The following is a 55,520-nucleotide window of genomic DNA, read 5'->3' as shown; positions in this document are numbered from 1 at the left end:
GGGAACCGCCAGCGCGACGAGCTCCGGGCCGCCGCTCAGCAGATGGTCGGCCAGCTCGAAGGCCTGTTCCACCGTGGTGATTTCGGTGCCCGCGATGATCGACGCTTCGGTGGCATCGGCCCGCAGCACGTCCAGCGTCGCCAGCAGATCGGCCCGAACCTGCGGGGCGGGCACGCCGTCGGCCACCACCCGCAGTCCCCGCTGCCGCGCGCGTTGGGCGGCTTCCAAAGCGGTGGCGGCCGGCTGCTGCAGCTGAATGGAGACGGTGTCGGCGGTGTCGAACAGCGAGCTCGACCGGTCCAGGTCGGCGACCCGAACCAGCGAACTGTCGGGCACGTCCTCGAGCAGCATGCGTTCCGGCGGCGCGGCGACCACGTCGACCAGCAGCGCGGTGGTGCCGCGCCGCGCCACTTTGCTGACGTCGATGCCGTCGCGCTGCGCCTGCTGCAGGATCGACGTGCCGGCTTGGTCGTCGCCCACCACCCCGATCAGCGCCACCGGCACACCCAGTTGCGCCAGCCCGACGGCCTGGTTGGCGCCCTTGCCGCCGAGCAGCTCCTCGCGCCGCAGCACGGTGGCGGACTCGCCGGCCGTCGGCGGCCGGTCGGTGCGCAGCACCAGGTCGCGCCCGATCTGACCGATCACCACCACACCCATGACTACACAGTGCCCGCTTTCGGCGCGCCGAACACCTGCGGTCCCTTGACGGGACCGCCGCGGTGATGGTCCAGTGAGCCATGCATCGGATCGGTGACACGGCGTGCCCAGGCTAGCGATTCTCGACGACTACGCCGGGGTGGCGCTGCAGGTCGCCGACTGGTCGCGGCTGCAAAAGCGGTGCGACATCACCGTTTTCGACGAGCACCTGTCCGAGCAGCAGGCGGTGGACGCGCTGCGGCCGTTCGACGTGGTGTGCACCATGCGCGAGCGGATGGCCTTCCCGCGCAGCCTGATCGAGCGGCTGCCCCACCTGCGGCTGCTCACCATCGTCGGCCGGCAGCTGCCCAACCTGGACATGGCCGCGGCCACCGAGCACGGGATCGCGGTGGCCCGGTCCGAGTTCGCCCACCCCCGGTTCGCCGCCCTGCGCGACGCGACGCCGGAACTGGCCTGGGGGCTGATGATCGCGACGGTGCGTCACCTGGCCGACGAGCACCGGCAGATGCGGGCCGGGGGCTGGCAGCGCACGGCGGGAATGACGTTGTCCGGCAAGACGCTCGGGCTGCTTGGCCTGGGCCGAGTGGGCAGCCGGATGGCCGGATTCGCCGCCGCGTTCGGCATGGAAGTCATTGCGTGGAGCCAGAATCTGACCGACGACGCCGCCGCCGCGGTGGGGGCCCGGCGGGTGTCGAAGGCCGCCCTGTTCGAGTCCGCCGACGTGGTCTCCGTCCACCTGGTGCTCTCCGAGCGCACCCGGGGCCTGGTCGGCGAACCCGAGCTGGCGCTGATGAAACCGTCGGCGTATCTGATCAACACCGCCCGGGGCCCGATCGTCGACGAGCCCGCCCTGATCGCCGCGCTGACCGCCGGGCGCATCGCCGGTGCCGGGCTGGACGTGTACGACGTCGAGCCGCTGCCCGGTGATCACCCGTTGCGGTCCCTGCCGAACGTGACCCTGTCACCCCACCTGGGATACGTCACCCGCGAGATGCTCGGCGCGTTCTACGCCGACACCGTCGAATCCGTGCTGGCCTGGCTGGACGGCACCCCGATCCGGATCGCCAATCCCCAAGTGCTGCAACGAGATTGAGCGCGCTCATTTTCGCCTCCAGTGCGGACTTTTGACGGCCTTGAGCGCTTCGGCGACGTAGCGGTCCAGCGGCCACCGCCGCCCGGACTGGAGCACCCACTGCTGAAAGCCGAAATCCGCGGCGGCGAAGGCCAGTTGGACCAGCAGGCCAGGGCGGATGTCGGTGTGGGGGTCGACCCGCATCCGGTCGGCGATGAGCTTGGTGGCGCGTTCCTTGTCGGCGGGCCGGTGCACGGTCACCTTGTCCAGCAGGCCGGGGGCCACCAGCAGCGCCTGACGCCACTCCTCGGTGTCGGCCGGCTCGAACGAGCGGGTGCGGGTGATGATGGCGTTGATCAGCGCGACGTCGGGTGACTCGCCGGCCGGGCGGCCCTCGAGGAGATGGACGATCGCGGCGCCGCCGTAGCGCACCGGCGCGAGCAGAAGTTCCTCCTTCGCCGGCACGTGCCGGAAGAAGGTGCGTGGGGAAACGCCTGCGGCCGTGGCGATTTCCTCGGTTGTCACCGCGTCGTACCCGCGCTCGACGAACAACCGGAACGCCGCGCGCCGGATGTCGGCCCGGATCTGTGCGCGCTGTCGGTCGCGCAGCGATTCCGGTGTCATCGGAAGCAGCCGATCCCGCCGTCGACGTGGATGGTCTGCCCGGTGATGAAGGTGGCGTCGGTGCTGAGCAGGAAGGCCACCAGCGCACCCACGTCGGTGCGCACGTCGCCGATCCGCTTCATCGGCACCCGTCCGACCGCCTTCGCATAGTCGTTGGGCGCGAACTGCTTCCACAGCTTCACGCCGTCGGACTCGGCGAACGGGCAGACGACGTTGACGCGGATGTTGTCTCGTCCCCACTCCAGCGCCGCCACCTTGGACAGGCCCCGGATGCCTTCCTTGGCGGCGGCATACCCGCCCCATCTGGGCTCGCCGCCGGTGCCCGTCCCCGAGCCGAGGTTGACGATCGCCCCGCCGCCCTCCTTCACCAGCAGCGGGTGCACCGCCTGCATGAGTAGGAAGGTGGCGCGGGGGCCGACCTCATAGCCCAGCGCGAGGTCGTCGGTGGTGATGTCGACGAATGCCTTGGGCTCGTTGGTGGCGATGGCGTTGTTGACCAACCCGTGCACCGAGCCGAACGCGTCGACGGCGGCCGCCGCGATGCGCGGGGCGCTGTCGGGGTCGCGCAGATCGGTGACGAGCCGTTCCACCCGCCCCAATGCGCGGAGTTCGGCGGCCGTCGCCTCCAGGGTTTCTTGTTGGATGTCGACCAACAGCACCGCCGCGCCGCGTTCCAGCAGCGCGGCGGCGATGCCCTTGCCGACGCCCTGCGCGGCGCCGGTGACGATCGCGACCTGCCCGCGCATCGAATCCGGGTGGCTGTAGCTCATGCGACCGGCCCCAGCCGCAGTCGCACGCCGCGATGCATCTCGTAGGTGCTGCGCGCCCCGCCCGGTAGTTCGATGAACTCGACCGGTGTTCCGTCCGGATCCTTGACGAAAAACATGCGCACACCGCCGATCTCGAACGGCTCCTGGTCGGGTTGGTAGCCGGCCGAGACGATGCGCCGATGGGCGTCGTCGAGGACGGGGCTCATGACGTGGCGAGGCCGGGGGCCGGCCGGCCCGCGAACAGCGGCAGATCCAGATAGGTCTTGATGCCCGGCGCGGCGGCGCAGACGTCGGGAATGGCGTTGACGCAGTGGTTGGCGGTGACCACCACGCCGGGGTTCTTCACCAGGCCCTCCGCGATCGTCTCCGGTTGCAGGCCCTTGAACGTCAGGCTCACGTCGGGGTCGCCGGTGATCTCCACCTCGAAGCGCTCGCCGCGCCCACCGAAATCCCAGGCGGGGTCCAGGTTTTGCTCACCCATCAACCAGTTGACCGCCGCGGTGATCACCGGCTCGCCGTCCACCAGCGCCTGCCAGCGGAACCGGCGCGCCGCCACCGTGCCGGCGGTGATCGGGAAGGGGTCGTAGTCGATGTCGGCGGTCGCCACGGCGACGTCCTGGATGGTCCTGATGTTGGGGTCGATGCGAAACCCCATGTGGTCAGCGATCATTCGCACCGACTGTTTGAATCCGCCGTCGAGCAGCCCTGCCATCGGCCCCCCGGTGGCCTCCTCGGGGGTGCCGCCGAAGCCCATGATGTGGCGCACCACGTCGGGTGCGTTGTAGGTGCGGATGTCGTAGAACTCCTCGGCACGAACGTGCGTGACCGCCGATGACAGCGATGACACCATGAGCGGGAATCGCTCCGTGATACCGCCGGGGTGGATCCCCGAACCATGCAGTGTCACACCGCTTTCCAGCGCGGCGTCGGCGACGGCCCGGTGCCGCGGGTTGCCCGGATCGGGATAGACCCAGCCGACCGGTGTGACGACATTCTTGCCGGACCGCAGGATCGCGATGACCTCGTCGTCGTTGGGTATCAGCGGGCTGTACACGACGCAATCGGCGTCCAGCGCCAGCACCTCGTCGACGCTGGTGCTAGCGGTGACACCGAGGTCCTGGGTGCCGATGATCCGCCCGACGTCGACACCGTTCTTCTCCGCGCTGTGCACCCAGCATCCCGCCAGTTCCAGCCGCGGATGATTCAGTACGCACTGGATCGCCGCCTTACCCACACCGCCGGTGGCCCACTGGATGACGCGAAGCTTGGACGGGCTACTCATCGTTGACCTCCCGGACGGTTTTTCACATCGACCTTTACACACCGATAAACAAAATGGCAGGCTATGACTCGCTGACAGTGACTGTCAATCATCGCCGGTTACGGGAAGGGTGCTGCGATGGGCGTCCTCGAGGGCAAGGTCGCGATCGTCACCGGGACCAGCCGGGGCGTGGGGGTGGGCATCGCTCACGAACTGCTGCGGGCCGGCGCCACCGTCGTCGGCTGCGCGCGCTCGCCGCTGGACACCATCCCCGGCATCGAACCGGACTGGGCCGAGCGGGCCTTTCAACGGGTCTGCGATCAGGGCGACTACCGCGGCATCGACGCGTTCGTCACCGACGTCGTGGCCACCCACGGCCGCGTCGACATCCTGGTGAACAACGCCGGCGGCACCGTTCCCGCGCCGCACGCCGAAACCATTCCCGAACTGGTGCAACGCATTCAGGGTTCGCCCGCCGCTGACGACGACTATGCGCGCACCGCCCTGTTCCACGCGTTCGCGGTGCAGATGAACCTGATCGGCCCGCTGTGGTTCGCGATCCGCGCCTACCGGCAGATGCAAACCCAGGACGGGATGGGCTGCATCATCAACATCTCTAGCGGCGCGGGACACCCGGCCGGAGCGCCGACGCTGGTGTCCTACGGCGCGGCCAAAAGCGGCCTGAATCACCTGACCCGATCGCTGGCGCAGGAGTGGGGGCCGAAGGTGAGGGTCAACTGCGTGGCGTTGGGGCCGACGATGACCGAGAACTTCCGGTCGTTCGTGCTGCCCAAGGACGATCCCACCGGGGAGAAGTATTTCGCCGCCGTGCCGTTGCGCCGCGCCGGCGAACCCGCCGAGGTGGGCCGCATCTGCGTGTTCCTGGCCGGCGGGCAGGCCGACTTCGTCAACGGCACCACCATCGAGTGCGACGGCGGCATGCTGCCCGGCGTGCTCTACGACGCCGGCCTGAAGACCATCACCGACCTGTTGTAAACAGCGACTTCCCCGCCCGCATGGCGTCTAATGGGTGGATGGAACTGATCATGCCCACCGACGCGGTCTTCCTGCTGGGAGAGTCTCGCGAACATCCGATGCACGTCGGGGGGTTGCAGTTGTACCAGCCGCCGGAGGGCGCCGGTCGAAACTTCGTCCGGGACTTCTACAAACAACTGGTGGCACAACCGGATTTCCAGCCCACGTTCCGCAAACACCCGGCGAAGTTCGTCGGCGGGATCGCCAACCTGGGCTGGTCCTACGACGCGGACGTCGACGTCGACTACCACGTCCGGCGCTCGGCGCTGCCGTCGCCGCGCCGGGTGCGCGAATTGCTCGAGCTGACCTCGCGGTGGCACAGCAGCCTGCTGGACCGGCATCGCCCGCTGTGGGAGACGCACATCGTCGAAGGCCTCAAGGACGGCCGGTTCGCCATCTACACCAAGGTGCACCACGCCCTGATCGACGGCGTGTCCGCGCAGAAGCTGATGCAGCGCGCCCTGTCGAGCGACCCCGACGACCCCGAGATCCGCGCGCCCTGGACGCTGCCCAAGCGCAGCCGCAAGGCCGGCCCCAGCTCCCGGTTGAGTTCCCTGGTGCACGCCGCGGGATCCGTTGCCGCCCTTGCCCCTTCGACGGTGTCGCTGGCCCGCGCGGCGCTGGTCGAGCAGCAGCTGACATTACCGTTCGGGGCGCCGCGCACCATGCTGAACGTCAAGATCGGGGGCGCCCGGCGCTGCGCCGCGCAGTCGTGGCCGCTGGAGCGGATCAAAAACGTCAAGAACGCCGCGGGCGTCACCGTCAACGACGTGGTGCTGGCGATGTGTTCGGGCGCGCTGCGTTACTACCTGCTCGAGCAGAACGCGCTGCCCGACACGCCGCTGATCGCGATGGTCCCCGTCAGCCTGCGCACCGAGGAGGAAGCCGACGCGGGCGGCAACCTGGTGGGAGCGATTCTGTGCAACCTCGCGACCGACAGCGACGACCCGGCGCAGCGTCTGCTCACCATCAGCGAGTCGATGCGCAGCAACAAGAAGGTGTTCTCGCAGCTGCCCCGCTTCCAGGCGCTGGCGCTGTCCGCGGCCAACCTGTCGTCGCTGGCGCTGGCCGCGGTGCCGGGCTGGGTGTCGGCGACCTCGCCGCCGTTCAACATCGTCATCTCGAACGTGCCCGGGCCCACCGCGCCGCTGTATTACGGCGGCGCCCGGCTGGACGGGAACTACCCGCTGTCCATCGTGCTGGACGGACAGGCGCTCAACATCACGCTGGCCAGCAACGCAGGCAACCTGGACTTCGGCCTGGTCGGTTGCCGCCGCAGCGTCCCGCACCTGCAGCGCCTGCTCATGCACCTGGAGTCCTCGCTCAAGGACCTGGAACGCGCTGTCGGAGAATAGGATTCGATGCCCAAGCTCAGCGCCGGTGTGCTTCTCTACCGAACCGGTGACGGCGTCGTCGAGGTGCTGATCGCGCATCCGGGCGGCCCGTTCTGGGCGCGCAAGGACGACGGCGCGTGGTCCATCCCGAAGGGGGAGTACGACGAGGGGGAAGAGCCGTGGCCGGCCGCGCGGCGCGAGTTCGCCGAGGAGCTGGGACTGGCCGTGCCGCCGGGAGAGCGGATCGATCTCGGCACGCTGAAGCAGTCCGGCGGCAAGCTGGTGACCGTCTTCGCCGTGCACGGCGACCTCGACGTCACCGAGGCACGCAGCAACACATTCGCGCTGGAATGGCCCAAGGGCTCGGGCACGCTGCGCGAGTTCCCCGAGGTCGACCGGGTCGGCTGGTTCCCGGTGGCCGCCGCACGCACCAAACTCTTGAAGAGCCAGCACGGATTTCTCGACCGGTTGATGGCGCAGCCGGCCGTGGCCGGATTATCCGAAGGGACCTGACATGCACACGCTGCGAACACCCGACGACAGGTTCCACACCGTCCCCGATTTCCCTTATCCGCCAAGGTATTGCGAGGTTTCCGACGACGACGGCGGCGCGCTGCGGGTGGCCTGGGTCGAAGACGGCCCGGCGGGCGCCGACCCGGTCCTGATGCTGCACGGCGAGCCGTCGTGGTCCTACCTGTACCGCAAGATGATTCCGGTGCTGGCCGGCGCCGGTCATCGCGTCGTCTGCCCCGACCTGGTCGGGTTCGGCCGTTCGGACAAGCCGACCCGCCGCGAAGACCACAGCTATGCGCGGCACGTCGAATGGATGCGCGCGGTGGCCTTCGACGTGCTGGACCTGCACAACGTGACCCTGGTGGGTCAGGACTGGGGCGGGCTGATCGGATTGCGGCTCGCCGCAGAGCATCCCGAGCGGTTCGCCCGGATGGTCGTCGCCAACACCGGGCTGCCGAACGGCGACCAACCGATGGCCGACGTCTGGTGGCGGTTCCGGGAGGCCATCACCTCGGCGCCGCAGCTGAACATCGGCGCGTTCGTGCAGGGCGGTTGCCGCCGGCGGCTCAGCGACGCCGAACGCGCCGGCTACGACGCCCCGTTTCCCTCCGACGAGTACTGCGCCGGCCCGCGCGCCATGCCCACCCTGGTGCCCACCTCCCCGGAGGATCCCGCCGCGGCGGCCAACAAGGCGGCGTGGGCCAAGCTCGCGGTGAGCCCGACGCCCATGCTGGTCGCGTTCAGCGATAGTGACCCCATCACCGGGCCGATGGCGGCCATCTTCCAGCGTGAGATGCGCGGCGCGCAGGGCATCGATCATCCCTTGATCCGCGGCGCCGGACATTTCCTGCAGGAGGACGCCGGCGCCGAGCTGGCCGGCCACATCGTGGAGTTCCTGCGCCGCTGATCCGGCCGCGCCCCGCAGCGGCGGGCACAATGTCAGGATGACGACCGCGCCGACCGAGTCCGCCGAATCGCAAGGGCTGCTGCTGCAGCTGTTGGACCCCGCCAACCGGGCGGACCCGTACCGGCTTTACGCCCAATTCCGTGAGCGCGGAGCGTTGCAGCTGCCCGAGGCCAACCTGGCCGTCTTCCTGAGTTACCGGGACTGCGACGAGGTGCTGCGGCACCCGTCGTCGAGCAGCGACAACGTCAACTCGACCGTCGCCAAGCGGCAGGCCGCGGCGGGCACGGCGCCGGTCAGGCAGGGCCCGCCGGGTTTCTTGTTTCTCGATCCGCCCGATCACACCCGGCTGCGCAGGCTGGTCAGCAAGGCGTTCGCGCCCCGGGTGGTCGCCGCGCTGGAACCCGATATCCGTTCGCTGGTCGACGGATTGCTCGATCGTGCCGCCGACAGAGGCGAGTTGGAAATCGTCGAGGACTTCGCCTATCCGCTGCCGGTGGCGGTGATCTGCCGGCTGCTCGGCGTGCCGCTCGACGACGAGCCGCAGTTCAGCCGGGCGTCGGCGCTGCTGGCCCAGGCGCTGGATCCGTTCTCGACGATCACCGGGGTGCCGGCCGAGGTCGCCAGCGAGCGGCAACAGGCCGGCACCTGGCTGCGCGACTACTTCCACCAGCTGATCGAGGCGCGCCGGTCACGGCCCGGCGACGACCTGCTGTCGGGGCTGATCGCCGTCGAGGAGTCCGGGGATCAGCTGACCGAGGAGGAGATCGTCTCCACCTGCAACCTGCTGCTGATCGCCGGGCACGAGACGACGGTGAACCTGATCGGCAACGCCGTCCTGGCGATGTTGCGAGACTCCGGTCAGTGGGCCGCGCTGGGCGCCGACCCGGGCCGGGCCCCGGCGATCGTGGAGGAGACGCTGCGCTACGACCCGCCCGTGCAGCTGGCCGGGCGAATCGCTTTGGACGACATGGTGATTGGCGGTGTGGAGGTGCCGGCGGGCGATGTCATGATGCTGCTTCTCGCCGCGGCCAACCGTGACCCCGCCGAGTTCGATCGACCCGACACCTTCGATCCCGACCGTAAGGGCTTGCGGCACTTGGGGTTCGGTCGCGGCGTGCACTACTGCCTGGGCGCGCCGCTGGCGCGGCTGGAAGCCGGTGTGGCGCTGTCGGCGGTGACGGCGCGCTTCCCGCGGGCACGGTTGGACGGCGAACCGCAGTACAAGACCAACGTGACGCTGCGCGGGCTGTCACGGCTGGTGGTCGCGGTCTAGTTTCGTCGCCGCCTCGCCTCGCTGCCTCGCGGTCTCGCGGTCTCGCGGTCTCGCGTCGAGCGTGGGGGATATGCACGATTCGGGCCACGGTTTCATCCATATCCCCCACGTTCGGCGAACGGAATCGCCCTCTGCCGGCGATGCCTCGGGGCGCTAGCTTCGTTCCCAGGGCGGGCTCTCGCCCATCTTCTGGTAGTACTTGGCCAGGTGGCTCTTGATCCGATCGATGTCGGACTTGGGCACGTCGATGCCGCCGCGCGCGCCGTCCATGATCGCGCCGGCCGCCATCACCCCGCGGGGCACGGCCTTGAGCTCGCCGCCGATCACGTCGGCGATCAACAGCTTGTACGCCGTGAAATTGTCCTTCTTGTCGGCGTCGTACCAGACGTGGGCGTCGCGGTACTTCTCGTTCGGCTCGTCTTGCGCGCCCGCCCATTTGCGGACGCGCTTCTCGGCGGCGTCGCCGTCCCACTCGCGGTCGCGATCTGCCAACGGCAAGTCCTGGAAGGCTGTCACAGACATGCGGTTCGCGTGCCCGCTGCGGCGAGGGGCTAAACACCCGTTTCGAGTTGGGATCGGTAGCCGCGGCGTAGCGTTGTGCTGGCGTCATGAACACCACCCACCACCGGAAGCCGGTCGTTGCCGGGGCGCTGCTCGCCGGCGGCATCGCGGCGGCAGGCCTGGGGATCGCCTCGGCCGCCGCGCAACCCAGCGCGCCGCATCTCATCGGCCCGTTGCCGACCGACAATTTCACGGTCCCGCACGACTGGTGCCCGGGACAGCCGTTGCCGATGCCCGATGTCCGCTGGGACATGAACGTCTGCCACCACTGGTACTGGGTTCCCGTCGGCGGCATGGGCAACGTCGGCCAATTCGTCTGGGAGGGGGACGCTCCCCGGCAGCCGCTCGGCGGGCCGCCGTGCTATGGAGCCCCAATCTGCTTGCCGGGCTTGTGATCTGCGCGGCTCGCGCCGAGGCCCGGCACGATGTCGTCCAGGCGAAACGTCACCGGCTGCTCGAGCTGTTCGTAGGTGCAGGAGCGTGGGTCGCGGTCCGGCCGCCATCGATTGAACTGCGCGGTATGACGGAATCGCCGGCCCTCCATGTGGTCATAGCGGACCTCGACCACCCGCTCGGGCCGCAGCGGGACGAACGAGAGGTCCTTGCCGGCGTTCCAGCGCGAGAACTCGTTCTTGCGGGGCGTGCGCTCGCCGGCCTGGTGCGCGGCCCAGTTCCACGGGTGGTCCTCGAAATCGGTGACCAGCGGCTGTAATTCGGTGAACAGCCGCCGCCGCTCGGCCATCGGGAAGGCGCCGATCACGCCGACCGACGCGAGCTGGCCGTCATCCTGATACAGCCCCAGCAACAACGAGCCGATCGCGTCCGCCCCGGACTTGTGCACCCGATAACCGGCCACCACACAGTCGGCCGTCCGCTCGTCTTTGATCTTGAACATCACCCGCTTGTCCGGCTGATAGGTGATATCCAACGGCTTGGCGACCACACCGTCGAGCCCGGCGCCCTCGAATTCGTCGAACCACCGCCGCGCGGTGTCCAGATCGGTGGTCGCCGGCGTGACATGGATCGAGGGCCCCGGACCGCCCACCGCCTCCAGCAGCGCCGCGCGCCGCTCGCGGAACGGCCGGCCGGTGTAGTCCTCGTCGCCCAGCGCCAGCAGGTCGAAGGCGATGAACGACGCCGGCGTGGCCTCGGCCAGCATCCGCACCCGCGACTCGGCCGGATGGATGCGTTGTTGCAGCGCCTCGAAGTCCAGGCCGTGGTCGGTGGCGATGACGATCTCCCCGTCGATCACGCAGCGCTGCGGCAGCTCCGCCCGCACCGCCGCCACCAATTCGGGGAAGTAGCGCGTCATCGGCCGCTCGTTGCGGCTGCCCAACTCGACCTCGTCGCCGTCGCGGAAACAGATCGACCGGAAGCCGTCCCACTTGGGCTCATACGACGCGGCCGGGGGAATCGCGCCGACCGACTTCGCCAGCATCGGCGACACCGGCGGCATGACAGGAAGGTCCATAGCCCGATTGTGCTGGAATCGGAGGTATGGCTGCTGCAGAAGAGGTCGACGTCGACGGCATCGCGGTCCGTCTGACCAATCCGGACAAGGTGTATTTCCCCAAGCTGGGGTCGAAAGGCACCAAGCGGCACCTGATCGACTACTACCGCGCCGTCGCGGGCGGCCCGATGCTCGACGCGCTGCGCGACCGGCCCACCCACCTGCAGCGTTTCCCGGACGGCATCGACGGCGAAGAGATCTACCAGAAGCGGATTCCGCAGCACCATCCCGACTACCTGCAGACCTGCCGGGTGACGTTTCCGTCGGGACGGACCGCCGACGCGCTCAAGGTCACCCACCCGGCGGCCATCGTGTGGGCGGCACAGATGGGCACCGTCACCCTGCACCCGTGGCAGGTGCGCTGCCCGGACACCGACCATCCCGACGAGCTGCGCATCGATCTGGACCCGCAGCCCGGTGTCGCCTTCGCCCAGGCGCGCAGCGTCGCGGTCGACGTGCTGCGGCCGCTGCTCGACGAGCTGGGGCTGGTGGGATACCCGAAGACGTCCGGCGGCCGGGGCATCCACGTCTTCCTGCGCATCGCCACGGACTGGGATTTCGTCGAGGTGCGCCGGGCGGGCATCGCGCTGGCCCGGGAGGTGGAGCGGCGCGCGCCCGACGCCGTCACCACCTCCTGGTGGAAGGAAGAACGCGGCGCGCGGATCTTCATCGACTTCAACCAGAACGCCCGCGACCGCACCATGGCATCGGCCTATTCGGTGCGGCGCACCCCGATCGCGACGGTGTCGATGCCACTGACCTGGGACCAGCTGGCCGGCGCCGACCCCGATGACTACACCATGGCCACGGTGCCCGATCTGGTCAGCGCCCGCGAAAACCCTTGGGCCGCAATCGATGACGTGGCCCAGTCGATCGGTCCGCTGCTGCGGATGGCCGAGGCCGACGAGGAGCGCGGGCTCGGCGACATGCCCTACCCGCCGAACTACCCGAAAATGCCCGGCGAACCCAAACGCGTTCAGCCCAGCCGGGATACGGAGCACAAGAAGAAGAATTGACTCCGCGCCGCGACGCTCAACCGATGCAGGTGAAGGGCGTGCAATCGATGGTGACCGGCGTGGTGCAGGCCGAGGTTGTGATGGCGGTGGCGGCAAGAACAATGCCGAGAACGAGTTTGTACTTCAAACGAGACATCACCACTCCATTCGTCGAGAAGGAATGCTTCGCCCGAGAACGCTTATCATACGTGAGTTGAATACGGAATACCTAGGGATTCGCGGAAATAGCAACGCATTACGTCACCTGATTGATCTCCTAATGCCTTCCGGAACGACACAATGGGCGATAGCATGGAGCGCACGCGAATGGACCTACATTTTTGACAATGCAGGGCGATACACAGTGTGTTCGGGGGAACCGAAATACGGCTTGGCCGTTGGCCACTCGGTTGTTTCCCGCGATGTTCGCGTTACTGATGCTGGTGATCGCCGGGACCGGCTCCGCCGCCGCGCAGCCGTCGCCTTCGACGGCACGGCCATTCGGCGACCGGCTGGTGGGCTGGGATACCTACCGCCGGCTGGACCTGTTGCCGTATTTGAGTGCGGATACGCAGAGCCTGCAGCTGTCGAGCTTTGACCGCAGTGGCGGTGATTTCGACATCTCCACCGGCAACAAGAACGGCACCGGCGGCTGCCTGGCGCCCAGCGGTGCCGGCTGCGTCATCGCCGAGGATCACGGTGCGGGAGAGGTTGATTCGATCTGGCTGACCCGTGACGGCGGCAATCTCCGGGCGATCGGGAACATCCGCGTCGAGCTGGATGGGCAGACCGTGCTGGACACGCCGGTGCAATCGTTGGTCGACGGACAGCTGGGCGCCCCGTTCGTGTGGCCGTTGGTGGCCAACGCCGGTGAGTCGCCGGGAGGCGACTACATCAAGGTGCCGATGCCTTACCGGCGGTCGATGCGAATCAGTGTCGAATCCCATTTGGAGTACTACCATGTCGATTATCGACAGTTTCCGACCGCCGAGGGAGTGAGCACGTTCTCACCCGCCGACCCCGCGGTCGATGTGCTGGACAGGTTTCGCGCCGCCGGCACCGTAGACCCCAAACCGGCCGCACCCGGCGAGGTGCACAGCAACCGGGTGATCGAGTTGCCCGGCGGCGCCGAGCAGACGATCGCCGAATCGACTGGCCCGGCCAGCATCTCGGCACTGCGGCTGTACCTGCCTGCCCCGGCCGATCAACCGCTGACCGGGTTGCGGCTGCGGATCGAGTTCGACGGCCGCACCACGGTCGACTCCCCGCTGGGCGAGTTCTTCGGCGCGGGGCTCGGCCCCACCCCGGTGCGATCGCTGATGTTCGCCGCCTTCCCGCAACCCGACGGATCGATGGCGCTGTGGTGTTGGTGGCCAATGCCTTTCGCGCGCTCGGCGCGGGTGAGCCTGGCCAACACCGGCGCCGGCCCGGTCTCCGCGATAGCCGCGGAGGTGACGACGACTCCCGACGCCCGGTGGGCGGGCGCGCTGGCGAGCGGCCGGGCCGGCTACTTCACCGCGCGCTCCCACGCCGGCCCGACGATCCTCGGGCAGGACTGGCTGTTCGCCGACGAACAGGGCCGCGGCAAGTTCGTCGGCGTCAGCCAGACCATCCGTGGCCAACGGACCCGAACGGCGTTCAGCGACAACGCCCCCTACTTCCTGGAAGGGGCCGAGCGGGTCTACACCGACGGCGCCGCCTCCCCGCAGTGGTACGGCACCGGAACCGAGGACCTCTACGAGGGCGGCTGGTACTTCAAGGACGGCACGCATTTCAGCGATCCGCTCAACGGCCAACCCGACCAACGCACGGCCACCGCCGGGTGCGCCGACTACTGCGTCGCCGTGTACCGGATCATGCCGGCCGAGGCGATCGGCTATCACTCGGCGCTCCGATTCGGCATCGAGCACGGCAAACGCAACATGGTCGAACCGGATTACAGCTCAACCGCATTCCTCTACACCCAGCCGGACGCCGAGCTGACCGGCACCGACGACGTCAACCCGACCGATCCGCTCAGCCGGGCCCTGCACGGCTACACCGACACCGACGCGATCGACCAGCTGCTGGTCAGCGAGTACGAGGGCACCGAAGACACCCGCCCGGTCGCCGGCACCGTGCGCAGCGCCCAGGGGGCGATCACCTTTCATGTGCAGGTCGATCCGGACAACCACGGCGTCCTGCTGCGCCGCAGCGGCGACCAGGTCAACGGGTTCCAATCGGCCGACGTCGCGATCGACGGCGCCCCCGTCGGCAACTGGTTTCAGCCGCGCGCCAACCCTTTTCACCGCTGGCTGGACGACACCTATCCGGTCCCGGGATCGGTCACCGCGGGCAAGGCGGAACTGACGGTCACGCTGACGCCCACCGCCGGCTCACCGCCCTGGACGGCCAGCCGCTACCACGTCGACGCGCTCGTCGGGCTGTCCGGCTAGCGGGCGGCGCGCCAGCACACCGATGAACGCGCCCGCCAGCCCGCCGATCGGCGCCATCGACGCCGCCCCGGCCAGCAGCAGATAGCCGAACGTGGCACCGACGCACAGCAACGCCAGGTGGACGGGCGTCCAGCTGGCCGTGGACCGCAGCCGGAACGACAGGCCGATGCCGAGCAGCAGCGCCACCACGTGGCCGACGGCGGTGAAGTCCGCACCCACCGTCGCCACCACCGCCGTGCCCAACCACCAACCGGCCCACACGCCGCGCCAGCGCACCGGCAGCGCCGCGGTGATGGCGCCGAGCACGCACATCGCGCCGTAGCTGATCCCCACGTCGCTGGCGCGGGCCACCGAGGCCGGGAGCATGCCGGATTCGATGGCGGCGACCAGCCCGACCGCCACGATCATCGTGGCGCCGATGTGGCCGACGGCGAAGGTGACCAGCAGCCCCTTGCTGCGCCACAGCAGCTCGCCCAGCGCCAACAAGCAGACCAGGCCGGGCAGCCAGAAGAACAGCTGACCGCCGTCGTCGACGAACGCGCTGCCGATCAAGGTGCCCAGCTGGCCCCGCCCGAGGTTGTGCACGTTGGTGCTCATCCGGCTGACGGCGACCTGGCGGGCGTGCGGCCCCAGCGCCGCCAGGACCAGATAGACCACCAGCAGCGCGGCCGCGTACGCGGCGGTGACCCGCACCGAACCCGGGCCGGGCAGCGTGGACCGGCGCGGCAGCGCACCCCGCGGCGCGGCGCCGCCGGTGAACTCGACGACCGTCATGCCTGTTACGGTGCCGGTCCGGGCCGGCCGGTGCCTCGTTCTTAACGAAGCCTTCACACCGATGCCGCAAATCTTCACAGATCGGTGCCCGCCCGCGGCGTCTTGACGGACTCGACGCGATGCTGCTAGACATGGCCTGCGGCACAAATTTGGGCGATCGCCCAACATCCGATCGGTGGAGGTTGGCATGGGCCGGCTGGACGGCAAGGTCAATAAGGGCATGCATCGATGACCGTCGCGAACGACACGGCCGTGTACTACGACCCCTACGACATCGGCATCATCACCGACCCCTACCCGACGTACGCGCGGCTGCGCGAAGAGGCGCCGATCTACTACAACGAGCGGTACGACTTCTGGGCGCTGTCACGGCATTCCGATGTGGAACGGGCGCTGGCGAACTGGCAGGTGTTCTCCAACCGTCGCAGCGACATCCTGGAGCTGATCCAGTCGAAGTTCGACATGCCCGGCGGCGTCATGATGTTCCAGGACCCGCCCGAGCACACCGTGCTGCGCGGCCTGATGTCGCGGGTGTTCACCCCGCGCCGGATGGCCGCGCTGGAAGACCAGATCCGGCAATACTGCATTCGGTGCCTGGATCCGCTGGTCGGCTCCTCGAGCTTCGACATCATCGCCGAGCTGGCGTCGATGATGCCGATGCGGGTGATCGGGATGTTGTTGGGAATCCCTGAGTCCGAACAGGTTTCGGTGCGCGACGCCAACGACGCCAACCTGCGCACCAAGCCGGGTGCGCCGCTGCGGGTCGCCGACGCCGACTCCATCGCCGACGGCCGAATCTATGCCGACTACGTCGAATGGCGATCCAAGAATCCCTCCGACGACCTGATGACGACACTGCTCAACGTCGAGTTCGACGACGAGGACGGGGTGCGGCGCAAGCTGACCCGCAAGGAGGTGCTGCACTACACCCAGGTGGTCGCCGGCGCGGGCAACGAGACCACCGGGCGGCTGATCGGCTGGCTGGCAAAGGTTCTCGCCGAACACCCCGACCAGCGCCGCGAGGTGTACCGGGATCGGTCCCTGCTGACCCGCACCGTCGACGAGACGCTGCGCTTCGAACCCACCGGGCCGCACGTCGCCCGCTGGATGGCGGCCGATTTCGAGTGCTACGGCACCACCGTGCCGGCCGGCAGCGCCATGCTGCTGCTGTTCGGCGCCGCCAACCGTGACCCGCGCCGCTACACCGACCCGGACACCTTCAACATCCACCGGGACAACATCTCGCACATCACCTTCGGCAAGGGCGTGCACTACTGCCTGGGGGCCAACCTGGCCCGGCTGGAGGGGCGGGTGGCGCTGGACGAGCTGCTAAACCGATGGCCCGAATGGGACATCGATTACGACACAGCGCAATTGGCGTCGACGTCGACCGTGCGGGGCTGGGAGCGGCTGCGGATCGTGGTGCCCTGAACCGTCAGGGCAACTCGAACCGGTCGATGAACCGGTTGACCAGTGCGACGGCCGCGTCGTGTCCGGCGGTGGCGCCGAGGGCATCTTCGAGGATCAGCATGCGCCCGATCGCGGCCAGGATGACCGCGATGCCGGCCGGCGGAAATTCGCCGGCGTCCATGTCGTGTTCGCGGACGATGGAGTTCAGCGCGGTGATCTGGGTATCGCGCCAGCGCCCGAACCAGGCCGCCAACTCGGCGCGAATCGCCTTGCGGTGGTTGGCGAGTCCCATGAACTCCAGCAGCAGCCGGGTGTCCTTCGGCTCGATCAGGGTGTCCCAGAGGGCGTGCAGCGGGCGGTCGGAGGTCAACGCCCGGGTCTGGCGTTCCTGGTAGGCGGCCGCGCCGCGCCGGAAGACGTCCAGATACAGCTCGTCCATGGTGGGGAAGTAGTAGTGCACCAGCGCCGGTTTCACCCCGGCCTCGGCGGCCACCCGGCGCGAGGTCGCCGCGGCGTACCCGTCCTCGACCATCACCTTGATGGTCGCGTCGATGAGCAGGTCACGGGTGGTGGAGTCGCCCGGGTGGGGCCGTCGGGTCATGAGGTGGCGGAAAGGGCCGCGAAGGTGTCCGCCAGGGTCTGCCGGGGATCCCGATAGGTGATGCCGAGTTCCCGTTCGCTCGGCGAGTCGTCCGATGCCGGCATCTGGGTGTAGTACTGCATGCCCGCCCAGGTGAACGGGGTCTCGAACGGCAGGAAACGGCCGGCCCGGTCCAGCACCGCGCCCGCGACGCGCAGCGCGGTGTCCGGGATCGGGACGGCGACCATCGGCGTGCCGGCCACCTCGCCGAGCAGGGCAGCGAGGTCGCTCGCGGGAACCCGGTGCCCGCCGGCGGTGTAGCGGCGCGGCCCGCGGCCGGGCTCCAGCAGCGCCGCATGCAGCGCCGCCAGATCGCGGACGTCGACGATCAGCCACGCCGCGCTGCGGCCCGGGATCGCGTGCATCTGCAGGGCGGCCCGCACGCCCTCACCCGCCTCGCCGAACTGGTCGCCGACCGGCGGGCCGAGCACCATGCCCGGGTAGGTGATGTTCACCGGCGCGCCCGCATCCTGCAGCCCTCGGGCATAGATCTCCACCTGCGCCTTGGACGTGCCGTAGCCGTCGGCCCCACCGACCACCGGCAACTCCGCCGTCAGCGTCTCCAGGTCCGGATGGAACAGCGCGGTGAAGCTCGACACGTGGACGATGGGATCCAGGCCCAGCTCGACGGACTGGCCCAGCACGTTCTGGGCGCCCTGCATGTTGGTGGCGAGCATCTCGGCCGTCTGGCGCGGGTCGGTGGCGACCAGGGCGGCGCTGTGCACCACGGCGTCGCAGCCCTGCAACGCCTCGCGCACCGCGACGCGATCGGTGATGTCGGCGACGGCGAAGTCCGACACGTCGACGCCCAGTTTGGCGACCGAGGTCTGCAGCTTGCCCGGGTTTCGCACCAGGAACCGGATCGAATGCCCGGCATCGGAGATGGCCTTGGCGGTCCACCCGCCGACGAATCCAGTACCGCCCGTGATGAGAACCCGCATGGCCCGCATTCTCCCAGGGCCGCTACAGGTGGCTAAAGACGTATTGGGCGGCCTGGTTCGTCATGCCGTTCACCGGATACGACGTGTGCGCGGCCAGGTCGTCGCCGCCGGTGCCGCAGATCGGGTCGCCGACGGCGCACAGCTGCAGCGTCTTGGGCTGATACAGCGGGCCGATGGCCAACGGCGGCGCGTGATACTTCTGCAGGAACTGGCCCGACGGCGTGCCGAACAGCGTGACCGCGGCGACGTGTTTGGCGACCTCGGGCGGCATCGGCGGGGGCACCGCGGAGGCGGGCACGCCCGGGGGCACGGCCGCCGACGTGGTGTAGCCGGCCACCGCGGCGCCCTGCGAGTAGCCGCCCAGCACCTCCCGGGTGTTGGGGCAACTGGCCACCATCGACTCGAGATGCGAACTGGCGTCGCGGATTCCGTCGATCACGGTGGCCGGGAAATCGGGATTGGAAAAGTCAGTGCTGGCAGGGTATTTCACCGCGTACACGGCCAGCGATCGCGAGCCGATCTGCGAGCGCAACGCGTCCACGAAGGGCTGACCGATGCCGCCGATGCCGGGTGGCTCCCCGGAGCCGCGGGCGAACACCACTTCCACGTCCGGGCACGGATCGGCGCCGGCCGCCGGCGCGCCCGGCATCGGCGCGACGCAGAGTGCCGCCGCGGCCGTCAGGACAGTCAACGCCGCCCGCACCTGGAAGCTCATGGCCTGCTTTCTACCCGGCAAACGCGGATTCGCAAACCCGGCCCTGCCATCATGGACCCCGTGAGCACCGCGATCGTGGTGGCAGTGGTGGCGGGCCTGATGCTGCTGGGCATCGGCATCGTCGTCAATCAGCTGCTGCGGCTGCGGCGCTATCTGAACGAGTCGCCGCCCGATCGGTCCGGCGATCCCGAGCCGCCGGAGCGCGCCGACTGATGGCTACCGGCGGCGCTATGGCCGGCCGGCGACGTGCGCGTTGCCGCGGGGCAGTGTCAGCGGAAGGTCGGCGTAGCTGGCGATGCCGGGCGCCGCGGCGACCACGGCCGGGATCGCGTTGATGGCCGGCATCGCCGTCATGATGTGACCGAGGTCCATGAACTCCTCGATCGTGGTGGCCTCGAAGTACGGCGGCGGCAGGAAGCCCACCTTGGTGGTCACGGTGGGCTGCCCGTCGATCTGGATGACCCAGCCGTCCTGCTCGATCTTCCAGTCCGGGTCCAGCGTCTGTCCCTTGCGCCACCGCACGTTCAAGTCGATCAGCACCTGGTCGCCGACGATGCCCTGCCAGCTGATGTAGGTGCCCGCGACGTGCCCCGCGGGAATGGTCCAGGACGCCATCACCAGGTCCTCGGTGGTCTGGGCGAACTCGGCCACGCAGCGCACGTCGTCGAGCTCCACGCCGAGTGCGTCGCCCACCAGCCGGACGGCCTCGCCGAAGATGGCCGTGCCTTTGGCCGCCATCGCCGGCAGGTCCGGGTGGTCGATGGGCTGGCCGAAGCCGACCGGCTTCTCGGTCTCCGGCGAGTCGTAGAAGGTGGTGTCGGCGGCCTCGTTGACGGTGACCTTGTCGATCCGGTTGCACACCATCGCCGACACGATGGCCAGCAGCTCGGCGAAACCCGGGCTGACGCCGGAGCCGAAGATGGTGGCGCCGCCCTGCTGGCAGGCCTGCAGGATCCGGTCCCGGCCGTCGCCGAGGTTTCCGCCGGTGATGAACGACGCCGTGGTCACCACGTTGACGCCGGCGGACAGGATGCGGACCAGTTCGTCGACGTCGATCCACATCGGGTTGTAGACCACGCAGTCCGGCTTGAGGGCCAGCAGCTCGTCGACGTCGTTGGTGGCCGCGACCCCCAGCGGCGGGATGCCGACCAGCTCACCGGCGTCGCGGCCGACCTTCTCCGCCGACCAGGCATAGCAGCCCACCAGTTCCAGCGTGGGGTTGGTGACGATCGACTTCAGCGAGCTCTTGCCGACATTGCCGGTGTTCCACTGAACCACTCGATAGGTGTTTGGCACTCGCTCAGCATAGGGAATCGGCGGGGTTCTTAGTAGGCCTAATAGGCAGATTCGGCGGCCAATCTTTCGGCCAGGAAGGCGTCCCGGGGCGGCGACTCCAGCCGTGCCCGCGCCCACCGGCGCACCCGCTCGCGGGTGTGCGGCGACTCGGTCGACACCGCGGCGCCGACGTGCACCTCGGTCGCCGACCAGTCGTGGCCCCAGGCCGCCGACTCGGTCAGTGCCCCGCGGGCGCCGGTCAGCGGGAAGGTCGCGCGGCCGGCGGCGTCCAGGGCGCCCGCACCCTCGACGGCGGCCGAGCGCAGCCGCACCGCGATCCCGGTGGCCGGGTCCGGTCCGATGACGTCGGCCTGCACGACGGCGACGACGGCCGAACCGTCGACCCGGATGCTCCAGCCGACGGTGTCCTCGGCCGCATCGAAGACACCGGGCGGCACCCCCGACCAGGCGACGGATGCGACGCCGCGGGCGATGGCCGCCGCGCGGGGCCCGGCTCCGGCGCCGGCGGCCAGCGCGTAGTCGTCGCGCCGATCGCTCGGCGCCACGACCAGACTCGAATCATCAAGCGCGGCAAGCAGTTCCGGCCATCGCCCGGCGTCCACGCCGATGCCGTCGGCCAGGCCGGCGCTCGCGCGCACCAGGTCCGCCACCCGCGGATCGGGGCTGACGAGATGGCCCAGCAGCGCGGTGGCGTGCGGCGCCAGCAGCCCGGCCACGTCGGAGTCCAGGGTGTCGTCGGGGAAGAAGTGCTGCGCACCCGCGGTCAGCAGCGCGAGCTCGGCGTCCAGTAGGGCACGGTCCAGGCCCGCGATGCCGTCCTGCCTGCTGGCCGGCCACCAGCGGCGCAACCAGTGACCGGTGGCCAGCCTGCGCAGCGGGGCCAGCGCGCCCGGCGCGACGTCGACGCCGGCAAGCTCGATGCCGCCCGCTGGGACGGCCGCGTCCCGCACCGCCGACACCAGCGCCACATGCCCGGCTTCGCCGAGCACCCGCCACAACCAGTCCGCCCGCGACACGTCGGTGAAGGTGAGCCGGGGCGGCGCGTCGTCCGGATCGTCCAGGGTCCACGACAGCACCGCGCCGCTGACCTCCAGCAGGGCCACCAGCGGCGGCTCCTCGGTGACGTCTGCCCGGCCGGTGGTCCAAAGCCCGGAATCGGCAACCAATCTCATCCGGCCACCTGCAATTCCAGCATCGCCTTGATCCGCTGCCGGTGGTCGAGGCTCACCGAGCGGGCCACCCCGTCGAGCAGTGCCCGCACGTCGTCGACGTCGTCGCAGGGCTCCTGCCACACGTCGCGCCCGTGCAGCCGCGCCCACAGCCGACTCAGGTAGGGCTGCGCGAACGCGGCGAGGTCCTCGACCACTTGCTGCTGGCGGGGATGGATCGGGCCGTTGTCGGCAAGATAGCGCCGGGCGTGCAAGACGTAGGCTTCCTTGCGCAGCCGCGCCTGGATCTGCGCCGCCAGGTCGTCGCGGCAGCAGGCGGACGGGTCCAGCGGGGCCAGCTGCACGGCGACCTCGATGCCGGCCACCAGCGTGGCCTGCTTGTCCTCGGCCAGCAATCCCCAGGGCGCGCAGGCCCGGTCGACCTCCTCCTCGCACAGCAACGGGATGTCGGGCAGCGCGTCGCGGTCCAGGGCGCGCCGCAGGGTGGCGCGCACCCGGTCCAGCACGCTGCGATCCAGCGGGCGCTCCCCCTCGGAGGCCGCCGCGACCTCCGGGACACGTTGCGGCTCAACGGAACTCAACCCAACCTCGACGATGGACCAGGGCAGCAAGGCGCAATCGATGTGGGCCAGCGCCCCAAGATTGTAGGGCGTGGCGTCGGTGATCATCGCCGACCAGACGCGTTGGCGGGCTGCCGCGCCGCGATGGCCTCCGGCCATCCCCAGCACGGTGGCGAGCTCCGCCAGAAACGGGCCGGTGTCGACGGGCCCGGCCCGCATGTCGCGCCAGCTGCGCTGCAGCTGATCGGCCAGCGCGGCAACGACATCGGGGTTGCCGGCGTATCGGTGCAGAACCTCGATCGCGGTGCGGTCGCGATCCCGGTGGATGTCGGCGAGCACGGCGGCCGCCGTCTCGTTATCGTGCGGCGGCGGCGCGCCCTTGGTCACCGCCAGTTCGAAGCAGACCGGGAAGTAGAGTTCCTGCGCGTTGCCGGTGCGGATCCGCTGTCGGCGTCGTTCCAGCTTGAGCGCCTCGAACCATGCTGCGGCAGCGCGTAATTCGGGTCCGCTGCCGACGATCAGCTCGTGCATGGCCGCGGCCGTCTCGGGCGTGACGACCGGGGCCGAATACGCCGGGTTGGACCGCAGCCGCAACACCAACGGGTCGATGATGCGTTTGATGGTGCGGCTCAACGGGCCGCCGTCGTCGGCGCTGAGCACCTCCACGCCGGGCCCTATCGCCCGCCACGCCGCCTCGATCACCGACCGGCGGGGGTGCCCCGCCGCCGCTCCCGCCGGCACGGTCCGCGGCTGCGGTTCGGCGCTCATCAGCACAGAATAGGGCCGGCGCAACGGTTGCGGCAGCCGCGAAGTTGGGTTCGGTAGCCGATCGGCCGCGTCACCCTGAGCGGATGAACACACTGCTGCGGCTGGCCGACTGGCTCAAATCCCGCCGCCGCCGGGACGTCAGTAACCGCACCGTCGGAGTCGGCACCGTGCGCAAGGTCAAGCGTCAGGTCTTCATCGAGGTGGTGGCCGTGTCGGGGGAGACGTTCATCGGCAAGCTGGCGCGCTGCGATGCCGACCTGGACCTGTCCGTGCTGCGGCCCGGGCTGGTTGTGCTGGTCGCCTTCGATCCCGCTGCCCGCGAGGAGCTTTCGCTGCCCGACGACGTGCTGGCCGTGCATGCGGCATGGGTGGCGGCGCTGTAGCACTAGCGCGCACCATCGACGGTGAAGGTGGCCAGTGCGGCCCAATACAGCGGGCTGGCAACACGATCCCCGTCGCGCCAGCGTCGCATCTGGGCGCGCTGCCACCGGTTCAGCGCGCACCCGGCGTCTGCGGGAGCGTCGTGCGCGGTGTCGACGGCGGACACCAGATCGGCCATCGGGTCGACGGATTCGGGGGATCCGCGGGCCGGCATCGCGAATTGCCGGTAGGCGGCGGTCGTCGGCAGCGACCACAGCGTAGCGGTCACCAGCTGCGCCCCGTTCAGGATCATCGCCGCCACCAGACCGGTCGCCTCGTCGAACTGATAGTCGCCGCCCGACCCGCAGGCCAGCAGCGCCACCCGCGGCGGCATCGGCAACCGCAGCGCCATCAAATCCGAGGCGGTCAGCGGCCGGTGATCGCCGATGGCGTTGGCGTCGCCGGGCACCGCCGCCGGGTCGGCCAGATGCAGGGCCGCCCGATCGGCGCGGCCGCCGTGCCGGTGATCGTCGTCCGCCGAACTGGCATGCCCGACATAGAGCAGCCGGCACGGGGATCGGGCCAACAGCCCGGCCAGCCAGCGGCGGTCGGCGTCGCGCCGGCGGAACAAGTCGACCACCGCGTCGACCCGCGGCAGCACGGGTCGCCGCCGCATCAGCTCGGCGAAGTGCCGGCCGACCGGCGTGTCCGGCGACGGCCTGCCCAGCACCGACCCGAGCGCGGAGTCCGGCCGCTGCCCGGGCACCCGCGGGTCGAGCACCAGCAACGGCGGCCCGTCGCGCCGGGCGTCCCATTCGGTGGCCGTCCGCGGCGCGTGCACAATGTTGGGGGGTACCGCCATCAGCACCTCGACCAGTTCCATCAGCCGATGCCCGTCGGTCAGTGCCGCCAAATCCACTAGACGCCAAGGGATTTGGGCCGCAGCGCGCCCGGCGGCGGTGATCGCGTCCTGGCGGGCGCGCACCAGCTCCTCCTTGCTGGGCCCCGATTTCGGGATCGCCAGCAGCCCCCAGGGCACCCGGGCCAGCCGCGCGCTGGGCGAGACGAACAGCACCGCCCGCGGCGACGACACACATTCGGTCAACAGCTGCCAGCCCGCGCTGCCGATCAGCAGCACGCCCAGGATGTAGGCGAGCGTGAGTTCGGTGTCCGGTGCGGCGAAGGCCCCGGTGCTCAGCGCGCGGCCGATGGCGGCACGCCGATTCTCGGCGTCGTGCGGCTCGGGCAACGCTGCGGCGAGCTCCTGCAGGGCGGCCAGCAGCAGCGGTTCCTCCACCACCCAGGCGACGGTCCGCTCGGGCTGCCCGACGATCCGCAGGCTGGCGTAGGTGGCGATGCCGAGGTCGGCGTAGCGCAGTACCAGTGTCAGCCGGCCGGATTCGGTCACGGCCACGTCGACCAGGCCGGCTCGTCGGCGGTGACGGCGCGCCCGTAGCGTTGCACGGCCAGCATGCGGTAGTGGTCCAGGATCGGCGCCTCGCCCGGGTGCATCCGCAACGGCGGCAACGGCCCCAGCCGGGTCAGCGACACACCGCCGGCCACCGGCGGCCCGGCGGCGGCCAGCGCGGCGGGCTCGGCGCCGGTGTCCAGCGGAACCGACGCGACGGCCGTGGACGCCCATTCGCCGGTCTGCGGGCGCTGCAGGGCCTCGAAAGTCCCTCGCGCGCTGTGGTATTCCACCAGCTCACTGATGAGCGCCGTGTTCTCCCACTCCCAGGCCACCGCGAACGCGCCGGCCAGGATGGGCGCCGCGATGGTGGTGGCCCAGCGTGCTCGCGCGTCGGCGTCAGCGATCGAATACCGCACCGAGTCGACCGCCAGCGCGGCGGGCACTTTCAACTCCGCCGCCTGCTGCAGCTTGCTCATGCCGCGCCGGTATTCCGGTGTGCCGACCTCGCCGCGCAGGATGCCGAGGCCCTCGGCCTGGCGCGCCTCGGTCTCCTGCAGCGACTCCTCGGGGGCGCCGGAGCTGTCGAAACCCAGGTCCGCCAGAGCGTCGGCGCGCCACACCGTTCCGAGATGACTGTCCAGTTGCGCGTACTGCAGCCAGCTGCTGCGCGGTGAGGAGTCCAGCAGTTCCCGGGCCTGGGCGATCAGCTCGACGGCGTCGGCGAAGCGACTCCAGAAGATCGCTATCCAGCTGCGCTGCAACAGAATACGATGAAGGTGCAGCGGCTTTCCCAACTCGCGCCAGTGCCGCTCGGCGTGTTCCCAGCATTCGTCGGCGGCTTCCAGGGCGCCCGACCCCAGCCGGGTGAGTCCCAGGTACAGCCAGCAGCGTGCGACGTCGTGCGCGCGGGCATGCCGGGCGATGACGGGATAGGCCTGCGACACCAGCTGTTCGGTGCCGGCATGGTCGTTGGCCGCCCAGCGCGCCGTGGCCCGCTCCAATTGTGCTCTGGCCCTGGCTAATTCCCAGCCGTGGGCGTCGGCCCGCGCCTCGGCGCGGCGTAACCACGGCTCGGCTTCGGCCAACCGCCCCGTTTCGACGCAGAACCTGCCGTATCCGGTGGCCGCGGTGACCCACAGGTGATCGGCGTTCTCGTCGTCGTCGCCGCTGTCGCCGATGTGCTCAAGTATCTTGTCCCACAACGGAACCGATTGCACGTGCAGGTCGTCGTCGCACAGCGCGGTGGCGCACAGCACCCGCGCGCGAGCGCACAGCTGCGCGTGTTCGGCGGCGAGCTCGGGGAATTCGCTGCCGGTGTCGCTCAACAGGTCCAGGGCCGCCGCGGCGCCTTCGTGGTCGCCGCGTGCGGCGGCCAAACCCGTTTGCAGGAACCTGGCCCGCCGCGAGTAGCGGCAGATCATGCGCGCGTTCTCGGCGTCGGCGGGCATGCTCGCATAGGCGGCCAGGCAGTCTTGGATGCGCCGGATCGATTCCTCGACGCCGTCGTCGGCGCCGCGCGCCAGGTAGATCTCGCCAAGCTGGGCAAGCACTTCCAGCATGAGATCGTCTCGGTCGTCCCGTTCGATGCGCGGTATCAGGGACAGCAGCAGATCGCGGGCGCCGGCCTCGTCGGCCGCTAACGCCATGCGGCGGGCCCGCTGCAGCCCGTCCGGGATCGACACGGCTGCATCATAAGACCGGGGCGGTGCTCTGGTCGGCCGAACCGCGAGCGGCGGACGCGTGAGTGAGGCACGTCCGCCGCTCGTGGGCCGCAACCGATCAGCCGCAGGACACCTTGATGCTGAAGTCCTTGGTGATCATCCCGGCCATCGGGTTCTTCATGTCGGCGCCCTGCGCCTGGCCGGTGATGGTGTAGGTCTTGCCGTCGACCGCGACGTCGGCCGACCCCACCTTGGCGCCCATGTTGTTGCTGACCGCCAGCGCGTTGCCGTCGACGACCAGCGCCAGCGACTCGACCTTCGGGGTGGCCTCGTCGGTCAGCACCACGGCCAGCGCCTGCTGGGCGCCGCCGGTGGAGCCGCTGCCGATGTCGATCTTGCCGCCGGTGCGCACGCAGGTGACCGAGGCGGGGTTGACGCCCGGCAGGTCGGCGCCGCCCACCTTGACCTGTGCGTTGGTGCCGGTGGAGGCGCTGGGCGCGGTGCTCGATGCCGGAGCGGCCGAGTGGCCGCCGCTCGAGCAGCCGACCAGCGTCACCGCGGCCGCAGCGCAGCCCAAGGTCCCCGTCGCAGCTGCGAGTAGACGTTTCACGTGTGGTTCCTTCCTTCGTGCGCCGCCCCGATGGCGTCGTCCTGGCGTCAGTACAGACCGCCCGGATCACTACCGATCCCAAATTTCGGGGCGCCCAGGCGGTAGGCTGCCTCGGTGTCGGCGCGGGTGACGGGAGGCACGCGATGCTCAGCGTGAAATGGCTGGAAGCCCCTGAGGCCCATGACTTTCCGGCGGCAGCCGATTACCTGAGCATGCTCGCGGACGCGCAGACCGTGAAGAAGGTGATCAAGAAGCTCAAGCGCGCCACGGTGATGCAGCGCAAGGCGAAGGACATTCTGCGGGCGGCGCGGCTGGACCTGCTGCCGGTGGACAACCCGCACGTCGCCGCGGACCTCACCAAGATCGAGAAGGGCCTACCGCTGTCGCCGATCCTGTTGGTGCGCGGCGACTTCCTGGCCGGTGTCCCGTTGCAGATCGCCGACGGCTATCACCGGGTGTGCGCGAGTTATCACACCGACGAGAACACGCCGATTCCGGTGCTGCTGGCGGTGGCGCGCTAGTCCTCGTCGGCGTCGTCGCCGGACTGCTCGGCGGTTTGGTCGACCGCGACGCCGGCCCGGGTGCGCCGGCGCCGCATCCGGTGCGTGCCCTTGCCCGTCGGGCGGCGGTTGCGCAGCTTGGCCCGCGATTCGTCGCTGTCCTCGGCCACGAGCGTCTCGGCTTCGGGCTCGTTTGCGGCGGGCTTCTCGGCCTCGGCGGTGTCTTCGGCTGCTTCGGTTTCCCCGGCTGCTTCGGCTGCTTCGGTTTCGGCCGTGACGGTCTGCGCCGCTTCGGTCTCGTCGGCCTCTTCCGCCTCGGCCTCTTCCGCTTCAGCCGTTTCGGCCGTCTCCACCTCTTCGCCGGCCTTCTTGCGACGCAGCCGGCGCTTCTTGGGCTTCTTGGCCTTGATCGGTTTGGGCGGCGGCGGTGGCAGTTCCGCGACGAACGAGAGGTAGAACGCGAAAATGCCGAGCAGCGCGATCGCGGCGGCCGCGCCGTAAATCCCGAACAACCACCGGCCGGCGGCATCCAGGCTCAGCCAGATCTCGCTGACCGCCGTCCCGATGATCAACAACCCGGCCAGCACGTGCGCCACGATCGAGGCGACCCGCAGCGACAACGCCAGCTGCGGCGTGCCCAGCTCGGGCTTGCGGGTGCGCAACAGGGTGAACACCACCGGCAGCGCCGCCAGCGCGACCAGCACACCCGCCACGATCCGCAGCGCCGTCCCCAGCGAATGCGTCGTGTCACCCATCAGTTCGGGCCAGCGGGGCAACACGAAGAAGAAGTAGAGGACGCCGGCAGCGATCGAAAATGACGCGTGCCACGGGATGGCGACCTTGCGCCCCATAAGCCTCCTCATGCAAGACCGGCTGGAGCCGGCCCACGTTGTGCGCGTCCGCTGGGCGGACCAATGGCGGAGGATGCGGGATTTGAACCCGCGAGGGCTATTAACCCAACCCGCGTTCCAGGCGAGCGCCATAGGCCACTAGGCGAATCCTCCGTGGCCATGGTAACCGAGCGCCTGACCGCCGCCGCCAGTTGCTCCGGGTCGGGTATTAGACTCTGGGTGGACCCCGCGCGGCGTCTATCCTGTGAACTCCCCCAGGGCCGGAAGGCAGCAAGGGTCAACGGGCTCTGTCGGGTGCGCGGGGTCCCCTACCTTCGATGCGTGGCGACCCGCTACGCCCGGCTCCGCCGCGCTTGCGATCGCCACTGGATTCGATGAGTGGCGACCCGCTACGCCCGGCTCCGCCGCGCTTGCGATCGCCACGGATTCCACCCGGTCGGACGGCGAAAGGGCCCGCAATAGCCATGGTGTCGCTGGAGTCCCTCACCCCTGCCGAACTCGCCGAAGTGCACGCCCGCCACCAGCAGGGCTACGCGGACCTGCAGGCCAAGAAGCTGTCGCTGGACCTGACCCGCGGCAAACCGGCGCCCGCGCAGCTCGACCTGTCCAACGCCCTGCTGTCCCTGCCCGGCGACGACTACCGCGACAGCGAGGGCACCGACACCCGCAACTACGGCGGCCTGCACGGCCTGCCGGAACTGCGCGCGATCTTCGGCGAGCTGCTCGGCATCCCGGTGCAAAACCTCATCGCGGGCAACAACTCCAGCCTGGAGCTGATGCACGACCTGGTCGCCTTCTCCATGCTCTACGGCGGCGTCGACTCGCAGCGGCCCTGGAAGGACGAACCGAGCGTCAAGTTCCTGTGCCCGGTCCCCGGCTACGACCGGCACTTCGCCATCACCGAGACGATGGGCATCGAGATGATCCCCGTCCCGATGCTGTCCGACGGGCCCGACGTCGGCCTGATCGAGGAGCTGGTCGCCGCCGACCCCGCCATCAAGGGCATGTGGACGGTGCCGGTGTTCGGCAACCCCACCGGGGTCACGTACTCCTGGGACACGGTGCTGCGGCTGGTCCAGATGCGCACCGCGGCGGCCGACTTCCGGCTGTTCTGGGACAACGCGTACGCGGTGCACACGCTCACGCACGACTTCATCCGGCAGGTCGACGTGCTGGGGCTGGCAGCCGCGGCCGGCAACCCGAACCGGCCCTACGTGTTCGCGTCCACCTCCAAGATCACCTTCGCCGGCGCCGGGGTGAGCTTCTTCGGCGGCTCGCTGGGCAACATCGCCTGGTACCTGCAATACGCGGGCAAGAAGTCGATCGGACCGGACAAGGTCAACCAGCTGCGGCACCTGCGCTTCTTCCGCGACGCCGACGGGGTGCGGCTGCACATGCTGCGCCACCAGCAGATCCTGGCGCCGAAATTCGCGCTGGCGCTCGAGATCCTCGACCAGCGGCTCAGCGACTCCAAGATCGCCTCGTGGACCGAGCCCAAGGGCGGCTACTTCATCAGCCTCGACGTGCTGCCCGGCACGGCCAAGCGGACCGTCGCGCTGGCCAAGGACGCCGGCATCGCGGTCACCGAGGCGGGTGCGTCGTTCCCGTATCGGAAAGACCCCAACGACACGAACATCCGGATCGCGCCTACCTTCCCGTCGCTGCCCGATCTGCGCGACGCGGTCGACGGCCTGGCCACCTGCGCGCTGCTGGCGGCCTCGGAGTCGTTGCTGGCTCGCGATCGGGTGTGATCTGACGGCTTCGACTGTTGCATGACGGCGACGACACGCCGGGCGGGCCCGCCGTAGATTCACACTGGAAGCCGCTGCCGCACACTCGATGCCCGCAGACCTTGGCGGGCCCGCATCGTCGTCGGACGCTGCCCGATTGTCCGACTCCTCAGCAGACCTTGGCGGGCCCGCATCGTCGTCGGCCGGCCCCGGTAGCCTGCTGACCGTGGCCCTCTACCGCAAATACCGTCCGGCAACCTTCGCCGAAGTGGTGGGGCAGGAGCACGTCACCGAACCCCTGTCGATCGCGCTGGAAGCCGGCCGGATCAACCACGCCTACCTGTTCTCGGGTCCGCGCGGCTGCGGGAAGACCTCCTCGGCGCGCATCCTGGCCCGCTCGCTGAACTGCGTGCAGGGGCCGACGGCCACGCCGTGCGGGGTGTGCGACTCGTGCCTGGCGCTGGCGCCCAACGCGCCCGGCAGCATCGACGTGGTCGAGCTGGACGCGGCCAGCCACGGCGGCGTGGACGACACCCGCGAGCTGCGCGACCGGGCGTTCTACGCGCCGGCGCAGTCGCGCTACCGGGTGTTCATCGTCGACGAGGCGCACATGGTGACCACCGCGGGGTTCAACGCGCTGCTCAAGATCGTCGAGGAGCCGCCCGAGCACCTCATCTTCATCTTCGCCACCACCGAACCGGAGAAGGTGCTGCCGACGATCCGGTCGCGCACCCATCACTACCCGTTCCGGCTGCTGCCGCCCAAGACCATGCGGGCGCTGATCGGGCGGATCTGCGAACAAGAGGGCGTCGTCGTCGACGACGCGGTGTACCCGCTGGTGATCCGCGCCGGCGGCGGCTCGCCACGTGACACGCTCTCGGTGCTGGACCAGCTGGTCGCGGGCGCCGAGGGCGGGCACGTCACCTACCAGCGGGCGCTGGGCCTGCTCGGGGCCACCGACCTGGCGCTGATCGACGACGCCGTGGACGCCCTGGCGGCCGGCGACGCCGCGGCGCTGTTCGGCGCGGTGGAGTCGGTGATCGACGCCGGGCATGATCCGCGGCGCTTCGCCACCGACCTGCTCGAGCGGTTCCGCGACCTGATCCTGCTGCAGGCCGTCCCCGATGCGGCCAGCCGCGGCGTGGTGGACGCTCCCGAGGACGTGCTGGAGCGGATGCGTGACCAGGCCACCCGGATCGGCCCGGCGACCCTGACCCGTTACGCCGAGGTGGTGCAGGCAGGGCTGGGCGAGATGCGGGGTGCGACGGCGCCGCGGCTGCTGCTCGAGGTAGTGTGCGCCCGGCTGCTGTTGCCCTCGGCCAGCGACACCGAAACCGCGCTGCTGCAACGGGTCGAGCGGATCGAGACCCGGCTGGACATGTCCATTCCCGCGGGGTCGACGCCGGCCGAGCCGGTCGAGCAGCCGGTGCGGTTCACCCGGCCGTCCGCGGCGCCCAAGCCGGCGTCCAAGCCCGAGCCGGCGGCGGCCAAGCCCGAGCACGAGCCGGAACCCCAGCCCGAGGCCAGGCCGGAGCCGAGGGCCGAACCCACGCCGGAGCCCAAGCCGGCGCCGGAGCCGGCGCGGGCCTCCGAAACCCCGTCCGCGCCAGGGGAACTCAATGCCGCCGCGGTGCGAAGCATGTGGTCGACGGTGCGCGACAAGGTCCGTCAGCGCAGCCGCACCACCGAGGTGATGCTGGCCGGCGCCACCGTTCGGGCGATCGAGGACAACACGCTGGTGCTGACGCATGAATCGGCACCCCTGGCCAAGCGGCTCTGCGAACAGCGCAACGCCGACGTCATCGCCGAGGCGCTCAAGGATGCGCTGGGCGTCAACTGGCGGGTGCGCTGTGAGGCCGGCTCACCGGCGCCGGCGACGGCCGGCCCGCCGCACCCCAAGCCGGAACAGCCCGTCCCCGAACCGGATTCGGCCCGGCGTGACGAGGAAGAGCACATGCTGGCCGAGGCGGTGCGCGACGAGCCGGCGGCGCGCCGCGACCCGGAAGAGGCCGCGCTGGAGCTGCTGCAGAACGAGTTGGGCGCCCGCCGCATCGACGGGAGCTGAGCACCTCCCTGTTAGGGCGACCACCACGGCCGCAGCGGCAGGTCGTCGTCGCCGCGCGCGTCGACGTTCGCCGCCAGCACGTGATGCAGCTGAAGGTTGTTCTGCTCGAAGGCAACTCGCGAGGCCGCCATGTACAGACCCCACACCTTCGCGGTCGGCAACCCGACCTCGTCGACGGCGGCGTCCCAGTGCTCGACCAGATTGCGGCACCAGTCGCGCAGCGTCATCGCGTAGTGGTGCCGGAAGTTCTCGCCGTGCAGCACCTCGAAGCCGACGTCCTGGATCGCGCAGGTGATGCGGCCCGACCCGGTCAGCTCGCCGTCCGGGAACACGTAGCGATCGGTGAACCCGCCGGCGAACGACGTCGAGGTGTTGTCGTGCCGGGTGATGCAGTGGTTGAGCAGCAGACCGCCGGTGCGCAGCTTGCTCTTCAGGAACCCGAAGTAGGCGGGGTAGTTCTTGACGCCGATGTGCTCGGTCAACCCGATCGAGGACACCGCGTCGAAACCGGTTTCCGCGACGTCGCGGTAGTCGGAGTGGCGCACCTGCGCCAGGTCGCCGAGCCCCTCGTCGTCGATGCGGCGCTGCGCCCACTTCGCCTGCTCGGCCGACAGGGTGGCGCCGATCGCCCGCACCCCGCGGCGCGCCGCGTAGCGCACCATGCCGCCCCAGCCGCAGCCGACGTCGAGCAGCCGGTCGCCTGGGGCCAACCGCAACTTGTCGAAGATCAGCCGGTACTTGTTTTCCTGCGCCTCTTCCAGCGTCGCGTCGGGGTGCGGGTACACCGCGCAGGTGTAGGTCATCGACGGGCCCAGCACCAATTCGTAGAACCGGTTGGAGACGTCGTAGTGGTGGTGGATGGCCTCGGCGTCGCGGGCCTTGGTGTGCATCAGTCCGTCGGCAATCCGGCGCCACCGGGGGCGCGTCTCCTGCGGCGGCGGGGCCACCGGCAACAACCGCTCGAACCCGATCGAGCGGACGACGTTGGCCAGCACCCGGGCCGGCGGCCGCTTGAACTGCACCCGATCGGTCAGCGTCTTGAGCAGCCGGTACGGATCACCCGGATGCACGCCATAGGCCTGCAGGTCGCCGGCCACGTAGGCGCGGGCCAGGCCGAGCTCGCCCGGCGCCGTCGCCAGATACGTGGCCCCGCGCGGACTGCGCAGATCCAGGCCCAGCTCGGCGTCTTCGCTGCCGGCGGTGCTGCCGTCGTACGCGGTGAACTTCAGCGGGTGGCGGCCGGTCGCGGCGAAGACCTCCAGAATCTCGGCCATGCTGAGCTTGCCGGTCCGCGACCGGTGCGGTTGTTTGGTGGTCGTCATCGCCGTTGTACCGCCTTCGCGTAGAGGTCGAGTAAACGAGAATCGGGGTCGTAGGTCTTCTTGACGGTGTTGTACGCCTCGCCGCCGTAGAGCTCGTCGAACTCCTCGCGGGTATAGAAGGAGTCGGAGTACAGCGACTTGTGCCCGTCCAGCTCGCTCACCTTGGCTTCGATCAGCCGGTTGGTGGCGCCCTCGGTCGCACCGGCGGGCACCGACGACCAGAAGCCGACGTTGACATAGGTGTGATCCGGGCGCATCGGGTACAGCGGCCAGCCGTCGTGGTCGCGTAACCGCAAGGGGCACAACCAGATCGGGGTGATCGGCACCGTTTCGAGGAACCACTCCAGGAATTCGAAGGTCCGTTCCACCGGCAGTTCGACGTCCTGCACCACCCGCTCGCGGGGTGGACGGCCGTTGCGGGCCTCGATGCGGTCCGAGATGCGCAAGCGCCGGTCCAGCGAGACCAGCTTGGAGTAGACGCTGCTGCGCCGATAGCGGCGCGGCCACCAGCGCCGCACCCGCGGGTTCTGCACGCCGAACGCACGCGAGCACCAGAACCAGTCGGTGTCCCAGCGCCAGATGTAGTCGTGCATGGTCAGCCGGTCGTCCTTGGTGGGCTCGTCGCCCGGGGAGTCGTGCCGGATCGACTGGTAGTAGATGTGTTGCCCGGTGTAGTCGCTGACCGGGCCGGGGGTGGTGGTCCGCCGGCCCACGCACAGGTAGCTCTCGTCGGCGCTGAACACCACGCCGTCGAGATAGTCCACCGGCGTGCCGGCGTGGCCGCCGGTGTCGATGATGCGTTCGGCCGCCGCGATCAGGTCAGCCAGCGCGTGAAACCTGATGTGGCGCAAGGTCACAAACGGCGCGACCGGCTCCAGCTCGATCCGCAGCCGGGTCGAATACCCAAGCGTGCCATAGGAATTCGGGAAGGCGCGGAACAGGTCGGCGTGCTGGGTGCGCGACGCGGTGAGCAATTCGCCGGCGCCGGTGAGGATGTCCATCTCCAGCACCGACTCGTGCGGCAGACCGTTGCGGAACGACGCCGATTCGATGCCCAGGCCGCTCACCGCGCCGCCGAGGGTGATCGTCTTGAGCTGGGGCACCACCAGCGGCGACAGCCCGTACGGCAGGGTCGCGGCCACCAGGTCCTCGTAGGTGCACATGCCCGCCACGTCGGCGGTGCGGGTCTCCGGATCCACCCCCAGCACCCCGGTCAGCCCGGAGGTGTCCAGTCCGGGCGCGTCGCGTTTGGTGCGGGCGCGGAACAGGTTTGACGACGGCTTGGCCAGCCGGACGGCCGACGTTGCCGGGATGGACCGATAACTTTCCAGCAACCGGTCGACGCCGGCCTGGTGGGCCGAGAGTGCGGATCCAAGGACTGGCACCAGATATACCCTAGTCTTCGACAACAGCCCGTGCACCCGTCGTGAGCGGCGGTATCGGGGAAACCATCAGCAGGAGGGGCCGCCGTGGGACAGGTGAGCGCAGACAGCACCATCTTGATCAACGCCGACCCGGCGGCAACCCTTGCCGCCGTCGCGGACTACCAGACCGTCCGCCCGAAAATCCTCTCCCCGCAATACAGCGACTACCAGGTGCTGCAGGGCGGGCAGGGGGCCGGCACGGTCGCCAAGTGGAAGCTGCAAGCCACCAAGTCGCGGGTCCGCGACGTGCAGGTCGACGTCGACGTGGCCGGGCACACCGTGATCGAGAAGGACGCCAATTCGTCCATGGTGACCAACTGGACGGTGGCACCGGCCGGGCCCGGCTCCAGCGTCACCGTCAAGACCACCTGGACCGGCGCCGGCGGCGTCAAGGGCTTCTTCGAGAAAACCTTTGCGCCGTTGGGGCTGAAGAAGATTCAGGGCGAGGTGCTGGCCAACCTGAAGAGGGAGCTGGAGAGCTAGCGGGCCTGGCCCTGGGAGCCCAGGAAGCCCGCGACGCCGCGGACCATCGCGTCGGCGTACTTCTGCCGGCCCTCGGCCGACTCCATCAGCGCCGAATCCGCGGGGTTCTTCATGTTGCCACACTCGACCAGGATCGACGGGTACTGCGCCAGGTTCAGGCCGGTCAGGTCCGAGCGCCCGTACAGCCCGTTCTGGCCGATGTAGTTGGCCGGCGGGATGCCCGAGGCCTGCATCTGGTCGCGCATGATCCGGGCGTATTGCACCGACGGCCCGGCCTGCACCTGGTTGAGCGGCGGGGCCGAATAGTTGACGTGGAAGCCGCGGCCCGACGGCGGTCCGCCATCGGCGTGGATGGACAGAATCGCGTTGGGGTGCAACGCGTTGGCCATGTTGGCGCGCTCATCGACGCAGGGGCCCAGCCCGGTGTCGTTGGCCCGGGCCAGGGCCGTGCGCACCCCCAGCGCGGTCAGCTCGGCGCGCACCCGAAGCGCGGTGTCCCAGGTGAAGGTGTGCTCCTGGTAGCCGGTGTTGGTCGCCGTCCCACTGGCCTGACAGTCCTTGGTGCCGCCGCGCCCGGTGGGCACCTGGCGGTTGATGGACGCGTCGTTGGAGCCGTTGTGGCCCGGGTCGATGAACACCACCATGCCGGCGATGTTGGACGGCACCCCCCACGCGGCCGGGGCCGCGGTCGGAATGATCGCCGTCGACGCAGCAACCAGCGCACCGACCGCCACTTTGATCCCGACACGTCTGCTCAGTCGTAGGTCCACGGCGCCAAGGTAACGTCGCGCGGTCTACGCTGGGTGTTCCGAATCGCCGGAGACTCCGAGCGAAACCAAGTCGAGACCAAGACGCGAGGGGACTGTCATGCAACCCGGACCCGGAGGCGATATGTCCGCGCTGCTGGCCCAGGCGCAGCAGATGCAGCAAAAGCTCATGGAGGCCCAGCAGCAACTGGCCAACGCCGAGGTGCACGGTCAGGCCGGCGGGGGTCTGGTCAAGGTCGTCGTCAAGGGCAGCGGCGAGGTGGTCGCGGTCAAGATCGATCCCTCCGTCGTCGACCCGTCGGACGTCGAGACCCTGCAGGACCTGGTCGTCGGCGCCATGGCCGACGCGTCCAAGCAGGTCACCCGGATGGCCCAGGAGCGGCTCGGGTCCCTGGCCGGCGGGTTCGGCGCGCCGCCCGGGCAGCCTCCGGCGCCGGCGCCGGGCGTTTAGCGTCCGGGTAGATTCCAGGGCCGACATGTTTGAGGGACCCGTCCAGGACCTGATCGACGAGCTGGGCAAGCTGCCGGGTATCGGGCCCAAAAGCGCCCAGCGCATCGCCTTTCATCTGCTGTCGGTCGAACCGCCCGACATCGACCGGCTGACCGCGGTGCTGGCCAGGGTCCGCGACGGGGTGCGGTTCTGCGCGGTGTGCGGCAACGTCTCCGACGACGAGCGCTGCCGGATTTGCTCCGACCCCCGCCGCGACGCGTCGGTGGTGTGCGTGGTCGAGGAGCCCAAAGACGTGCAGGCCGTCGAGCGCACCCGCGAATTCCGCGGCCGCTACCACGTTTTGGGCGGTGCGCTCGATCCGCTGTCCGGGGTGGGCCCCGATCAGCTGCGGATCCGCGAGCTGCTCAGCCGGATCGGGGAGCGGGTCGACGACGTCGACATCACCGAGGTGATCATCGCCACCGACCCGAACACCGAGGGCGAGGCGACGGCCACCTACCTGGTGCGGATGCTGCGCGACATTCCCGGCCTGACCGTGACCCGCATCGCCTCCGGGCTGCCGATGGGCGGCGATCTGGAGTTCGCCGACGAGTTGACGCTGGGCCGCGCGCTGGCCGGCCGCCGCGCCATGGTCTGAGGGTTTTCGGCCGCTCAGCGGGCGGCCAGCCGCTCCCGGCGCAGCAACTCCACCTCGGGCATCTGCAGCTCGGGCAGCCCGCCGACCACCTTGCCCAGCAGCAGGTCGGCCAGCTGCGGGTTGCGGGCCAGGCACGGCCCGTGCATGTAGGTGGCGACCACCGACCCCTGCACCACCCCGTCGAAACCGTCTCCGGCGCGGTTGCCCGCACCCTTGACCACCGCGCCCAGGGGAGCGGCGGCGGGGCCCAAAACCGTTCCGCCCCTGTGGTTTTCGAAACCGGTCAACGGCTCGGTCAAGCCGGCCAGCAGCGGCTTGGTGACCAGCTCGCCGATGTGGCGGGCGTCCTGCGGAGAGGTCGTCGCGTCCAGCATGCCCACGCCGTCGACCCGCTCCCCGGCCGACGTCTCATACCAGTGCCCGAGCACCTGGACGGCCGCGCAGATCGCCAGCACCGGCGCGCCGCGTTCGGCGGCGCGCTGCAGGCCCGGGTAGCGCAGCAGATGCCGGGTGGCCAGCCGCTGCGCGTAGTCCTCGGCCCCGCCCAGCGTGTAGAGGTCCAACGACTCGGGCACCGGGTCGGCCAGCGTGAGCTCGACGATCTCCGCGTCGATGCCGCGCAGCCGCAGTCGCTGCCGCAGCACCAGCGCGTTGCCTCCGTCGCCGTAGGTGCCCATCACGTCGGGCAGCACCAGCCCGATCCGCACGACCGAATCAGCCATGGCGCGCCAACGCTCGTTGCAGCGCCAGGAACGCGGTGTAGTTGGCGACGACCTCCACCCGCCCGGGCGGGCAGGACTCGATGGCGGCGACGGTGTCGTGCACCAGGGTGTGCTCGACACCCGCGTACCCGAGCCGCACCGCCAGGTCGGTGCCGCGCTCCCCGGCGGCCACCACCGGGGTGGTCTGGAACGCGTCGTTGAAGTGCTCGAAGCGCACGTCCCACAGCCAGGACAGGTCCTCGCCGTCGGGTACCCGGCCGTTGACCGAGATGACCACCCCGTCGGCGTGCGGGTCCACCATCGACAGCGCTTCCTGCCAGCCCGCCGGATTCTTGGCCAGCAACATCCGGACGTCGTGCCCGCCGACCCGCACCGTGCGATACCGGCCGGCGACCTCGTCGACCGTCGACACGGCCGTCACCGCCGCCGCCGGATCGGCGCCCAACGCGACCGCGGCCGCCACGGCCTGGGCGGCGTTGCCGCGGTTCACCGCGCCCGGTAGCGCCAACCGCATCGGCAGCGCCACACCGCCGGGGCCGTACAGGTTGCCGCCGTCCTGTGGGTCGAACCACCAGTGCGGGCTGGGCCGCTTGAAGTCGGCGCCGGTGGAATACCAATGCCCCTGCTCGCGGACGATCACCTCGCCGCTGCGCGGGCAGCTCACCGAATCGTTCGCCCAGGAGCCGCCGGCGGCCACCCACACCACGTTGGGGCTGTCGTAGGCCGCCGAGGTCATCAGCACGTCGTCGCAGTTGGCCACGACGACCGCGTCCGGGTGCCGGGCCAGGCCGGCGCGCAGGGTCCGCTCGATGACGTTGATCTCGCCGACCCGGTCCAGCTGGTCGCGGGACAGGTTGAGCAGCACGACGACGCCCGGGCGGACGGCGTCGGACACGTGCGGCACGTGCATCTCGTCGACCTCCAGGGCGGCCAGCCGGGCGCCGCGGTTGGCGGCCAGCGCCGCGACCAGGCCGGCGTCCATGTTGGCGCCCTCGGCGTTGGTGGCCACCGATCCCATGGTGGCCAGGGCGGCGGCGGTCATCCGGGTGGTGGTCGACTTGCCGTTGGTGCCGGTGACGACGACGGTGCGCCGGCCGGTGGCCAGTTGCCGCAGCACCGAGCGGTCCAGCGTCATCGCGACCAGCCCGCCGATCATGGCGCCGGCGCCGCGGCCGGTCACCCGGGACGCCCAGCGCGCGCTCGCCCCCGCGGCCAGGGCCAGGCGGGCACGGGTGGTCAGCACCCGGAGAGTTTAAGGGCGATCGCAAGCGCGGCGCTTGTCGCCGGGCGCAGCGGGTCGCCCTCATCGAGTTGAGGGCGATCGCAAGCGCGGCGCTTGTCGCCGGGCGCAGCGGGTCGCCCTCATCGAGTTGAGGGCGATCGCAAGCGCGGCGCTTGTCGCCGGGCGCAGCGGGTCGCCCTCCCGGATCGATTCGAACGCCGACACGGCGCCGTGTGACACCGGTGATGTCGGTCGCCCGTGCCATCCTCAGTGCATGAGCGCGGTGTGCTGGGGTCGTCCGGCCAGCGAGCCGGACGCGGGATGGGCCGTCATCGACGTCGAGACCTCGGGCTTTCGCCCGGGTCAGGCTCGCATCATCAGCCTTGCGGTGCTCGGGCTGGACGCCGGCGGCAAGGTCGAGCAGTCGGTGGTGAGCCTGCTCAACCCGGGCGTGGATCCGGGCCCCACCCACGTGCACGGCCTGACCGCCGCCATGCTGGAAGACCAGCCGCAGTTCGCCGACATCGCGGGCGACGTGGTCGAGGTGCTGCGCGGCCGCACCCTGGTCGCCCACAACGTGGCCTTCGACTACGCCTTCCTCGCCGCCGAGGCCGAACTCGCCGGCATCGAACTTCCCGTCGACACCGTGATGTGCACGGTCGAGCTGGCCCGGCGGCTGGACCTGGGCATCGACAACCTGCGGCTGGAGACGCTGGCGGCGCACTGGGGCGTGACCCAGCAGCGGCCGCACGACGCCTTCGACGACGCCATGGTGCTGACCGGCGTGCTGGCCTCGGCGCTGCAGCGGGCCCGGGAACGCGACATCTGGCTGCCGGTGCATCCGGTGACCCGCCGCCGCTGGCCCAACGGCCGCGTCACCCACGACGAGCTGCGCCCGCTGAAGGTGCTGGCTTCCCGGATGCCCTGCCCCTATCTCAACCCGGGCCCCTACGTGGGCGGCCGGCCACTCGTCCAGGGCATGCGCGTCGCACTGGCCGCCGAGGTCGAGCGCACGCACGAAGAACTCGTCGAGCGGATCCTGCACGCCGGGCTGGCCTACAGCGACACCGTGGACCGGGAGACCTCGCTGGTGGTGTGCAACGACCCCGCCGCCGAGCACGGCAAAGGCTATCTGGCCCGGCAATTGGGGGTGCCGGTGATCTCCGACGCGCAGTTTTTGGACTGCGTTCGCGCCGTCATCGGCGGCACCAGCATGGACGAGTTCACCGACGCCACGCCCGATCCGCAGCTGGCGCTGTTCTGATCAGGCGCGGGCGGCGCGGTTGACCGCCGACACCACCGCGCGCAACGAGGCGGTGGTGATGGACGGGGCGATGCCGACACCCCACACCGTCCGACCGTTGACCGACGCCTCCACATACGCGGCGGCCTGCGCGTCGTCGCCCGAACTCATGGCGTGCTCGGAGTAGTCCAGCACCGCCACGTCGAACCCGACCCCGGCGAGCGCGTGCACGAACGCGGCCAGCGGGCCGTTGCCGGTCCCGTTGATCTCGGTCTGCTCCCCGTTGATCTTGACCGTCGCGGAGATGCTGGTGATGCCGCTGTCCTCGTCGGAGGCGTCGACGCGCTGCTTGACCCGCTCCAGCGGCCACACCGGGGCCAGGTACTCCTCGAAGAACGCGTCCCACATCTCCTTGGGGCTGACCTCGCCGCCCTCGCCCTCGCTGATCTTCTGGATCACCTGGGAGAACTCGATCTGCAGCCGGCGCGGCAGGGCCAGGCCGTGATCGGCCTTCATGATGTAGGCCACCCCGCCCTTGCCGGACTGCGAGTTCACCCGGATCACCGCCTCGTAGGTGCGCCCGACGTCCTTGGGGTCGATCGGCAGATACGGCACCTGCCAGAGCATGTCCTCGACGTCGGTGTCGGCGGCGTCGGCGTCGATCTTCATCTGGTCCAGGCCCTTGTTGATGGCGTCCTGGTGGCTGCCGGAGAACGCGGTGTAGACCAGGTCGCCGCCGTAGGGGTGCCGCTCGTGCACCGGCAGCTGATTGCAGTACTCCACCGTGCGGCGGATCTCGTCGATGTTGGAGAAGTCGATCTGCGGGTCCACGCCGCGGGAGAACAGGTTCAGACCCAGCGTCACCAGGCACACGTTGCCGGTGCGTTCGCCGTTGCCGAACAGGCAGCCCTCGATCCGGTCGGCGCCGGCCACATAGCCCAATTCCGCTGCGGCGACGGCGGTTCCGCGGTCGTTGTGCGGGTGCAGGCTCAGGATGATGGAGTCGCGGCGGGCCAGATTGCGGCTCATCCACTCGATGGAGTCGGCGTACACATTGGGGGTGGCCATCTCCACCGTGGCGGGCAGGTTGAAGATGATCGGGTTTTCCGGTGTGGGCCTTATGATTTCGCCGACCGCGTCGCACACCTGCTTGGCGTACTCCAGTTCGGTTCCGGTGTAGGACTCCGGCGAGTACTCGAACCGCCACCGCGTCTCGGGGTACTTGGCGGCCTCCTCGACGCACTTGCGGGCGCCGGCCATGGCGATCTCCTGCACCGCGGCCCGGTCGGCGCGAAATACCACGCGCCGCTGCAGGATTGACGTCGAGTTGTAGAAGTGCACGATGGCCTGCGGCGCGCCCTGGCACGCGGCGAAGGTGCGCTCGATCAGTTCCGGCCGGCACTGGGTCAGCACCTGAATGGTGACGTCGTCGGGAATGGCGCCCTCGGTGATGATCTCGCGGACGAAGTCGAAGTCGGTCTGGCTGGCCGACGGGAAGCCGACCTCGATCTCCTTGTAGCCCATGCGGACCAGCAGGTCGAACATGCGGCGCTTGCGGGCCGGGCTCATCGGGTCGATCAGCGCCTGGTTGCCGTCGCGCAGGTCCACCGCGCACCACAGCGGGGCACGGTCGATGACCTTGTCGGGCCAGGTGCGGTCGGGCAGCCGGATCGGCTCGACCTCCTCGGCGAACGGCCGGTACCGGTTGACCGGCATCGAGGAACCGCGCTGGGGGTTCCAGGCCGGCTGTCCGGGGCCGGGCGGGCCGGCGGGTTTGACGATGCTGCGGGACGAGCTGAAGGCGTCGGGATGGGAAGTCACGGTGATTGCTCCGAGGATATCAGAAGGAACCTCAGACCGGCGCATCGCGAACACCCGCGACGGGAAGCCGGTCTGGAATCAGACCCCGTCGCGGCGTCCGAGGAGGAGCACCCGCTGCACGTCGGCAACTTTACCGCGATTGGCGCCGTGGCGAAAATGCCGCCGGGACCGCGGCGCCCGCGCAGGCCGGGCCACCCGGTATCGCGACGTAAATCACCATGCGGGGGCACGTATTCTGTTGTGGACTTATTCCCGAAATACCAGTGCGCAGGCCCGGAGAGGCAGGAAAAAGGTGGCGCTCGTCGTGCAGAAGTACGGCGGATCCTCGGTGGCCAACGCCGATCGGATCCGGCGCGTGGCCGAGCGCATCGTCGCCACCAAGAAGCAGGGCAACGACGTGGTGGTCGTCGTCTCCGCGATGGGTGACACCACCGACGACCTGATGGACCTGGCCCAGCAGGTGTGTCCGGCCCCGCCGCCGCGCGAACTGGACATGCTGCTGACCGCCGGCGAGCGGATCTCCAACGCGCTGGTGGCGATGGCGATCGAGTCGCTGGGCGCCCAGGCGCGTTCGTTCACCGGCTCGCAGGCCGGGGTGATCACCACCGGCACGCACGGCAACGCCAAGATCATCGACGTCACGCCGGGACGGCTGCAGGCCGCGCTGGACGAGGGCCGCATCGTGCTGGTGGCCGGGTTCCAGGGCGTCAGCCAGGACACCCGGGACGTCACCACGCTGGGCCGCGGCGGCTCGGACACCACGGCCGTCGCCCTGGCCGCGGCGCTGGGCGCCGACGTCTGCGAGATCTACACCGACGTCGACGGCATCTTCTCCGCCGACCCCAGGATCGTGCACAACGCCCGCAAGCTGGACACGGTGACCTTCGAGGAGATGCTCGAGATGGCGGCTTGCGGCGCCAAGGTCTTGATGCTGCGCTGCGTGGAATATGCCCGCCGCTACAACATTCCGGTGCATGTCCGGTCCTCGTACTCGGACAAGGAAGGCACCGTCGTCGTCGGATCGATCAAGGACAAGCCCATGGAAGACCCCATCCTGACCGGAGTCGCGCACGACCGCAGCGAGGCCAAGGTGACCGTCGTCGGCATCCCCGACATTCCCGGCTATGCGGCGCGGGTGTTCCGGGCCGTCGCCGACGCCGACGTCAACATCGACATGGTGCTGCAGAACGTCTCCAAGGTCGAGGACGGCAAGACCGACATCACCTTCACCTGCTCGCGCGAGGCCGGGCCCACCGCGGTGGCGAAGCTGGACGCGCTGAAGGACGAGATCGGGTTCACCCAGTTGCTCTACGACGACCACATCGGCAAGGTGTCGCTGATCGGGGCCGGCATGCGCAGCCACCCGGGCGTCACCGCCACCTTCTGTGAGGCGCTGGCGCAGGTGGGCGTCAACATCGAGCTGATCTCCACCTCCGAGATCCGGATCTCGGTGCTGTGCCGCGACACGGAACTGGACAAGGCCGTGGTGGCGTTGCACGAGGCGTTCGGGCTCGGCGGCGCGGAGACCGCCACGGTGTATGCGGGGACGGGCAGATAGATGGTTGCTATTGGAGTTGTTGGCGCCACCGGCCAGGTCGGCCAGGTGATGCGCCGGCTGCTCGACGAGCGTGACTTCCCGGCGACCTCGGTGCGGTTCTTCGCGTCGTCGCGCTCGCAGGGCCGCAAGCTGGAATTCCGGGGCGCCGAGATCGAGGTCGAGGACGCCGCGACGGCCGACCCGACAGGTCTGGACATCGCGCTGTTCTCCGCCGGCAAGACCATGTCGCTGGTGCAGGCGCCGCGGTTCGCCGCGGCCGGGGTGACGGTGATCGACAACTCGTCGGCGTGGCGCAAGGACCCCGACGTGCCGCTGGTGGTGTCCGAGGTCAACTTCGAGAGGGACGCGCACCGTCGCCCCAAGGGCATCATCGCCAACCCGAACTGCACCACCATGGCCGCCATGCCGGTGCTCAAGGTGCTGCACGACGAGGCCGGGCTGCAACGCCTGGTGGTGTCCAGCTACCAGGCGGTGTCCGGCAGCGGGATCGCCGGGGTCGAGGAGCTGGCCACCCAGGCGCGCGCGGTCATCGACGGCGCCGAGCAGCTGGTGCACGACGGGCGCGCGGCGTCGTTCCCGGCGCCCCAGACCTACGTCGCGCCGATCGCCTTCAACGTGGTGCCGCTGGCCGGGTCGCTGGTCGACGACGGCTCCGGCGAGACCGACGAGGACCAGAAGCTGCGGCACGAGAGCCGCAAGATCCTGGGCATCCCCGACCTGGCGGTCAGCGGGACCTGCGTGCGGGTGCCGGTGTTCACCGGGCACTCGCTGTCGATCAACGCCGAATTCGCCCGGCCGCTGTCCCCGGAGCGGGCCCGCGAGCTGCTCGACGGCGCGCCCGGGGTCAAGGTGGTCGACGTGCCGACCCCGCTGGCGGCTGCCGGCGTCGACGAATCCCTGGTCGGCCGGATCCGGCGCGACCCGGGGGTGCCCGACGGGCGCGGCCTGGCCCTGTTCATCTCCGGTGACAACCTGCGCAAGGGCGCGGCGCTGAACACCATCCAGATCGCCGAGCTGCTGGCCGCTCAGTTGTGAGGCGCGGGTGAGCGCCGCGCACACTCGACTGGTCGCGCGGTGTTCGCTTGCATTGACTTTGCTTGCGCCGCAATGGTTTACCGCGGCGCGCGCCGACCCGCCGGCGCCCGAACCGGAACCCATCGTGGGCCCGCTGGCGCCCGGCCAGGTGCTGCGCATCGGCCCCACCGCCGGAACCGGCACTCCCACAGGCGATTACGGGATCGGCGCCACCGACCTGTGTGAGTTCGTGGAATTTCCCACCGAACTGCTGCAGGTGTGCGGCGACAGCTTCGCGGGCCAGGGCGTCGGATTCGGCGGCTGGTATGCGCCGGTGGCCCTGCGCGTCGACACCGCGTCCGTCGACGACCCGGCCGGGGTGCGCTACACCGGCGTCACCGGGATCAGCAATCCGCTGCTGGCCGACCCCGCCCCGCCTGGCGCCTCGCAGCTGCCCGCCGGGGTGGTGCAGATCAACCGGCGCAACTACCTGATGGTGACGACCACGAAAAACCTTGAGCCGCAAAGCTCCCGGCTGGTGACCGCCGAACCGGTGCGGGCGGGCTGGCAGACGATCCCGGGGTCCACGCGGCCCGCCTCGTATCAGGGCGGCTCGCAGACCCAGATCAGCGGCTATTACGACCCGATACCCACCGAGGAATCGCCGAGCGGCTGGGTGTACATCGTGGCCGACAGTTTCACCCGCCGGGATCCGGTCGTGCTGTACCGGGTGACCCCGCAGGCCTTCACCGACCGGTCCCGGTGGCAGGGCTGGGCGGCCGGACCGCAAGGCGGGTGGGGGAAGCCGCCGACCCCGCTGTGGCCGGACGCGGTGGGCGAGATGTGCATCCGGCAGATCGACGGCAAGGCCGTGCTGAGTTATTTCAATGCCACCACGGGCAACATGGAGGTCCGGGTCGCCGACGACCCGAGGATGCTGGGTGACGCGCCGGTCACCACGGTGGTGCAGCACGACGAGTGGCCCGAGCCGGCGGAAAGCCTGCCGCCGCCCTACGACAACCGGCTCGCGCAGCCCTACGGCGGCTACATCTCGCCCGGCTCCACGCTCGACGAGCTGCGCATCTTCGTGAGCCAGTGGGACACCCGCGCGCGGGTGGCCGCTCCCTACCGGGTCATCCAGTTCGCGGTGAACCCGTTCAAGCCGGGCCAACCTTGAAATTCGCCCCTGGTTTTCAAGGTTGAAGCCCTAACCTCGAAATCTCGGGGTCGGCGATATGCCTTGTTGAGCAGTGGCTTTGGTTCACAGCTGCTACATAACCGGCGCATAGCCGCAGCTATTGTTAACGCCTTCATCATTTGTCTCATGAGTGAAACATCTGAAACCCCCACTGTGCGGACCTCCACCGCCACTGCACCGGCGCCCGCTGCCGCGGCGCCATACCGGGCCCCGCGGGTCTTCCAAGTCGCCGCGTGGGTCGCGATCGTCGCCGGCATCGTGTTCATCGTCGCGGTGATCTTCTTCACCGGCTTCATCCTCGGCCACCGCGGCGGCCATCACGGCCACCACCACCACAAGCACCACGCGATGATGCATCACCGCGGCCCCGGCGGCCCGGGTGGTCCCGGCAGCTTCGGCGGCCCGGGCGGACCCGGCGGTCAGGGCGGCCAGACCGGTCCGGGCACGTCCACCGCGCCGGCCACGCCGTCGCCGGTGCGCCCCAGCGGCCTGGCCCCGAACCAGCTGCCGGCGTCGGTCTTCCACTCCGCGGCGACGTCGCACGGCGCGCTGGGGCAGGCCCCGAGCGTCATCGTCCTGACCAACTGAAACCCGATACCCAACCCGTGGCCCGGCGCTCCGTGCGAGCGCCGGGCCACCCGTTCGTCGGGGTAACCGCCGCGTCTCGATTCGCAACAATTTGCCGCGGGGCCCTGTTGGGTGCCTGGCGCGCGCGGCAATATGGCATGGCATGAGCGAGACACCCGAACCGCAAGCTGAGCCGACCACTCCGGAGCCGACCCCAGCCGCCGCAGTTCCACCGCCCCCGCCGCCGCCCGAGCGGGTGAAGCCGCCGCGGCTCTACACGGCGGCGGCCTGGGTGGTGATCGTCGCGGGCATCGTGTTCATCATCTCGTCGGTGTTCTTCGTCGGCGCCTTCATCTGGAAGCACAGCTACTACCACTGCCACCATCACCACGGCGTCTTTCATCCGGGCGGCCCCGGACCGGGCAACGGGCCCTGGCAGTACGGCGGTCCGGGTCCGGGCAACGGGCCCTGGCCCGGCGGTCCCGGTGGTTCCGGGGCGTGGTACGGCGGCCCGGGTGGACCCGACAACGGGCCCTGGCCCGGCGGGCCGGGGTTGATCATCCCGATGCCCCCCGGCGGCCCGGGTGGCCCCGGCGGCCCGGTCTCCGGCCCGGGCGTCAGCGGCCCCGGGCAGCCGTCGCCGGTCAGCCCCGCTCCCAGCACGCCCGCGCCGCGCCCTTAAGCCGCTCCCTCGAGCCGTGCCCTTGAGCCGGGTCCTCAAGGCCGGGGGCGCCTGGCATGATCGCTGCATGACCATGCGGATCACGCGGGTTTGCGGGGCGGTGTTGTTCGTCGGCGTGGCGGCCGCGGGCGCGGTCGCGCTGCCGGTCGCGGCCGCCCACCCGTCGGAGCCCGGCGTGGTGAACTACGCCGTGCTGGGCAAGGGGTCGGTCGGCAACATCGTCGGCGGGCCCATGGGGTGGGAGTCGGTGTTCACCCAGCCCGGGCAGAGCGACTGGGTGGACCTGCCGGAGTGCAACAACTGGGCCGACATCGGCTTGCCGGAGGTGTTCAACGACCCCGACCTGGCGTCGTTCAACGGGGCCGTCACCCAGACCTCGGCGACCGACCAGACGCATCTGGTCAAACAGGCGGTCGGGGTGTTCGCCACCAACGACGCCGCGGACCGCGCCTTTCATCGGGTGGTGGATCGAACGGTGGGCTGTTCGGGTCAGACCACCGCGATCCACCTGGACAACGGCAGCACCCAGGTGTGGTCGTTCGACGGCGGCCCGGCCGGTCCCGCCGACGAGAACTGGACCAAGCAGGAAGCCGGCACCGATCGCCGGTGCTTCAATCAGACCAGGCTGCGTGAAAACGTGGTGCTGCAGGCGAAAGTGTGCCAGTCCGGCAATGCCGGGCCCGCGGTGAACGTGCTGGCCGGGGCCATGCAAAACGCGCTGGGTCAATAGTCGACGGATCGGGTATCCGTCGTTTCCGTGCGCCCTCGACGCCGGGCCGCGAAGGCGAGCCGAAGGCGCGCAAGGGGAATATGTCGGGGGCGTCTGATAGATGAAGCACTAGACGAAGTGGTGCCGGTTATCGTTCGATTAGCTGCGCAGGGAAGCGGTCCGCAGGTGCATGTTCAGGCTTGGTCGGGCCCGAAGGGATCGTGATATGACGTTCGCCCCGAGCACGGCGGCGGCTTCGCGGCCGGCCGGTGGCGACCCGGCGGCCGAGCTGAGGATCGCCGAGCTGACCGACTCCGCGGCCGTCGCGCAGTACATCGCCCGGGGCTGTCTGGCGGACGCTCCGCTGGGCCGGGTGGGTCTGGAAGTCGAAGCCCACTGCCACGACCCGCAGGACCCGTGCCGCCGGCCGGGCTGGGACGAGATCGCCGCGGTGCTCGACGCGCTGCCCGCGCTGCCCGGCGGCAGCCGGGTCACGGTGGAGCCGGGCGGGGCCGTCGAGCTGTCCGGCCCGCCGGCCGACGGCGTGCTAGCGGCCATCGACGCCATGCGCCGCGACCAGGCCGTGCTGCGGCCCGCGTTCGCCGAGGCCGGGCTGGGTCTGGTGTTTTTGGGCGCCGACCCGCTGCGGCCGCCCCAGCGGATCAACCCCGGCGCCCGCTACCGCGCCATGGAACGGTTCTTCGCCACCAGCCGCTCCGGCGAGGCGGGCGCGGCGATGATGACATCCACGGCGTCGATTCAGGTCAACGTGGACGCCGGGCCGCGGGAAGGCTGGGCGGCGCGGGTGCGGCTGGCACATGCCTTGGGCCCCACCATGATTGCGATGACGGCCAACTCGCCGATGCTGGACGGCGATTTCACCGGCTGGGTGTCCAGCCGGCAGCGGGTGTGGGGGCGGATGGACTCGGCGCGCTGCGGCCCCATCCTGGGCGCCAGCGGCGACGACCCGGGCACCGACTGGGCGCGCTACGCGCTCAAGGCCCCGGTGATGTTGGTGCACACCCCGGACGCCGAGGCGGTCACGCGCTGGGTGCCGTTCGCCGACTGGGTGGACGGGCGGGTGCTGCTGGGCGGCCGCCGGCCCACTGTCGCCGACCTGGAGTACCACCTGACCACGCTGTTCCCGCCGGTGCGCCCGCGGCAGTGGCTGGAGATCCGCTATCTGGACAGCGTGCCGGACACCCTGTGGCCCGCCGTGGTGTTCACCCTGGTCGCGCTGCTCGACGACCCGGTCGCCGCCGGCCTGGCGGCCCGGGCCGTGGAACCGGTGGCCACCGCCTGGGACGTCGCGGCCCGGGTGGGGCTGCGGGACCGACGGCTGTACGCGGCGGCCAACGCCTGCCTGGCGATCGCCGCCGAGCGGGCGCCGGCCGAACTCGCCGAGCCGATGCGGCGGCTGGTCCGCCTCGTCGAACAGGGCCGGTGTCCCGGCGACGACTTCGCCGACCAGGTCATCGAGCACGGCATCGCGGCGTCGGTTTCCCGGGCCGCGCGCGGCCCGCAAGGGGGGCCGTGACGTCACCGGAGGCGATCGCCGACCAGCTGGCGCGGACGCGGGCGCGGACGCTGCGGCTGGTCGACTTCGACGACGACGAGCTGCGCCGGCAGTACGACCCGTTGATGAGCCCGCTGGTGTGGGATCTCGCGCACATCGGCCAACAGGAGGAGCTGTGGCTGTTGCGGGGCGGCGACCCCGCCCGGCCCGGGATGTTGCCGCCGGCCGTCGAGGGCCTCTATGACGCGTTCGTGCACTCCCGCGCCAGCCGGGTCGACCTGCCGCTGCTGTCGCCGGAGCAGGCCCGCGCCTACTGCCGCACGGTGCGCGCGGCGGTGCTCGACACCCTGGATGCGTTGCCCGACGGCCCCGACGCCGCCTTCGTGTACGCGATGGTGGTCAGCCACGAGAACCAGCACGACGAAACCATGCTGCAGGCGCTGAACCTGCGCAGCGGCGCGCCGCTGCTGCGCGACACGTCGGTGCTGCCCGCTGGCCGTCCCGAACTGGCCGGCACCTCGGTGCTGGTTCCCGGCGGCGAGTTCGTCCTCGGGGTGGACGCCGCCGACGAACCCGAGTCGCTGGACAACGAACGCCCGGCGCACGTGCTCGACCTGCCCGCGTTCCGGATCGGCACGGTTCCGGTGACCAACGGCGAATGGCAGCAGTTCGTCGCCGACGGCGGCTACGACGAGCCGCGCTGGTGGTCGCGGCGCGGCTGGCAGCACCGCCAGGCCGCCGGGCTGACCGCGCCCCAGTTCTGGCACCCCGACGCGCGCACCCGCACCCGGTTCGGCCATGTCGAAGACATCCCCGCCGACGAACCGGTGCAGCACGTCAGCTTTTTCGAGGCCGAAGCGTACGCGGCCTGGGCCGGTGCCCGGCTGCCCACCGAAATGGAGTGGGAGAAGGCCTGCGCGTGGGATCCGTCCACCGGCACCCGGCGCCGCTACCCGTGGGGAGCGACGCCGCCGTCGCCGGCCGTGGCGAACCTGGGCGGCGCCGCGCTGCGCCCCGCCCCCGTCGGCGCCTACCCGGCCGGCGCCTCGGCGTGCGGGGCCGAACAGATGCTCGGCGACGTGTGGGAGTGGACGACGTCCCCGCTGCGGCCCTGGCCGGGCTTCGCGCCGATGCTCTACGAACGCTATTCGCAGCCGTTCTTTGATGGCGACTACCGGGTGCTGCGCGGCGGCTCGTGGGCGGTGGAGCCGGGCATCCTGCGGCCCAGCTTCCGCAACTGGGATCACCCGTACCGGCGCCAGATCTTCGCCGGTGTCCGGCTGGCCTGGGACGTGCCCGGCGCGCGGGGCCGCCGCTGATGTGCCGGCATCTGGGATGGCTGGGGGCCGACGCCACGGTCTCCTCGCTGATGCTCGAGCCGCCGTTCGGGCTGCGGGTGCAGTCCTACGCCCCGCGCCGGCAGAAACACGGCCTGCTCAACGCCGACGGTTGGGGCGCAGGGTTTTTCGACGGGGAGGTGCCGCGCCGCTGGCGCAGCCCGGCGCCGCTGTGGGGTGACGTGTCCTTCGAGTCCGTCGCGCCGGCGCTGCACAGCCACTGCGTGGTGGCCGCGGTGCGCTCGGCGACGGTGGGCATGCCGATCGAGATCAGCGCCACCGCACCGTTCACCGACGGCCGGTGGCTGCTGTCGCACAACGGGGTGGTCGACCGGTCCGTGCTGCCGGTGACCCCGCGGGCCGAATCCGTTTGCGACAGCGCGATATTGGCAGCGGTCATCTTCGAGCGGGGCCTGGACGCACTCGGCGAGATGATCGCCGAGATCGGCGCGGCCGACCCTGCGGCCCGGCTTAACATACTGGCCGCCAACGGTTCTCGGCTGCTGGCCACGGCCTGGGGGGACACCCTGTCCATCCTGCGCCGCGCCGACGGTGTGGTGGTGGCCAGTGAACCCTACGACGACGACTCCGACTGGGAGGACGTGCCGGACCGCCACCTGGTCGATGTCACGGCCGACGGTGTCACGCTGACACCGCTGGATCATCCGAAGGGATTTTGATGACGCTGTCGCTGTCCAACCACCTCGCCGCCGACTCGGCCCACCACGCGTTGCGCCGCGACGTGCTCGACGGGCTGCGGCGTACACCGAAGTCGTTGCCGCCCAAGTGGTTCTACGATTCGGTGGGTAGTGACTTGTTCGACCAGATCACCCGGCTGCCGGAGTACTATCCGACCCGCGCCGAGGCCGAGATCCTGCGCGCGCAGGCCCCCGGCATCGCCTCGGCCAGCGAGGCCGACACCCTGGTCGAATTGGGCAGCGGCACCTCGGAGAAGACCCGGGTGCTGCTCGACGCGCTGCGCGAGCGTGGCGCGCTGCGCAGGTACGTCCCGTTCGACGTCGACGCCGGCATCCTGTCGGCATCCGCCACCGCCATCCAGCGCGACTACGCCGGCATCGAAATCCAGGCCGTCTGCGGCGATTTCGAGGAGCACCTGACCCAGATCCCCGAAGGCGGGCGACGGCTGTTCGTGTTTCTGGGCTCGACGATCGGCAACCTGACGCCCGGGCCGCGCGCGCAGTTCCTGGCCGCGCTGTCGGCCCAGATGCGGCCCGGCGACAGCCTGTTGCTGGGCACCGACCTGGTCAAGGACACCGAGCGGCTGGTGCGCGCCTACGACGACGCCGCCGGGGTGACGGCGGCGTTCAACCGCAACGTGCTCGCGGTGATAAACCGGGAACTGGACGCGGATTTCGACGTCGACGCCTTCGAACACGTGGCCCGCTGGAACGTGGACGAGGAACGCATCGAGATGTGGCTGCGCGCGACCGGGCGCCAGCGGGTGCGGGTCGGAGCACTCGGGCTGACGGTGGACTTCCGGGCGGGTGAGGAAATGCTCACCGAGGTGTCGTGCAAGTTCCGCCCGGAGCGGGTGAGCGCCGAGCTGGCCGCCGCCGGATTGCGTCGCACGCGTTGGTGGACCGACGGCGCGGACGACTTCGGGTTGTCGTTGGCCGTCAAGTGAGCGGCGGCACCTCGCTGGCCGACACGTGGCGGTCGGCCCGGCCGCCGGCGGCGGGTCTGCACCTCGACAGCGCGGCCTGTGCCCGGCAGAGCTTCGCGGTGATCGAGGCCACCGCCCAGCACGCCCGCAACGAGGCCGAGCTCGGTGGCTACGTGGCCGCCGAGGCGGCCGCACCGGTGCTCGACGCCGGGCGGTTCGCGTTCACCGCGCTGACCGGCATGACCGACGCCGAGGCGGTGTTCACCACCGGCTCGCTGCACGCCCTGGACCTGCTGCTGGGCAGCTGGCCGGCCGAGCGCCGCATCCTGGCCTGCCTGCCCGGCGAGTACGGCCCCAACCTGGCCGTGATGGCCGCCCACGGATTCGACCGTTGGCTGCTGCCGACCCTGGCCGACGGCCGGGTGGCGCTGGACGACGCGGCGCTGGCCCTGCAGACCGACCCGCCGGACCTGGTCCACCTGACCACGATTGGCAGCCACAGCGGTGTGGTGCAACCGGTTTCGATGATCGCCCGGCTCTGCCGGGAGCTGGGGCTGCCGCTGGTCGTCGACGCGGCGCAGGCGCTGGGTCAGGTGGACTGCACGGCCGGCGCCGACGTGACCTACTCGTCGTCGCGGAAGTGGATCGCCGGGCCGCGCGGAGTCGGGATGCTCGCGGTGCGCCGGGAGCTGATGGAAAACCTGCACCCGAGGCTGGCGGCGCCGGACTGGGCGCCGGGCTCCACGGTGGCTCAGCAACTCGAGTTCGGTGAGGCCAATATCGCTGCGCGAGTGGGGTTTTCGCTGGCCCTGGGCGAATACCTGGGGTACGGGCCGGCCGCCGTCTGCGCGCGGCTGGCCGAGCTGGGCGGCCTGAGCCGCGGCGTGCTGACCGACGTGACCGGCTGGGCGGTCGTCGAAGAGGCCGAAGAGCCCAGTGCCATCACCACTTTGGCGCCCACCGACGGCGCGGACCCGCGGGCGGTGCGGGACTGGTTGCTCGCCGAGCGGCGGATCCTGACCACCTTCGTCGGCGTGCAGCGCGCGCCGTTGCGGCTCACCGCACCGGTGTTGCGGATCTCGCCGCACCTGGACACCACCGCCGAGGACCTGGAGACCTTCGCCGAAGCGCTCATCGCCGCGACGGCGGCGACCTCGGCCTGAGGGCTACTGGGCCTTGTGCGCGGTCAGCAGGTACGCGGGCATCTTCATCCGGCCCCGCTCGTCGCGCTCATGCGCCGGGAATTCGAAAGGCGCATCGGCGATTTGGGGCACGTTCGAGACGATGAACGACGGGCGGATCTCGTCGATCACCCAGTATTTGCCCACCGCGGCGCGCAGCTCGTCCTCGTCGACCTCGTTGGGCTTGGGTTGCATCTCGGCGGGGAAGGCGCCCTTGGCGAACACCAGGATGAACAGGCTGGCGCCGGGGGCCGCCGCCCGGTGGATCGAGCGCAGGTAGCCGTCGCGGCCCTCGACCGGCAGCGAGTGAAACAGCGTGCTGTCGACCACCGTGGCGAACCGTCCGTCATAGCCGGTGAACGACGTGATGTCGGCCTGCACGAAGCTGGCCGTGGTCAGCCCGCGCTCGGCCGCCGCGCGGGTGGCCGCCGCGACGGCGGTGGGGGTCAGGTCGATGCCGACCACGGTGTAGCCGCGGGCGGCCAGCGCCAGGGACAGCTCGGCGAATCCGCAGCCGGCGTCCAGCACGTCGCTGCGGAACTTGCCCTGCTCGATCAGGGCGGCCAGTTCCGATTGCGGCTCACCGATGTTCCACGGCGGCGGGCCCTCGAAGTGGGCCTGTTCGCGATAGGCGCTGTCCCAGTCCATCACTTGATCAGACGACATGGTTCCCAAGCTACTCCCAGGTGTGCACCGGCTCGTTGGCGTGCATGTGCTCGCAGTACCGGCGCAGCATCTCGGCCAGCGCCGCCCGCCTGCTCAGGCCGCCGTCCTGCAGCGCCCGCACGGTGGCGACCTGCCAGCTGGCGCCGTTGCGCCCGGCGCGGGCGCGGCCGTCGATCACGCCCAGGAACCGGTCGCGCACCTCGGCATCCACCCCCCAGCGGCGCAGTCCCTCGTCGGCGATCGGCAGCAGCGTGTCCAGCACCAGCTCGCGCGCGCTCACCTCACCGAACCCGGGCCAGCGCAGCCGGGCGTCGATGCCGTGCCGCGCCGCGGTGAGGAAATTGGCTTCTGCCACAGCGAAATCCATGCGCTCCCACAGCGGGTCGTCGGCCTCGGACAGGCTGCGCAGCATGCCGTAGAAGAAGGCCGAGTTCGCCAGCATGTCGATGACGGTCGGCCCGGCCGGCAACACCCGGTTCTCCAGCCGCAGATGCGGGCGCCCGTCGGCGACGTCGTACACCGGGCGGTTCCACCGGTAGACGGTGCCGTTGTGCAGCCGCAACTCGGAAAGCTGCGGCGTGCGGCCGGCGGCCAGCTCGGCGACCGGGTCTTCGTCGGACACCTCGGGCAGCAGCGATCCGAAGTAGCGGATGTTCTCCGCGAACAGGTCGAGGACCGAATCGATCCAGCGCTCGCCGAACCACACTCTCGGCCGTACGCCTTGGGTTTTCAGCTCCTCCGGCCTGGTGTCGGTGGACTGGGCGAACAGCTCGATGCGGGTCTCGGCCCACAGCTGGTGCCCGAAGAAGAACGGCGAGTTGGCGCCCAGCGCCAACTGCGGGCCGGCGACGATCTGCGCCGCGTTCCAGTTGGCCGCGAACGTCTCGGCGGCCACCTGCAGATGCAGTTGCGTACTGGTGCAAGCGGATTCGGGCGCGATGGTCGCGGTGTGCCAGCTCAACGGCTCG

At 70.2% G+C, this 55,520-nt stretch carries 57 protein-coding genes, 1 tRNA gene and 1 other RNA gene (2 of these 59 cut by a window edge); 32 read left to right on the top strand and 27 right to left on the bottom strand.

Features of this window, described 5'->3' with window-relative positions; all coding sequences use genetic code 11:
* Window positions 1-657: the 5' portion of a ribokinase gene (locus MAA44156_RS00865; protein WP_009974569.1), read on the bottom strand. It extends 228 nt beyond the left edge of the window; 657 of the gene's 885 nt are visible here — the first part of the coding sequence; its start codon is at window positions 655-657; its stop codon lies off the left edge, out of view.
* A gap of 103 nt (window positions 658-760) precedes the next feature.
* Between MAA44156_RS00865 and MAA44156_RS00860 the strand changes: the two genes are divergently transcribed.
* A complete protein-coding gene (locus MAA44156_RS00860; RefSeq protein ID WP_009974570.1) occupies window positions 761-1,750 on the top strand; it encodes a D-2-hydroxyacid dehydrogenase family protein in 990 nt (329 codons plus the stop codon).
* 6 nt (window positions 1,751-1,756) lie between these two features.
* Here MAA44156_RS00860 and MAA44156_RS00855 read toward each other — a convergent pair whose 3' ends face one another.
* From MAA44156_RS00855 to MAA44156_RS00840, 4 genes are read right to left on the bottom strand one after another with little or no spacing between them, the layout of a single operon-like run.
* The gene (locus MAA44156_RS00855) at window positions 1,757-2,353 is read right to left on the bottom strand and encodes a TetR/AcrR family transcriptional regulator (RefSeq protein WP_003874408.1); all 597 of its coding nucleotides are present in this window, start codon (window positions 2,351-2,353) and stop codon (window positions 1,757-1,759) included.
* Entirely contained in the window at window positions 2,350-3,123 is a 774-nt protein-coding gene (locus MAA44156_RS00850) for an SDR family NAD(P)-dependent oxidoreductase (RefSeq protein WP_009974571.1), read from the bottom strand. Before MAA44156_RS00850 ends, MAA44156_RS00855 begins: the two co-directional genes overlap by 4 nt.
* Window positions 3,120-3,329 (bottom strand): VOC family protein, encoded by a 210-nt coding sequence (locus MAA44156_RS00845; RefSeq protein ID WP_009974573.1) that lies wholly within the window; start codon window positions 3,327-3,329, stop codon window positions 3,120-3,122. The genes MAA44156_RS00850 and MAA44156_RS00845 overlap by 4 nt, the downstream gene beginning before the upstream one ends.
* Window positions 3,326-4,405, bottom strand: coding sequence for an NAD(P)H-dependent amine dehydrogenase family protein (locus MAA44156_RS00840; protein ID WP_009974574.1), 1,080 nt, complete (start codon window positions 4,403-4,405; stop codon window positions 3,326-3,328). The genes MAA44156_RS00845 and MAA44156_RS00840 overlap by 4 nt, the downstream gene beginning before the upstream one ends.
* Window positions 4,406-4,522: 117 nt before the next feature.
* Here MAA44156_RS00840 and MAA44156_RS00835 point away from each other — a divergent pair, with 117 nt between their 5' ends.
* Genes MAA44156_RS00835 through MAA44156_RS00815 form a run of 5 tightly spaced genes read left to right on the top strand, consistent with a single transcriptional unit; the run spans window position 4,523 to window position 9,446 of the window.
* Window positions 4,523-5,380: an SDR family oxidoreductase gene (locus MAA44156_RS00835; protein ID WP_009974575.1), complete on the top strand. Its 858-nt coding sequence runs from the start codon at window positions 4,523-4,525 to the stop codon at window positions 5,378-5,380.
* Between the two features lie 38 nt (window positions 5,381-5,418).
* A complete protein-coding gene (locus tag MAA44156_RS00830; RefSeq protein WP_009974576.1) occupies window positions 5,419-6,774 on the top strand; it encodes a WS/DGAT/MGAT family O-acyltransferase in 1,356 nt (451 codons plus the stop codon).
* Between the two features lie 6 nt (window positions 6,775-6,780).
* On the top strand, window positions 6,781-7,266 hold the full coding sequence (locus tag MAA44156_RS00825; protein WP_009974577.1) for an NUDIX hydrolase: 486 nt from the start codon (window positions 6,781-6,783) through the stop codon (window positions 7,264-7,266).
* Window position 7,267: 1 nt separating this feature from the next.
* Entirely contained in the window at window positions 7,268-8,173 is a 906-nt protein-coding gene (locus MAA44156_RS00820) for a haloalkane dehalogenase (RefSeq protein WP_009974578.1), read from the top strand.
* Between the two features lie 37 nt (window positions 8,174-8,210).
* The gene (locus MAA44156_RS00815) at window positions 8,211-9,446 is read left to right on the top strand and encodes a cytochrome P450 (protein ID WP_009974579.1); all 1,236 of its coding nucleotides are present in this window, start codon (window positions 8,211-8,213) and stop codon (window positions 9,444-9,446) included.
* A gap of 153 nt (window positions 9,447-9,599) precedes the next feature.
* Here MAA44156_RS00815 and MAA44156_RS00810 read toward each other — a convergent pair whose 3' ends face one another.
* Entirely contained in the window at window positions 9,600-9,968 is a 369-nt protein-coding gene (locus MAA44156_RS00810) for a hypothetical protein (RefSeq protein ID WP_003874419.1), read from the bottom strand.
* An 86-nt stretch (window positions 9,969-10,054) separates the two neighbouring features.
* On the opposite strand from MAA44156_RS00810, the gene MAA44156_RS00805 reads away from it, so the two are divergent.
* Window positions 10,055-10,402, top strand: a complete 348-nt coding sequence (locus tag MAA44156_RS00805; protein WP_009974582.1) for a hypothetical protein — start codon at window positions 10,055-10,057, stop codon at window positions 10,400-10,402.
* Here the strand turns inward: MAA44156_RS00805 and MAA44156_RS00800 are convergent.
* Complete coding sequence (locus tag MAA44156_RS00800; protein WP_023880444.1) at window positions 10,369-11,478, bottom strand: ATP-dependent DNA ligase; 1,110 nt, start codon at window positions 11,476-11,478, stop codon at window positions 10,369-10,371. The genes MAA44156_RS00805 and MAA44156_RS00800 overlap by 34 nt on opposite strands.
* Before the next feature lie 26 nt (window positions 11,479-11,504).
* On the opposite strand from MAA44156_RS00800, the gene ligD reads away from it, so the two are divergent.
* From ligD to MAA44156_RS00790, 3 genes are all read left to right on the top strand, one after another.
* Window positions 11,505-12,533 carry a non-homologous end-joining DNA ligase gene (gene ligD / locus MAA44156_RS00795; protein ID WP_003877021.1) on the top strand — a complete coding sequence of 343 codons (1,029 nt, stop codon included), beginning with the start codon at window positions 11,505-11,507 and terminating at the stop codon, window positions 12,531-12,533.
* Window positions 12,534-12,556: 23 nt separating this feature from the next.
* Entirely contained in the window at window positions 12,557-12,730 is a 174-nt protein-coding gene (locus MAA44156_RS23205; protein ID WP_019733738.1) for a hypothetical protein, read from the top strand.
* Window positions 12,731-12,934: 204 nt separating this feature from the next.
* On the top strand, window positions 12,935-14,947 hold the full coding sequence (locus MAA44156_RS00790) for a glycoside hydrolase family 172 protein (RefSeq protein ID WP_009974585.1): 2,013 nt from the start codon (window positions 12,935-12,937) through the stop codon (window positions 14,945-14,947).
* On the opposite strand, the gene MAA44156_RS00785 is transcribed toward MAA44156_RS00790, so the two are convergent.
* Window positions 14,888-15,943, bottom strand: a complete 1,056-nt coding sequence (locus MAA44156_RS00785; protein ID WP_029248351.1) for a rhomboid-like protein — start codon at window positions 15,941-15,943, stop codon at window positions 14,888-14,890. The genes MAA44156_RS00790 and MAA44156_RS00785 overlap by 60 nt on opposite strands.
* 6 nt (window positions 15,944-15,949) lie before the next feature.
* On the opposite strand from MAA44156_RS00785, the gene MAA44156_RS00780 reads away from it, so the two are divergent.
* Window positions 15,950-17,152 carry a cytochrome P450 gene (locus tag MAA44156_RS00780; protein ID WP_009974588.1) on the top strand — a complete coding sequence of 401 codons (1,203 nt, stop codon included), beginning with the start codon at window positions 15,950-15,952 and terminating at the stop codon, window positions 17,150-17,152.
* A gap of 4 nt (window positions 17,153-17,156) precedes the next feature.
* On the opposite strand, the gene MAA44156_RS00775 is transcribed toward MAA44156_RS00780, so the two are convergent.
* From MAA44156_RS00775 to MAA44156_RS00765, 3 genes are read right to left on the bottom strand one after another with little or no spacing between them, the layout of a single operon-like run.
* The gene (locus tag MAA44156_RS00775) at window positions 17,157-17,732 is read right to left on the bottom strand and encodes a TetR/AcrR family transcriptional regulator (protein WP_009974589.1); all 576 of its coding nucleotides are present in this window, start codon (window positions 17,730-17,732) and stop codon (window positions 17,157-17,159) included.
* Window positions 17,729-18,712, bottom strand: coding sequence for an NAD-dependent epimerase/dehydratase family protein (locus MAA44156_RS00770; RefSeq protein ID WP_029248352.1), 984 nt, complete (start codon window positions 18,710-18,712; stop codon window positions 17,729-17,731). Before MAA44156_RS00770 ends, MAA44156_RS00775 begins: the two co-directional genes overlap by 4 nt.
* Window positions 18,713-18,734: 22 nt before the next feature.
* On the bottom strand, window positions 18,735-19,427 hold the full coding sequence (locus MAA44156_RS00765; protein WP_009974591.1) for a cutinase family protein: 693 nt from the start codon (window positions 19,425-19,427) through the stop codon (window positions 18,735-18,737).
* 60 nt (window positions 19,428-19,487) lie between these two features.
* On the opposite strand from MAA44156_RS00765, the gene MAA44156_RS23200 reads away from it, so the two are divergent.
* The gene (locus tag MAA44156_RS23200; protein WP_009974592.1) at window positions 19,488-19,640 is read left to right on the top strand and encodes a hypothetical protein; all 153 of its coding nucleotides are present in this window, start codon (window positions 19,488-19,490) and stop codon (window positions 19,638-19,640) included.
* A gap of 15 nt (window positions 19,641-19,655) precedes the next feature.
* Here MAA44156_RS23200 and MAA44156_RS00760 read toward each other — a convergent pair whose 3' ends face one another.
* The 3 genes from MAA44156_RS00760 to MAA44156_RS00750 are packed head-to-tail and all read right to left on the bottom strand — an operon-like array spanning window position 19,656 to window position 23,220.
* Window positions 19,656-20,723: an NAD(P)H-dependent amine dehydrogenase family protein gene (locus tag MAA44156_RS00760; RefSeq protein WP_023864237.1), complete on the bottom strand. Its 1,068-nt coding sequence runs from the start codon at window positions 20,721-20,723 to the stop codon at window positions 19,656-19,658.
* Between the two features lie 38 nt (window positions 20,724-20,761).
* Window positions 20,762-21,895, bottom strand: a complete 1,134-nt coding sequence (locus MAA44156_RS00755) for a hypothetical protein (protein ID WP_009974594.1) — start codon at window positions 21,893-21,895, stop codon at window positions 20,762-20,764.
* Window positions 21,892-23,220 (bottom strand): hypothetical protein, encoded by a 1,329-nt coding sequence (locus MAA44156_RS00750; RefSeq protein WP_031354929.1) that lies wholly within the window; start codon window positions 23,218-23,220, stop codon window positions 21,892-21,894. The genes MAA44156_RS00755 and MAA44156_RS00750 overlap by 4 nt, the downstream gene beginning before the upstream one ends.
* A gap of 44 nt (window positions 23,221-23,264) precedes the next feature.
* Here MAA44156_RS00750 and MAA44156_RS00745 point away from each other — a divergent pair, with 44 nt between their 5' ends.
* Window positions 23,265-23,603 (top strand): hypothetical protein, encoded by a 339-nt coding sequence (locus tag MAA44156_RS00745; RefSeq protein WP_023864238.1) that lies wholly within the window; start codon window positions 23,265-23,267, stop codon window positions 23,601-23,603.
* 2 nt (window positions 23,604-23,605) lie between these two features.
* Here MAA44156_RS00745 and MAA44156_RS00740 read toward each other — a convergent pair whose 3' ends face one another.
* From MAA44156_RS00740 to MAA44156_RS00730, 3 genes are all read right to left on the bottom strand, one after another.
* Entirely contained in the window at window positions 23,606-24,994 is a 1,389-nt protein-coding gene (locus MAA44156_RS00740; protein ID WP_009974597.1) for a CHAT domain-containing protein, read from the bottom strand.
* Complete coding sequence (locus tag MAA44156_RS00735; RefSeq protein ID WP_033725044.1) at window positions 24,985-26,673, bottom strand: ATP-binding protein; 1,689 nt, start codon at window positions 26,671-26,673, stop codon at window positions 24,985-24,987. The genes MAA44156_RS00740 and MAA44156_RS00735 overlap by 10 nt, the downstream gene beginning before the upstream one ends.
* Before the next feature lie 97 nt (window positions 26,674-26,770).
* Window positions 26,771-27,229 (bottom strand): lipoprotein LpqH, encoded by a 459-nt coding sequence (locus MAA44156_RS00730; RefSeq protein WP_003877012.1) that lies wholly within the window; start codon window positions 27,227-27,229, stop codon window positions 26,771-26,773.
* 176 nt (window positions 27,230-27,405) lie between these two features.
* Here MAA44156_RS00730 and MAA44156_RS00725 point away from each other — a divergent pair, with 176 nt between their 5' ends.
* Window positions 27,406-27,783: a hypothetical protein gene (locus tag MAA44156_RS00725; protein WP_003873375.1), complete on the top strand. Its 378-nt coding sequence runs from the start codon at window positions 27,406-27,408 to the stop codon at window positions 27,781-27,783.
* On the opposite strand, the gene lucA is transcribed toward MAA44156_RS00725, so the two are convergent.
* Both lucA and MAA44156_RS00715 read right to left on the bottom strand, forming a co-directional pair.
* A complete protein-coding gene (gene lucA, locus MAA44156_RS00720; protein ID WP_009974598.1) occupies window positions 27,780-28,613 on the bottom strand; it encodes a lipid uptake coordinator LucA in 834 nt (277 codons plus the stop codon). The two genes, MAA44156_RS00725 and lucA, sit on opposite strands and share 4 nt — an antisense overlap.
* 64 nt (window positions 28,614-28,677) lie before the next feature.
* A tRNA-Ser gene (locus tag MAA44156_RS00715) sits at window positions 28,678-28,766 on the bottom strand.
* A gap of 65 nt (window positions 28,767-28,831) precedes the next feature.
* Between MAA44156_RS00715 and ffs the strand changes: the two genes are divergently transcribed.
* From ffs to MAA44156_RS00700, 3 genes are all read left to right on the top strand, one after another.
* Window positions 28,832-28,926: signal recognition particle sRNA small type (ffs, locus tag MAA44156_RS00710), an RNA gene on the top strand.
* A gap of 154 nt (window positions 28,927-29,080) precedes the next feature.
* Entirely contained in the window at window positions 29,081-30,364 is a 1,284-nt protein-coding gene (locus tag MAA44156_RS00705) for an aspartate aminotransferase type Ic (RefSeq protein ID WP_029248353.1), read from the top strand.
* 205 nt (window positions 30,365-30,569) lie between these two features.
* Window positions 30,570-32,408 carry a DNA polymerase III subunits gamma/tau gene (locus MAA44156_RS00700; protein WP_009974600.1) on the top strand — a complete coding sequence of 613 codons (1,839 nt, stop codon included), beginning with the start codon at window positions 30,570-30,572 and terminating at the stop codon, window positions 32,406-32,408.
* An 11-nt stretch (window positions 32,409-32,419) separates the two neighbouring features.
* Here MAA44156_RS00700 and MAA44156_RS00695 read toward each other — a convergent pair whose 3' ends face one another.
* Window positions 32,420-33,730 (bottom strand): class I SAM-dependent methyltransferase, encoded by a 1,311-nt coding sequence (locus tag MAA44156_RS00695; protein WP_003873371.1) that lies wholly within the window; start codon window positions 33,728-33,730, stop codon window positions 32,420-32,422.
* On the bottom strand, window positions 33,727-35,118 hold the full coding sequence (locus MAA44156_RS00690; RefSeq protein WP_196244246.1) for an FAD-binding oxidoreductase: 1,392 nt from the start codon (window positions 35,116-35,118) through the stop codon (window positions 33,727-33,729). The genes MAA44156_RS00695 and MAA44156_RS00690 overlap by 4 nt, the downstream gene beginning before the upstream one ends.
* 81 nt (window positions 35,119-35,199) lie before the next feature.
* Here MAA44156_RS00690 and MAA44156_RS00685 point away from each other — a divergent pair, with 81 nt between their 5' ends.
* Window positions 35,200-35,637 carry an SRPBCC family protein gene (locus tag MAA44156_RS00685; protein ID WP_009974602.1) on the top strand — a complete coding sequence of 146 codons (438 nt, stop codon included), beginning with the start codon at window positions 35,200-35,202 and terminating at the stop codon, window positions 35,635-35,637.
* Here the strand turns inward: MAA44156_RS00685 and MAA44156_RS00680 are convergent.
* On the bottom strand, window positions 35,634-36,407 hold the full coding sequence (locus tag MAA44156_RS00680; protein ID WP_010948820.1) for an Rv3717 family N-acetylmuramoyl-L-alanine amidase: 774 nt from the start codon (window positions 36,405-36,407) through the stop codon (window positions 35,634-35,636). The genes MAA44156_RS00685 and MAA44156_RS00680 overlap by 4 nt on opposite strands.
* A 97-nt stretch (window positions 36,408-36,504) precedes the next feature.
* Between MAA44156_RS00680 and MAA44156_RS00675 the strand changes: the two genes are divergently transcribed.
* Together MAA44156_RS00675 and recR are read left to right on the top strand one after the other, a co-directional pair.
* Window positions 36,505-36,855 carry a YbaB/EbfC family nucleoid-associated protein gene (locus MAA44156_RS00675; RefSeq protein WP_010948819.1) on the top strand — a complete coding sequence of 117 codons (351 nt, stop codon included), beginning with the start codon at window positions 36,505-36,507 and terminating at the stop codon, window positions 36,853-36,855.
* Between the two features lie 25 nt (window positions 36,856-36,880).
* Complete coding sequence (gene recR / locus MAA44156_RS00670; protein ID WP_003873365.1) at window positions 36,881-37,492, top strand: recombination mediator RecR; 612 nt, start codon at window positions 36,881-36,883, stop codon at window positions 37,490-37,492.
* 14 nt (window positions 37,493-37,506) lie between these two features.
* Here the strand turns inward: recR and MAA44156_RS00665 are convergent, their stop codons facing one another.
* Together MAA44156_RS00665 and MAA44156_RS00660 are read right to left on the bottom strand one after the other, a co-directional pair.
* Complete coding sequence (locus tag MAA44156_RS00665; protein ID WP_009974605.1) at window positions 37,507-38,214, bottom strand: type 1 glutamine amidotransferase; 708 nt, start codon at window positions 38,212-38,214, stop codon at window positions 37,507-37,509.
* Window positions 38,207-39,457, bottom strand: a complete 1,251-nt coding sequence (locus MAA44156_RS00660) for a Mur ligase family protein (RefSeq protein ID WP_009974606.1) — start codon at window positions 39,455-39,457, stop codon at window positions 38,207-38,209. The genes MAA44156_RS00665 and MAA44156_RS00660 overlap by 8 nt, the downstream gene beginning before the upstream one ends.
* Window positions 39,458-39,710: 253 nt before the next feature.
* Between MAA44156_RS00660 and MAA44156_RS00655 the strand changes: the two genes are divergently transcribed.
* Window positions 39,711-40,700 carry a DEDDh family exonuclease gene (locus tag MAA44156_RS00655; protein ID WP_003877008.1) on the top strand — a complete coding sequence of 330 codons (990 nt, stop codon included), beginning with the start codon at window positions 39,711-39,713 and terminating at the stop codon, window positions 40,698-40,700.
* Here MAA44156_RS00655 and leuA read toward each other — a convergent pair whose 3' ends face one another.
* A complete protein-coding gene (gene leuA / locus MAA44156_RS00650; protein WP_409231154.1) occupies window positions 40,701-42,545 on the bottom strand; it encodes a 2-isopropylmalate synthase in 1,845 nt (614 codons plus the stop codon).
* A gap of 247 nt (window positions 42,546-42,792) precedes the next feature.
* Here leuA and MAA44156_RS00645 point away from each other — a divergent pair, with 247 nt between their 5' ends.
* From MAA44156_RS00645 to egtE, 11 genes are all read left to right on the top strand, one after another.
* Entirely contained in the window at window positions 42,793-44,058 is a 1,266-nt protein-coding gene (locus tag MAA44156_RS00645; protein ID WP_003877007.1) for an aspartate kinase, read from the top strand.
* Window positions 44,059-45,093, top strand: coding sequence for an aspartate-semialdehyde dehydrogenase (locus MAA44156_RS00640; RefSeq protein ID WP_009974608.1), 1,035 nt, complete (start codon window positions 44,059-44,061; stop codon window positions 45,091-45,093). It begins immediately after the preceding gene.
* Window positions 45,094-45,100: 7 nt separating this feature from the next.
* Window positions 45,101-46,249 (top strand): DUF4185 domain-containing protein, encoded by a 1,149-nt coding sequence (locus MAA44156_RS00635; protein ID WP_003873357.1) that lies wholly within the window; start codon window positions 45,101-45,103, stop codon window positions 46,247-46,249.
* Between the two features lie 174 nt (window positions 46,250-46,423).
* A complete protein-coding gene (locus MAA44156_RS00630) occupies window positions 46,424-46,858 on the top strand; it encodes a hypothetical protein (RefSeq protein WP_009974611.1) in 435 nt (144 codons plus the stop codon).
* Window positions 46,859-47,000: 142 nt separating this feature from the next.
* A complete protein-coding gene (locus MAA44156_RS00625) occupies window positions 47,001-47,519 on the top strand; it encodes a hypothetical protein (protein WP_029248354.1) in 519 nt (172 codons plus the stop codon).
* Between the two features lie 67 nt (window positions 47,520-47,586).
* Entirely contained in the window at window positions 47,587-48,249 is a 663-nt protein-coding gene (locus MAA44156_RS00620) for a sensor domain-containing protein (RefSeq protein WP_031351799.1), read from the top strand.
* A gap of 205 nt (window positions 48,250-48,454) precedes the next feature.
* Window positions 48,455-49,765 (top strand): ergothioneine biosynthesis glutamate--cysteine ligase EgtA, encoded by a 1,311-nt coding sequence (gene egtA, locus MAA44156_RS00615; RefSeq protein ID WP_023869904.1) that lies wholly within the window; start codon window positions 48,455-48,457, stop codon window positions 49,763-49,765.
* Window positions 49,762-51,063 (top strand): ergothioneine biosynthesis protein EgtB, encoded by a 1,302-nt coding sequence (egtB, locus tag MAA44156_RS00610; protein WP_009974626.1) that lies wholly within the window; start codon window positions 49,762-49,764, stop codon window positions 51,061-51,063. Before egtA ends, egtB begins: the two co-directional genes overlap by 4 nt.
* Entirely contained in the window at window positions 51,063-51,761 is a 699-nt protein-coding gene (egtC, locus tag MAA44156_RS00605) for an ergothioneine biosynthesis protein EgtC (RefSeq protein WP_009974630.1), read from the top strand. The genes egtB and egtC overlap by 1 nt, the downstream gene beginning before the upstream one ends.
* Window positions 51,761-52,726 (top strand): L-histidine N(alpha)-methyltransferase, encoded by a 966-nt coding sequence (gene egtD, locus MAA44156_RS00600; RefSeq protein ID WP_009974631.1) that lies wholly within the window; start codon window positions 51,761-51,763, stop codon window positions 52,724-52,726. The genes egtC and egtD overlap by 1 nt, the downstream gene beginning before the upstream one ends.
* The gene (gene egtE / locus MAA44156_RS00595) at window positions 52,723-53,868 is read left to right on the top strand and encodes an ergothioneine biosynthesis PLP-dependent enzyme EgtE (protein WP_009974632.1); all 1,146 of its coding nucleotides are present in this window, start codon (window positions 52,723-52,725) and stop codon (window positions 53,866-53,868) included. The genes egtD and egtE overlap by 4 nt, the downstream gene beginning before the upstream one ends.
* A 3-nt stretch (window positions 53,869-53,871) precedes the next feature.
* Here egtE and MAA44156_RS00590 read toward each other — a convergent pair whose 3' ends face one another.
* Entirely contained in the window at window positions 53,872-54,552 is a 681-nt protein-coding gene (locus tag MAA44156_RS00590; RefSeq protein WP_029248355.1) for a class I SAM-dependent methyltransferase, read from the bottom strand.
* Between the two features lie 10 nt (window positions 54,553-54,562).
* Window positions 54,563-55,520, bottom strand: the 3' portion of a protein-coding gene (locus MAA44156_RS00585; RefSeq protein ID WP_009974636.1) for a glutamate-cysteine ligase family protein. It continues 515 nt past the right edge of the window; 958 of the gene's 1,473 nt are visible here — the last part of the coding sequence; its start codon lies off the right edge, out of view; the stop codon is at window positions 54,563-54,565.

Origin of the sequence: Mycobacterium avium subsp. avium, from assembly GCF_009741445.1 — a bacterium.
Classification (GTDB): Bacteria; Actinomycetota; Actinomycetes; order Mycobacteriales; family Mycobacteriaceae; genus Mycobacterium; species Mycobacterium avium.
The sequence above is the reverse complement of the archived record's forward strand: the minus strand, read 5'-3'. Positions and strand labels throughout refer to the sequence as shown.

Bases quoted from the DNA above. Each gene is read 5' to 3' on its own strand.
- MAA44156_RS00765 (WP_009974591.1), bottom strand. From the start codon at position 19,427: ATGAGCTTCCAGGTGCGGGCGGCGTTGACTGTCCTGACGGCCGCGGCG.
- MAA44156_RS00675 (WP_010948819.1), top strand. From the start codon at position 36,505: ATGCAACCCGGACCCGGAGGCGATATGTCCGCGCTGCTGGCCCAGGCG.
- MAA44156_RS00640 (WP_009974608.1), top strand. From the start codon at position 44,059: ATGGTTGCTATTGGAGTTGTTGGCGCCACCGGCCAGGTCGGCCAGGTG.
- MAA44156_RS00805 (WP_009974582.1), top strand. From the start codon at position 10,055: ATGAACACCACCCACCACCGGAAGCCGGTCGTTGCCGGGGCGCTGCTC.
- egtD (WP_009974631.1), top strand. From the start codon at position 51,761: ATGACGCTGTCGCTGTCCAACCACCTCGCCGCCGACTCGGCCCACCAC.
- MAA44156_RS00620 (WP_031351799.1), top strand. From the start codon at position 47,587: ATGACCATGCGGATCACGCGGGTTTGCGGGGCGGTGTTGTTCGTCGGC.
- MAA44156_RS23205 (WP_019733738.1), top strand. From the start codon at position 12,557: ATGCAGGTGAAGGGCGTGCAATCGATGGTGACCGGCGTGGTGCAGGCC.
- leuA (WP_409231154.1), bottom strand. From the start codon at position 42,545: ATGCGCCGGTCTGAGGTTCCTTCTGATATCCTCGGAGCAATCACCGTG.
- MAA44156_RS00855 (WP_003874408.1), bottom strand. From the start codon at position 2,353: ATGACACCGGAATCGCTGCGCGACCGACAGCGCGCACAGATCCGGGCC.
- MAA44156_RS00845 (WP_009974573.1), bottom strand. From the start codon at position 3,329: ATGAGCCCCGTCCTCGACGACGCCCATCGGCGCATCGTCTCGGCCGGC.
- ligD (WP_003877021.1), top strand. From the start codon at position 11,505: ATGGCTGCTGCAGAAGAGGTCGACGTCGACGGCATCGCGGTCCGTCTG.
- MAA44156_RS00830 (WP_009974576.1), top strand. From the start codon at position 5,419: ATGGAACTGATCATGCCCACCGACGCGGTCTTCCTGCTGGGAGAGTCT.
- MAA44156_RS00750 (WP_031354929.1), bottom strand. From the start codon at position 23,220: ATGAGCGCCGAACCGCAGCCGCGGACCGTGCCGGCGGGAGCGGCGGCG.
- MAA44156_RS00770 (WP_029248352.1), bottom strand. From the start codon at position 18,712: ATGCGGGTTCTCATCACGGGCGGTACTGGATTCGTCGGCGGGTGGACC.
- MAA44156_RS00775 (WP_009974589.1), bottom strand. From the start codon at position 17,732: ATGACCCGACGGCCCCACCCGGGCGACTCCACCACCCGTGACCTGCTC.
- MAA44156_RS00810 (WP_003874419.1), bottom strand. From the start codon at position 9,968: ATGTCTGTGACAGCCTTCCAGGACTTGCCGTTGGCAGATCGCGACCGC.
- MAA44156_RS00695 (WP_003873371.1), bottom strand. From the start codon at position 33,730: ATGACGACCACCAAACAACCGCACCGGTCGCGGACCGGCAAGCTCAGC.
- MAA44156_RS00820 (WP_009974578.1), top strand. From the start codon at position 7,268: ATGCACACGCTGCGAACACCCGACGACAGGTTCCACACCGTCCCCGAT.
- MAA44156_RS00590 (WP_029248355.1), bottom strand. From the start codon at position 54,552: ATGTCGTCTGATCAAGTGATGGACTGGGACAGCGCCTATCGCGAACAG.
- MAA44156_RS00790 (WP_009974585.1), top strand. From the start codon at position 12,935: ATGTTCGCGTTACTGATGCTGGTGATCGCCGGGACCGGCTCCGCCGCC.
- MAA44156_RS00840 (WP_009974574.1), bottom strand. From the start codon at position 4,405: ATGAGTAGCCCGTCCAAGCTTCGCGTCATCCAGTGGGCCACCGGCGGT.
- MAA44156_RS00800 (WP_023880444.1), bottom strand. From the start codon at position 11,478: ATGGACCTTCCTGTCATGCCGCCGGTGTCGCCGATGCTGGCGAAGTCG.
- MAA44156_RS00725 (WP_003873375.1), top strand. From the start codon at position 27,406: ATGCTCAGCGTGAAATGGCTGGAAGCCCCTGAGGCCCATGACTTTCCG.
- MAA44156_RS00815 (WP_009974579.1), top strand. From the start codon at position 8,211: ATGACGACCGCGCCGACCGAGTCCGCCGAATCGCAAGGGCTGCTGCTG.
- MAA44156_RS00655 (WP_003877008.1), top strand. From the start codon at position 39,711: ATGAGCGCGGTGTGCTGGGGTCGTCCGGCCAGCGAGCCGGACGCGGGA.
- MAA44156_RS00785 (WP_029248351.1), bottom strand. From the start codon at position 15,943: ATGCCCTTATTGACCTTGCCGTCCAGCCGGCCCATGCCAACCTCCACC.
- MAA44156_RS00755 (WP_009974594.1), bottom strand. From the start codon at position 21,895: ATGAGATTGGTTGCCGATTCCGGGCTTTGGACCACCGGCCGGGCAGAC.
- egtA (WP_023869904.1), top strand. From the start codon at position 48,455: ATGACGTTCGCCCCGAGCACGGCGGCGGCTTCGCGGCCGGCCGGTGGC.
- MAA44156_RS00850 (WP_009974571.1), bottom strand. From the start codon at position 3,123: ATGAGCTACAGCCACCCGGATTCGATGCGCGGGCAGGTCGCGATCGTC.
- recR (WP_003873365.1), top strand. From the start codon at position 36,881: ATGTTTGAGGGACCCGTCCAGGACCTGATCGACGAGCTGGGCAAGCTG.
- lucA (WP_009974598.1), bottom strand. From the start codon at position 28,613: ATGGGGCGCAAGGTCGCCATCCCGTGGCACGCGTCATTTTCGATCGCT.
- MAA44156_RS00665 (WP_009974605.1), bottom strand. From the start codon at position 38,214: ATGGCTGATTCGGTCGTGCGGATCGGGCTGGTGCTGCCCGACGTGATG.
- MAA44156_RS00780 (WP_009974588.1), top strand. From the start codon at position 15,950: ATGACCGTCGCGAACGACACGGCCGTGTACTACGACCCCTACGACATC.
- MAA44156_RS00825 (WP_009974577.1), top strand. From the start codon at position 6,781: ATGCCCAAGCTCAGCGCCGGTGTGCTTCTCTACCGAACCGGTGACGGC.
- egtC (WP_009974630.1), top strand. From the start codon at position 51,063: ATGTGCCGGCATCTGGGATGGCTGGGGGCCGACGCCACGGTCTCCTCG.
- MAA44156_RS00625 (WP_029248354.1), top strand. From the start codon at position 47,001: ATGAGCGAGACACCCGAACCGCAAGCTGAGCCGACCACTCCGGAGCCG.
- MAA44156_RS00835 (WP_009974575.1), top strand. From the start codon at position 4,523: ATGGGCGTCCTCGAGGGCAAGGTCGCGATCGTCACCGGGACCAGCCGG.